This is a genomic window from Thioalkalivibrio sp. ARh3, from assembly GCF_000377265.1.
In the GTDB taxonomy this organism is placed as follows: domain Bacteria; phylum Pseudomonadota; class Gammaproteobacteria; order Ectothiorhodospirales; family Ectothiorhodospiraceae; genus Thioalkalivibrio; species Thioalkalivibrio thiocyanoxidans.
Map to the genome: position 1 here is coordinate 678,439 of NZ_KB897947.1, position 43,080 is coordinate 721,518.

Annotated in this window: 45 protein-coding genes and 1 tRNA gene (1 of these 46 only partly in view); 38 read left to right on the forward strand and 8 right to left on the reverse strand. The window is 66.9% G+C overall.

Annotated elements, in window-relative coordinates:
- The 8 genes from mrdA to lipB form a co-directional block, all read left to right on the forward strand.
- Nucleotides 1-931, forward strand: the 3' portion of a protein-coding gene (mrdA, locus tag C995_RS0103190; RefSeq protein ID WP_018863558.1) for a penicillin-binding protein 2. It extends 950 nt beyond the left edge of the window; the window shows 931 of its 1,881 coding nt (coding positions 951-1,881); the start codon falls outside the window, past its left edge; it ends in the stop codon at nucleotides 929-931.
- Nucleotides 928-2,046 (forward strand): rod shape-determining protein RodA, encoded by a 1,119-nt coding sequence (gene rodA, locus C995_RS0103195; protein ID WP_018863559.1) that lies wholly within the window; start codon nucleotides 928-930, stop codon nucleotides 2,044-2,046. Before mrdA ends, rodA begins: the two co-directional genes overlap by 4 nt.
- Nucleotides 2,043-3,068, forward strand: a complete 1,026-nt coding sequence (mltB, locus tag C995_RS0103200; RefSeq protein WP_018863560.1) for a lytic murein transglycosylase B — start codon at nucleotides 2,043-2,045, stop codon at nucleotides 3,066-3,068. Before rodA ends, mltB begins: the two co-directional genes overlap by 4 nt.
- Nucleotides 3,025-4,029, forward strand: a complete 1,005-nt coding sequence (locus C995_RS0103205) for a septal ring lytic transglycosylase RlpA family protein (protein ID WP_026278910.1) — start codon at nucleotides 3,025-3,027, stop codon at nucleotides 4,027-4,029. The genes mltB and C995_RS0103205 overlap by 44 nt, the downstream gene beginning before the upstream one ends.
- A 145-nt stretch (nucleotides 4,030-4,174) precedes the next feature.
- On the forward strand, nucleotides 4,175-5,383 hold the full coding sequence (locus tag C995_RS0103210) for a D-alanyl-D-alanine carboxypeptidase family protein (RefSeq protein ID WP_231362404.1): 1,209 nt from the start codon (nucleotides 4,175-4,177) through the stop codon (nucleotides 5,381-5,383).
- A 12-nt stretch (nucleotides 5,384-5,395) separates the two neighbouring features.
- Nucleotides 5,396-6,280, forward strand: a complete 885-nt coding sequence (locus tag C995_RS0103215) for a D-amino acid aminotransferase (protein WP_018863563.1) — start codon at nucleotides 5,396-5,398, stop codon at nucleotides 6,278-6,280.
- Nucleotides 6,277-6,546 (forward strand): YbeD family protein, encoded by a 270-nt coding sequence (locus C995_RS0103220; protein WP_018863564.1) that lies wholly within the window; start codon nucleotides 6,277-6,279, stop codon nucleotides 6,544-6,546. Before C995_RS0103215 ends, C995_RS0103220 begins: the two co-directional genes overlap by 4 nt.
- Nucleotides 6,543-7,253, forward strand: a complete 711-nt coding sequence (lipB, locus tag C995_RS0103225) for a lipoyl(octanoyl) transferase LipB (protein WP_018863565.1) — start codon at nucleotides 6,543-6,545, stop codon at nucleotides 7,251-7,253. Before C995_RS0103220 ends, lipB begins: the two co-directional genes overlap by 4 nt.
- Before the next feature lie 815 nt (nucleotides 7,254-8,068).
- Here the strand turns inward: lipB and lipA are convergent.
- The 6 genes from lipA to C995_RS0103255 form a co-directional block, all read right to left on the reverse strand.
- Nucleotides 8,069-9,025 (reverse strand): lipoyl synthase, encoded by a 957-nt coding sequence (gene lipA, locus C995_RS0103230; protein WP_018863566.1) that lies wholly within the window; start codon nucleotides 9,023-9,025, stop codon nucleotides 8,069-8,071.
- A 66-nt stretch (nucleotides 9,026-9,091) separates the two neighbouring features.
- The gene (locus C995_RS0103235) at nucleotides 9,092-10,291 is read right to left on the reverse strand and encodes an HDOD domain-containing protein (protein WP_026278911.1); all 1,200 of its coding nucleotides are present in this window, start codon (nucleotides 10,289-10,291) and stop codon (nucleotides 9,092-9,094) included.
- Nucleotides 10,292-10,304: 13 nt separating this feature from the next.
- The gene (locus tag C995_RS0103240) at nucleotides 10,305-11,516 is read right to left on the reverse strand and encodes an HDOD domain-containing protein (protein ID WP_018863568.1); all 1,212 of its coding nucleotides are present in this window, start codon (nucleotides 11,514-11,516) and stop codon (nucleotides 10,305-10,307) included.
- A gap of 94 nt (nucleotides 11,517-11,610) precedes the next feature.
- Entirely contained in the window at nucleotides 11,611-12,195 is a 585-nt protein-coding gene (locus C995_RS0103245) for a hypothetical protein (RefSeq protein ID WP_018863569.1), read from the reverse strand.
- Entirely contained in the window at nucleotides 12,192-12,596 is a 405-nt protein-coding gene (locus C995_RS0103250; protein WP_018863570.1) for a hypothetical protein, read from the reverse strand. The genes C995_RS0103245 and C995_RS0103250 overlap by 4 nt, the downstream gene beginning before the upstream one ends.
- Before the next feature lie 13 nt (nucleotides 12,597-12,609).
- Nucleotides 12,610-12,849 carry a BolA family protein gene (locus tag C995_RS0103255; RefSeq protein ID WP_017925704.1) on the reverse strand — a complete coding sequence of 80 codons (240 nt, stop codon included), beginning with the start codon at nucleotides 12,847-12,849 and terminating at the stop codon, nucleotides 12,610-12,612.
- A 233-nt stretch (nucleotides 12,850-13,082) separates the two neighbouring features.
- On the opposite strand from C995_RS0103255, the gene C995_RS0103260 reads away from it, so the two are divergent.
- The 3 genes from C995_RS0103260 (at nucleotide 13,083) to C995_RS0103270 (ending at nucleotide 15,485) form a co-directional block, all read left to right on the forward strand.
- Nucleotides 13,083-13,835, forward strand: a complete 753-nt coding sequence (locus tag C995_RS0103260; protein ID WP_018863571.1) for an MBL fold metallo-hydrolase — start codon at nucleotides 13,083-13,085, stop codon at nucleotides 13,833-13,835.
- A 97-nt stretch (nucleotides 13,836-13,932) separates the two neighbouring features.
- A complete protein-coding gene (gene mazG, locus C995_RS0103265) occupies nucleotides 13,933-14,760 on the forward strand; it encodes a nucleoside triphosphate pyrophosphohydrolase (protein ID WP_026278912.1) in 828 nt (275 codons plus the stop codon).
- Nucleotides 14,757-15,485, forward strand: a complete 729-nt coding sequence (locus C995_RS0103270) for a ferredoxin--NADP reductase (protein WP_018863573.1) — start codon at nucleotides 14,757-14,759, stop codon at nucleotides 15,483-15,485. The genes mazG and C995_RS0103270 overlap by 4 nt, the downstream gene beginning before the upstream one ends.
- A gap of 141 nt (nucleotides 15,486-15,626) precedes the next feature.
- Here C995_RS0103270 and nadB read toward each other — a convergent pair whose 3' ends face one another.
- Nucleotides 15,627-17,267 (reverse strand): L-aspartate oxidase, encoded by a 1,641-nt coding sequence (nadB, locus tag C995_RS0103275; protein WP_026278913.1) that lies wholly within the window; start codon nucleotides 17,265-17,267, stop codon nucleotides 15,627-15,629.
- Between the two features lie 144 nt (nucleotides 17,268-17,411).
- On the opposite strand from nadB, the gene rpoE reads away from it, so the two are divergent.
- From rpoE to C995_RS0103365, 18 genes are all read left to right on the forward strand, one after another.
- Nucleotides 17,412-17,993 carry an RNA polymerase sigma factor RpoE gene (rpoE, locus tag C995_RS0103280; RefSeq protein ID WP_018863575.1) on the forward strand — a complete coding sequence of 194 codons (582 nt, stop codon included), beginning with the start codon at nucleotides 17,412-17,414 and terminating at the stop codon, nucleotides 17,991-17,993.
- Between the two features lie 11 nt (nucleotides 17,994-18,004).
- A complete protein-coding gene (locus tag C995_RS0103285) occupies nucleotides 18,005-18,574 on the forward strand; it encodes a sigma-E factor negative regulatory protein (RefSeq protein ID WP_018863576.1) in 570 nt (189 codons plus the stop codon).
- A 6-nt stretch (nucleotides 18,575-18,580) separates the two neighbouring features.
- Nucleotides 18,581-19,567, forward strand: a complete 987-nt coding sequence (locus C995_RS0103290; protein WP_018863577.1) for a MucB/RseB C-terminal domain-containing protein — start codon at nucleotides 18,581-18,583, stop codon at nucleotides 19,565-19,567.
- A gap of 5 nt (nucleotides 19,568-19,572) precedes the next feature.
- Entirely contained in the window at nucleotides 19,573-20,058 is a 486-nt protein-coding gene (locus C995_RS0103295; protein ID WP_018863578.1) for a SoxR reducing system RseC family protein, read from the forward strand.
- Nucleotides 20,059-20,134: 76 nt separating this feature from the next.
- Nucleotides 20,135-21,565 (forward strand): DegQ family serine endoprotease, encoded by a 1,431-nt coding sequence (locus C995_RS0103300; RefSeq protein WP_018863579.1) that lies wholly within the window; start codon nucleotides 20,135-20,137, stop codon nucleotides 21,563-21,565.
- Nucleotides 21,566-21,617: 52 nt separating this feature from the next.
- The gene (locus C995_RS0103305) at nucleotides 21,618-21,857 is read left to right on the forward strand and encodes a glutaredoxin family protein (protein ID WP_026278915.1); all 240 of its coding nucleotides are present in this window, start codon (nucleotides 21,618-21,620) and stop codon (nucleotides 21,855-21,857) included.
- Complete coding sequence (gene lepA, locus C995_RS0103310; protein WP_018863581.1) at nucleotides 21,854-23,659, forward strand: translation elongation factor 4; 1,806 nt, start codon at nucleotides 21,854-21,856, stop codon at nucleotides 23,657-23,659. Before C995_RS0103305 ends, lepA begins: the two co-directional genes overlap by 4 nt.
- Before the next feature lie 51 nt (nucleotides 23,660-23,710).
- Complete coding sequence (gene lepB, locus C995_RS0103315; RefSeq protein ID WP_018863582.1) at nucleotides 23,711-24,481, forward strand: signal peptidase I; 771 nt, start codon at nucleotides 23,711-23,713, stop codon at nucleotides 24,479-24,481.
- 53 nt (nucleotides 24,482-24,534) lie between these two features.
- On the forward strand, nucleotides 24,535-24,891 hold the full coding sequence (locus tag C995_RS0103320) for a DUF4845 domain-containing protein (protein WP_018863583.1): 357 nt from the start codon (nucleotides 24,535-24,537) through the stop codon (nucleotides 24,889-24,891).
- Between the two features lie 15 nt (nucleotides 24,892-24,906).
- Nucleotides 24,907-25,614: a ribonuclease III gene (gene rnc, locus C995_RS0103325; protein WP_026278916.1), complete on the forward strand. Its 708-nt coding sequence runs from the start codon at nucleotides 24,907-24,909 to the stop codon at nucleotides 25,612-25,614.
- Between the two features lie 5 nt (nucleotides 25,615-25,619).
- On the forward strand, nucleotides 25,620-26,531 hold the full coding sequence (era, locus tag C995_RS0103330) for a GTPase Era (protein ID WP_018863585.1): 912 nt from the start codon (nucleotides 25,620-25,622) through the stop codon (nucleotides 26,529-26,531).
- 16 nt (nucleotides 26,532-26,547) lie between these two features.
- A complete protein-coding gene (locus C995_RS0103335; RefSeq protein ID WP_018863586.1) occupies nucleotides 26,548-27,207 on the forward strand; it encodes a DNA repair protein RecO in 660 nt (219 codons plus the stop codon).
- A 36-nt stretch (nucleotides 27,208-27,243) separates the two neighbouring features.
- On the forward strand, nucleotides 27,244-28,011 hold the full coding sequence (locus C995_RS0103340) for a pyridoxine 5'-phosphate synthase (RefSeq protein WP_018863587.1): 768 nt from the start codon (nucleotides 27,244-27,246) through the stop codon (nucleotides 28,009-28,011).
- Between the two features lie 7 nt (nucleotides 28,012-28,018).
- Nucleotides 28,019-28,399, forward strand: coding sequence for a holo-ACP synthase (gene acpS, locus C995_RS0103345; protein ID WP_018863588.1), 381 nt, complete (start codon nucleotides 28,019-28,021; stop codon nucleotides 28,397-28,399).
- Nucleotides 28,400-28,523: 124 nt separating this feature from the next.
- A complete protein-coding gene (hflK, locus tag C995_RS0103350; protein ID WP_026278918.1) occupies nucleotides 28,524-29,741 on the forward strand; it encodes an FtsH protease activity modulator HflK in 1,218 nt (405 codons plus the stop codon).
- Nucleotides 29,741-30,625, forward strand: coding sequence for a protease modulator HflC (hflC, locus tag C995_RS0103355; RefSeq protein WP_018863590.1), 885 nt, complete (start codon nucleotides 29,741-29,743; stop codon nucleotides 30,623-30,625). Before hflK ends, hflC begins: the two co-directional genes overlap by 1 nt.
- Nucleotides 30,626-30,754: 129 nt before the next feature.
- Entirely contained in the window at nucleotides 30,755-31,939 is a 1,185-nt protein-coding gene (locus C995_RS0103360) for an ATP phosphoribosyltransferase regulatory subunit (RefSeq protein WP_026278919.1), read from the forward strand.
- A gap of 4 nt (nucleotides 31,940-31,943) precedes the next feature.
- Complete coding sequence (locus C995_RS0103365) at nucleotides 31,944-33,239, forward strand: adenylosuccinate synthase (RefSeq protein ID WP_018863592.1); 1,296 nt, start codon at nucleotides 31,944-31,946, stop codon at nucleotides 33,237-33,239.
- Between the two features lie 152 nt (nucleotides 33,240-33,391).
- On the opposite strand, the gene C995_RS0103370 is transcribed toward C995_RS0103365, so the two are convergent.
- Nucleotides 33,392-33,478, reverse strand: a tRNA-Leu gene (locus C995_RS0103370).
- A 241-nt stretch (nucleotides 33,479-33,719) separates the two neighbouring features.
- Between C995_RS0103370 and rnr the strand changes: the two genes are divergently transcribed.
- The 9 genes from rnr (at nucleotide 33,720) to alr (ending at nucleotide 42,750) form a co-directional block, all read left to right on the forward strand.
- Nucleotides 33,720-36,203, forward strand: coding sequence for a ribonuclease R (gene rnr / locus C995_RS0103375; RefSeq protein ID WP_018863593.1), 2,484 nt, complete (start codon nucleotides 33,720-33,722; stop codon nucleotides 36,201-36,203).
- A 14-nt stretch (nucleotides 36,204-36,217) separates the two neighbouring features.
- Entirely contained in the window at nucleotides 36,218-36,973 is a 756-nt protein-coding gene (gene rlmB, locus C995_RS0103380) for a 23S rRNA (guanosine(2251)-2'-O)-methyltransferase RlmB (RefSeq protein ID WP_018863594.1), read from the forward strand.
- A gap of 407 nt (nucleotides 36,974-37,380) precedes the next feature.
- On the forward strand, nucleotides 37,381-37,848 hold the full coding sequence (locus C995_RS0103385) for a cytochrome c (RefSeq protein ID WP_018863595.1): 468 nt from the start codon (nucleotides 37,381-37,383) through the stop codon (nucleotides 37,846-37,848).
- A gap of 165 nt (nucleotides 37,849-38,013) precedes the next feature.
- On the forward strand, nucleotides 38,014-38,418 hold the full coding sequence (rpsF, locus tag C995_RS0103390; protein WP_018863596.1) for a 30S ribosomal protein S6: 405 nt from the start codon (nucleotides 38,014-38,016) through the stop codon (nucleotides 38,416-38,418).
- 42 nt (nucleotides 38,419-38,460) lie between these two features.
- Entirely contained in the window at nucleotides 38,461-38,685 is a 225-nt protein-coding gene (gene rpsR / locus C995_RS0103395) for a 30S ribosomal protein S18 (protein ID WP_012983300.1), read from the forward strand.
- Nucleotides 38,686-38,716: 31 nt separating this feature from the next.
- Nucleotides 38,717-39,664, forward strand: coding sequence for a hypothetical protein (locus tag C995_RS0103400; protein WP_018863597.1), 948 nt, complete (start codon nucleotides 38,717-38,719; stop codon nucleotides 39,662-39,664).
- A 68-nt stretch (nucleotides 39,665-39,732) separates the two neighbouring features.
- Nucleotides 39,733-40,182, forward strand: a complete 450-nt coding sequence (gene rplI, locus C995_RS0103405; protein ID WP_018863598.1) for a 50S ribosomal protein L9 — start codon at nucleotides 39,733-39,735, stop codon at nucleotides 40,180-40,182.
- Between the two features lie 85 nt (nucleotides 40,183-40,267).
- Entirely contained in the window at nucleotides 40,268-41,632 is a 1,365-nt protein-coding gene (gene dnaB, locus C995_RS0103410) for a replicative DNA helicase (protein ID WP_018863599.1), read from the forward strand.
- Nucleotides 41,633-41,640: 8 nt separating this feature from the next.
- Nucleotides 41,641-42,750, forward strand: coding sequence for an alanine racemase (gene alr, locus C995_RS0103415; protein ID WP_018863600.1), 1,110 nt, complete (start codon nucleotides 41,641-41,643; stop codon nucleotides 42,748-42,750).
- The last annotated feature ends 330 nt before the right edge of the window (nucleotides 42,751-43,080 follow it).

Consider the following 43,080-nt stretch of genomic DNA (forward strand, 5'->3'; position numbering starts at 1 on the left):
CCTGACCGGGCAGTACCCGCCGGGCTCCACGATCAAGCCGCTGGTGGGCCTGGCGGCGCTGGACGAGGAGATCACCACCGCCGATCGCAAGATGTTCGCCCGGGGCTATTTCCAGATCCCCGGCCACGAGCGGCGCTATCGCGACTGGCGCAGGGAAGGCCATGGCTGGGTGGATATGTCGCGCGCCATCGCGGTTTCCTCCGACGTGTATTTCTACGACCTTGCCCATACGATGGGTATTGACCGGATGGTGCCGATGCTGGGGGCGTTCGGGATCGGGCAGCGCGTCGGTATTGATTCGACGGGCGAGCGCGCGGGCATCCTCCCGAGCCGTGACTGGAAGCGGGCGACACACGACCAGGTCTGGTTCCCCGGCGAGACCCTGATTACCGCGATTGGCCAGGGCTACATGCTGTCGACGCCGCTGCAGATGGCGGACTTCACGGCGACGCTGGCCGGGCGTGGGCAGCGCATCCAGCCACGTCTGTTGCAGTCGATGGACAACGACAATGGCGAGTTCGAACGGTTGTTGCCGCAGCCCCGCGAACCGGTGCAAACGGCCCCGGAGCACTGGGACACGATTCACGAGTCGCTGATCGAGGCCGTGCATGAACGGCACGGGACCGCCTGGGGCTCGATTGGCAGTCGCCCGCCGACGGACTATCGCATCGCAGGCAAGACCGGCACTTCGCAGGTCTTCGGGCTGGCGCAGGACGAAGAATACGACGAGGACGAGCTGCCCCGGCACCTCTGGGATCACGCCTTGTTCGTCGGCTATGCGCCTGCGGATGATCCGCAGATCGCGGTCGCCGTACTGGTCGAGCACGGGGGATCGGGCGGCCGCGTGGCGGCCCCCATTGCCCGCGAGGTGATGGACGCCTTCCTGAAGGATGACGCCGGGATGACGCTCGACGTCGGAGAAGACCAATGATCAGTGTAACGGGGCGCGAAATGCCGCTGGGCCAGTGGGTGCTGGGACGGCTCCGCCTGGATGGCGTGTTGCTGGTACTGATTGGGGTCCTGCTGCTGGTGGGGCTGGCGGTGCTGTTCAGTGCCTCCGGCGAGAGCATGATCGCCCTGGAGCGGCAGACCATGCGCATCGGCCTGGGCGTGGCCGCGATGGTGCTGGTCGCGCAGATCCCGGTGCGCACCCTGCGGTCCCTGGCGCCGTGGCTGTTTCTGGCCGGGATCGCGCTGCTGCTGGCGGTCATGGTCGCCGGCGAGATCGGCAAGGGCGCGCGGCGCTGGCTGGATCTCGGCTTCATGCGCTTCCAGCCCTCGGAAATCATGAAGCTGGCCGTTCCGATGATGGTGGCCTGGTACCTGTCGACCCGGAACGACCGGCCGCGGTTTCGCGATCTGCTGATTACGGTGCCGATGATTCTGGTGCCCGTGTTCCTGATCATGCGCCAGCCGGACCTGGGGACCGCGATGCTGGTGGGCGCCGCGGGCTTTCTGGTGATCTTCCTGGCGGGTTTGAGCTGGCGCTGGTTTGTCGGGCTTGGACTGGCCGCGGCCGCCGCAATCCCGGCGTTGTGGCTGCAGATGCATGATTATCAGCGCCAGCGGGTGCTGACGCTGTTCAATCCGGAGTCCGACCCTCTTGGGGCGGGTTATCATATTATTCAGTCCAAGATCGCGATCGGCTCTGGTGGGCTGTACGGCAAGGGCTGGCTGAATGGCACACAGTCGCACCTCGACTTCCTGCCCGAGCGCTCGACGGATTTCATTTTTGCGGTGTACGCCGAGGAATTCGGCTTTATCGGTGTCGCCCTTATGCTGTTGCTGTATTTTGCGATCGTGGCGCGCGGGCTGTGGATCTCCGCCCTGGCCCAGGATCGCTTCGCCCGCCTGCTGGGCGGGAGCCTGGCGCTCACCTTTGCCGTCTACATGGTGGTGAATATCGCCATGGTGACGGGGCTTCTGCCCGTGGTGGGCGTGCCGCTTCCGCTGGTGAGCTATGGCGGCACATCATTGGTGACGCTTATGGTCGCCTTCGGTATTCTCATGAGCATTGCGTCGCAACAGCGCCTGGTGAATCGATGACCCTGAACCTCCGCCCCCTGGGCACCCTTCGTTCCGGCCTCCTGCAGGCCGGGCTGATCCTGTCACTGGGGGCCTGTTCCCTGTCGAGCGTCTCGGGGTCCGAGTTTCGCGCCGGCGACCCGCCGTACCTGGAGCGCGAGGAGGTCCAGGCCTTTATCGACGAGCAGGTCGAGGCGGGCATGGATCGCGACGAGCTGGAGGGCATGTTCGCCGAGGCCGATCCCCAGCAGCGCATCCTTGACCTGATCGCGGCGCCCGCCGAGGCACGTCCGTGGAAGGACTATCGCCCGATCTTCGTGAACGACCTGCGCGTCGAGCGCGGTGAACGCTTCATGGAGGAGCAGGCCGAGTCCCTCGCCCGCGCCGAGGAGGCCTTTGGCGTCGAACAGGAAATGATCACCGCGATTATCGGCGTGGAGACCAACTACGGGCGCAATACCGGGGGCTTCCGCGTGTTCGATGCCCTGGTCACGCTGGGCTTCGATTATCCGCCGCGGGCGGACTTCTTCCGCAAAGAACTGGGCGAGTTCCTGACCCTGGTGCAGGAGGAGGACCTGGATGTCCGCGAGACACGGGGTTCCTACGCCGGTGCCATGGGGCGCGGACAGTTCATCTCGTCGAGCTATCGCCACTACGCAGTGGACTTCGACGGCGATGGTCGGCGTGATCTGCTCAATTCCTGGCCGGATGCGATTGGCAGTGTCGCCAACTATTTCCGCGAGCATGGCTGGCAGACCGGCGAGCCCGTGGTCGCGCGTGCCCGGGTCGAGGGCGATGCCCACGAGGAACTGATCAGCCGCAATTTCCAGGCGCGCTTCGATCTCGACGAACTCGCCGAGCACGGCATCTATCCCGACGAGTCCGTGGCCGAGGACGGGAAATACTCGTTCATCCGCCTCGAGGGCGAGGACGGCTACGAGTACTATCTCGGGTATCCCAATTTCTATGTGATTACTCGCTACAACCGGAGCCCGCTGTATGCGATGGCTGTCCACCAGCTGGCCGAGGCCTTTGCCGAGTAAACGGTGCCGGGCTGGCGCGGCGTTCTTCGCGCTGGCCGCCCTGCTCGCGCTGGTGCTGGCGGGGTGCTCGTCTACTCCCGACCGCGAGGCCGACCCGGACCGTCCGCTGGGAGATGCGGCCTATGACGCCTATCCGGACCCCGATGACATCCCGCAGGACCTGGCGCTGATCCCGGACGCGGTGCCGAAGGACGAGCCGCCGAGTCGCTACGGGAACCCGCCCGAGTACGAGGTCTTCGGGCAGCGTTACCGCACCCTGCGCACCAGCACCGGATTCGAGGAAGAGGGCCTGGCCTCCTGGTACGGGACCAAGTTCCACGGGCGGCGCACGTCCAGTGGCGAGCCCTACGACATGTATGCAATGACGGCGGCCCACAAGACGTTGCCGCTGCCGACCTATGTCGAGGTCGTGAACCTGGAGAACGACCGCCGCGTGATCGTGCGGGTCAACGATCGCGGTCCCTTCGTGGACGACCGCATTATCGATCTTTCCTACGCGGCTGCTCACCGACTGGACATGACCGACGCCGGTGTGGCCCCGGTGCGCATCCGTGCGGTGGGGCCGGACGACGTGGACACGCCGCGCGTGGCCGACTCACGCGCGCCGGAGCCGGAACCGATCGAACTGGCCGAGGCCGGTGAGGGCGCCAACACCCGCGTGGCCGCGACATCGTCCGATGACACCCCGACTTCTGCCGAGTCGAATGCCGCCGAGACGTCCGAGAACAACGGTCGATGGGTGCAGGTCGGTGCGTTTGCCGAACGCCGGGCGGCGGAGGAGATCCAGCGGGATCTCCAGGCCCTCGGGTTCGAGTCGGTCGAGATCTCGACGCTGGAACGCGACGCGCAGTCGGACTTGCACCGCGTCCGCATCGGCCCGCTGGAGGAGGTCGATCTGCAGGAGGCCACCGAACGCCTGCAGGAGGCCGCCCATGTCGACTACCGCATTGTCGACGACTGACGACACCGCGCATCGCTGAATTTATATAGGTGGGGCCCGTTTGCGTTCATCTGCGCGGGCCCCGTCTGCTATCGTTAGCCATCTCTACAGGAGGCCTTGAACCGCCATGACCCCGCCGCTTCGTTCTTTCGCCCGCCGCGCCCTGATGACCCTGTCGCTGGCCGCGTGCATTGCCGCCATGCCGGTCATGGCGGACGAGCCACTGCCGGTTCCGGGTAGTGGCGGGGCCATGCCGAGCGGGGTGCCCAGCCCGCCGTCGGATGTGACCGCCAAGAGCTACGCGCTGATGGACTTCGACTCCGGACTGATGCTGGCCTCGCGCGAGGCGGATGTTGACCGCGAACCGGCGAGCCTGACCAAGCTGATGACGGCCTATGTCGTGTTTGGCGAGATCCGTGACGGGCGGCTGGGGCTCGAGGACACGGTGACGATCAGCGAGCGGGCCTGGCGCACGGGCATGCGGGGCGCGTCGCGCATGTTCATCGAGGTCGGCGACGAGGTGAAGGTCGAGGACCTGCTGCGCGGGATGATCGTCCAGTCCGGAAATGATGCCTCCACTGCATTGGCCGAGGCCGTGGCCGGTTCCGAGGGCGCGTTTGTCGACATGATGAACAGCCAGGCGCGTGAACTCGGGATGATGAACTCGTATTTCACCAATTCGCACGGGCTGCCGTCCGACGAGCCGCAGTCCACCTCTGCCCAGGACATGGCATTGCTGGCGCGGGCGCTGATTCGCGAATTCCCCGACCTGTACGGCTACTACAGCGAGCGCTCGTTCGAATACAACGACATCTCGCAGAGCAACCGCAACATGCTGCTGTGGCGGGATGCCGGATTCGACGGCCTGAAGACGGGGTGGACCTCCGCGGCTGGCTACAACCTGGTCTCGTCGGCAGAGCGCAACGACCGCCGTCTGGTTGCCGTGGTCCTGGGAATCGAGGCCTCCAATCATCAGGAGGGCGGGACCCGCCGCGCCAACGAATCGCAGGCCCTGGTGAGCTGGGGCATGCGCTTCACCGAGCCGCAGCGGCTGTTCGAGGCGGGCACGCCACTCGGCAGCCCGCGTGTCTATCGCGGAACGGACAGCGAGGTGTCGGTCGGGGTGGCCGAGGACTTCTGGGTGATCGTGCCGCCGGGGCGTGGCGATGGGCTGGAGGCCTCGATGGAGCTGAACCAGCCGCTGGAGGCTCCGCTGGCCGCGGGGGCCGCGGTGGGCGAGGTGCAGGCCCGTCTGAATGGCGAGGTCATCGGGCAACAGCCGGTTGTGGCCCTCGAAGAGATCGAGGAGGGGGGGCTGGTGCGTCGTCTGTGGGATAGCGCCGCCCTGTCGCTGCGCTCGGTCTGGCCGTTCTGAACCGAGGCGCGTGTGGGCGTTGCGTACTTCAATGGCGAGTTCATGCCGCTCGAATCCGTGCGGATCTCGCCGCTGGATCGCGGGTTCCTGTTCGGGGACTCGGTCTACGAGGTGATCCCCAGTTATGCCGGCGAGCTGTTTCTGCTGGAGGAACACCTGCAGCGGCTGCAGCGCTCGCTGGACGCCATCCGCCTCGAATCGCCCCTGTCGTTCGACCAGTGGCGGGCCATGCTCGAGGAGCTCGTCCGGCGCAACGAGGGGGACGGGCCCGGCGATCTTGGCCTGTATCTGCAAGTCACGCGAGGCGTTGCCCCGCGCGACCACGCGTTTCCTGCCGGCGGCGTGCCCACGGTCTTTGCGATGGCCAGTCCGATCGCGCCACTGCCGGACACGATCCACCAGGCCGGGGTCGCGGCGGTGACGCGGCCCGATACGCGCTGGTCCCGCTGTGACATCAAGGCCACTACGCTGCTGGCGAACGTGCTTGCGCGTCAGGAGGCGCGTGAACACGATGCGGTCGAGGCCATCCTGCTGCTGGACGGTCAGGTAACGGAGGGTGCGGCGAGCAATGTGTTCGCCCAGGTCGACGGTACGCTGGTGACACCTCCGCTGGCGTCATCGCTGCTGCCGGGGGTCACAAGGGCCCTTGTGCTGCGCCTGGCGGCCCAGTGCGGTCTCGATGTCGTGGAGCGCGACCTGTCCGAGTCCGAGTTGCGTGCGGCCGGCGAGATCTGGCTGACCAGTTCCACCAAGGAGCTCCTGCCAGTTTGCCGCCTCGATGGCCATCCCGTTGGAGCCGGGGTGCCCGGTCCGGCCTGGGAGGCGGTTCATGCCGCGTATCAGGAAGAGAAATCCAGGGCAACGCAGTCCCGGCTGGAAGCCAAGGGGTGTGCATGACAGACGAACGCGAGAGCCTGATCGAGTTTCCCTGTCGTTTTCCGATCAAGGTCATGGGGGACTCGCACCCGGAACTCCTGGAGGCCGTGGAGGCCTGTGTGGCCGAGCATGTGCCGGACCCGGAGGATGCCGTGATCCAGCAGCGCGCCTCCAGTGGCGGGCGCTTCGTCGGCATCACCATCACCTTCACCGCGACCAGCCAGGCCCAGCTCGATGATCTCTACCGGGCCCTGGGGCGTTGCGACCGGGTCCGCATGATCCTGTGACCGGCCCGCTCGTCCCCGGGCCCGTGGTCCGCCTGCTGGGTACGCAGCCCTATGTCCCCGTCTGGCAGGCGATGCAGCTCCAGGCCCGGGAACGCGATGCGGCCCGTCCGGACGCGTTCTGGTGCGTCGAACATCCCCCCGTCTTTACCCAGGGCCGTAACGGCCGCGCCGAGCACCTGCTGGATTCCGGCGCGACCCCGGTGGTGGCGATCGATCGCGGGGGGCAGGTGACCTGGCATGGCCCCGGGCAACTGGTCGTCTACACGCTGGTGGACCTGCCGCGGCTGGGAATCGGGGTCCGGCGCCTGGTCGAAGGCCTGGAGCAGGCGGTGATCGATACGCTCGCGCAATCGGGTATCCATGCGCAGCGTCGGGAGAAGGCGCCGGGGGTGTATGTCGGCGGGGCCAAGATTGCGGCGCTGGGCCTGCGCATCCGGCACGGACGCAGCATCCATGGGCTGGCGCTGAACATCGCCCCCAATCTGTCACCGTTTCAGCTCATGAACCCCTGTGGCTATCCCGGGCTCGCCGCGACCTCCATGCAGCATCTGCTCGGCCCGGTGGATGCCACCCGCGTCCGCGAGCAGCTGCTCGCCCATCTCGTCGAGCAGCTGTTTCCCGCCGAGGCCGCGAGCATCCGGCATGAGCCCTCTTTGCCGCCTGAGCTTGTCCGGGTTCTGGCGCTGGGGCGTTGTCCTGCGTCCTGAGGCTGGACCTGGTTCGTCCTCTGGAGTTTACGGTGGCTTCGGTCCACCGCCTGCCTGCGCTGTTTCGGCAGCGCACCCCGAGTTACTTCTTTGCTCGTGCAAAGAAGTAACCAAGAAACACGCCCGGGATTCGCCCGGGGACCTTGCTCCGGACGCGCCAGGCCGGCGGCGCTGAAACTCGCTGCGCTCAGACAGTCACCGCCTTCTCCCGGCCTGTCACGCCCTCCACAAGGGGCTCATATCGGGAAGGAAGGTCAAAACAGGCGATGTTCCCGCATCTGTCATGAGCCCAAGGCTGCAGGGTGCGTTGAGCGCAGCGAAACGCACCATGCCAACGTCGGGGCAATCCTGATGCGATTCGCTGCGCTCATCACATCCTACGATGGGGCCTGGCGCCCGCTCGCGGGCGCGGCACGCCAGGGCCGAAGGCCGCGCGTGCCAAGATGTCCGAATACCTAGCCTCCATCCACTGGCACGAATGTCAGGGTCGCCGTTGTCTTGACCTTCATCTCCCCGTATGAAGCCCCTTGCGGAAGGGTCCTCGGGACGGAGGAGAGGCGCTGACTGTCTGAGCGGAGCGTAGCGCAGCGAGTTTCAGCGCCGCCGGCCCGAGGGCCCTGGAGCAAGGTCCTCGGGCGGAATCCGGGTGCCCTTCTTTGGGTACTTTCTTGGGCAAGCAAGAAAGTACCTCGCGGCGCGCTGGCGATACAGCGCATGGCAGGCGGCGGACCGAAGGCACGGAAACACCGGATGGCGAACCGGGCCCCGCCTCAGGGCACGGGACAGCGCCCCAGCGGGAGGGGGCACAGGGCGGGTCAGGCGGTTTCGAGGCCCTGGGCCTGGAGGTCGGCGTGGTAGGAGGAGCGCACCATGGGGCCGCTGGCCACCTGCTTGAAGCCCATTTCGCGCGCGGCCTCGCCGAGCTCGTCGAACTCCTCGGGCGCCAGGAACCGCGTGACCGGGAGATGATGGCGCGAGGGCTGCAGGTACTGACCCAGGGTCAGCATGTCGCAACCGTGTTCGCGCAGGTCCGCCAGGACCTCCAGCAGCTCCTCGCGCGTCTCGCCGAGTCCGAGCATCAGGCCGGACTTGGTTGGTACGCCGGGGTGCTGTTCGCGGAAGCGCTTCAGCAGCTCCAGCGACCACTGATAATCGGCACCGGGGCGCGCCTCGCGGTAAAGCCGCGGGACCGTCTCGAGGTTGTGATTGAAGACGTCCGGCGGGGCCTGGTGCATGATCTCCAGCGCCCGGTCCATGCGGCCGCGGAAATCCGGTACCAGGATCTCGATCTTCGTGTTCGGGTTCAGCGTGCGGACCTCGCGGATGCACTCGACGAAGTGGCCCGCGCCACCGTCGCGCAGGTCGTCGCGGTCTACCGAGGTGATGACCACGTACTTCAGGCCCAGCGCCTGGATGGTCTCGGCCAGGTGGCGAGGCTCGTCCGGGTCCAGGGCCTCGGGGCGGCCATGCGCGACATCGCAGAACGGGCAGCGGCGGGTGCAGATGTCGCCCATGATCATGAAGGTCGCGGTGCCGTGGGCGAAGCATTCGCCCAGGTTCGGGCAGCTCGCCTCTTCGCAGACGGTGTGTAGCTTCTGGTCGCGCAGGATGCGCTTGATGCGCTGCACCTCGGGCCGTGCCTGGCTCTGGGCGCGGATCCACTTCGGCTTGCGCTGTGGCTGCTCGGTCGGGCGGATCTTGACCGGGATGCGCGCGACCTTGTCGGCGGCGCGTTGTTTTTCGCCAGGTTGGGGTCGGGTTCGAGTATCCATTATGTCTTCCCTGGATGGGTTGCGGTCGCCCCGTCCGAGGAACGGGCGATAGCGGCACGATCCGGGTCAGGCGACCTCGCGGATCAGCGTGTCAATCTCGCGGCGGGCCGTGTCGATCGCAGGCAGTTGCCCGTTGTCGTCGAGCACGAAGCCGAATCGGGCCACGGCGTTCAAATCGGCGAGTGGCGTGCGGTCCGCCACGGCATCGTCGCCGTCGCGCGTGCAGGCACTGCGAGCGATGCGGACGATGTCCGTCAGGGGCGCTGCCGCGGCGTTTTCGGGGCCCCCGGAGTCACGAATGGCCTCCATGATATCGGAAGCCAGGCCCCATTGTTGGGCAACCAGTTCGGCGATCAGGCCTTCCAGACGGTAGAGGATGCGCTCGATGTCCTCGGCGCTGCGGTCGGGGTGACTGCGGGCGACCTCGCCGATGATGGGCAATGCGCCGACCCGATGCAGCAGCCCGGCCAGCAGGGCCTTTTGCGGATCCACTGCCTCGCTCTGGTCGGCCAGCACGCAGCTGATGGCCGCGACGCGGGCCGAACGCCGCCACAGGCGTTCCAGCAGGCCGTGGTAGGGGCTGTCGCGCCGAATGAAGACCTGGTGCGCGGCGAGCGCCATCACCAGTTGCCGGGTCCGCTCGAGGCCGAGACGAGAGACCGCATCGGCCAGCCGCGAGACCTCGCGCTGGCTCCCCATCGCCGGGCTGTTGGCCACCGACAGCAGGCGTGCGGCGACACTGGGGTCTTCCTCGATGATGCGGGTGACGCGCTCGATATCGACGTCCGGGTCTTTCAGCGTCGCCTGCAGGTGCAGTGCCACCTCCGGGAGCTGCGGCAATTGCAGTTCGCCGGAGAAGGCGCGGGTGTAGATGCTGGTGAACAGTTCGCCCTCGAGATCGGACAGCTCGATCTCGCTGACCTCCACGCCTTCGCGCGCGCCATCGATCAGGTTCTCGTACACCTTGCGGTCGAACAGGGCGAGACGTCCACTGCTCGCCGCGATCGCGTGGCTGTGGTAGTCGCGTTCGTTGAACAGCGGATTCAGGGATTCCGGGCTGCCGCCCTTGAGAATCACCGGCTGGCCGTCGTCGGACAGGATGACCCGCCCTTCAAGGAGAAAGATCAGATGACGCCATTCGTCGCGCGCATGCAGCTTGAGGCCGGGCTTGATCTCCAGGGTGCTCGCGTGCTGGAGAAGCTTTTGCTGCGCGCGTGCGCCCAGGTCGGCGAACGGGGCGAGTTGTGGAAGACGTTCCTCGAGCACCAAAGATCCAGCCTTACTGTTCGAAGAGTTTCTGCAGTTCCACCAGATCGGCGGCACGGGCCTCCAGAAAGGTAATCGGTTCCCCGGGGGCGGGGGTATCGATGCCCAGCAGTTCGAAAGCCCTGACCTCGGACGGTGCCGGCAGTTCCTTGCCCTCGTCCTGCAGTGCGGCGTACTGGGCGACCAGCGCGATCGTGGCATAGTCGGGTTCCGCCGGCCGGTAGCCCCAGTCGCTGCTGTGCTCGGCGACGTTGACCAGGTCTCCGCCCAGGTCCCAGTAGTTGATGACCAGGACCCCGGCGAGGTTGCGCAGGCGGCGAACCAGTCGGGCGATGCGCTCGGGATCCGGGTGGTCTTCGCGGACCTCGATGAACTGGATGATCGGGACGGCCCCGATGCCGGCCACCAGACCGGCGAGCAGCGCGCGTTCGCGATCCAGCAGCTTCAGGGAGTCGGCCACCAGATAGGCATAGGCCGATTGCAGCACGCCGTGCTGCCAGACCGCCTCCATGGCCTCGCGTGTAGCCGCATGACGGGCCTTGAAGGCCTGTCGCATAGCCATGTTCATGGCCAGCATGCGGGTATTGCGAAAGCCCAGGCGCGTGACCGCGTCACGTACGGACTGGATCTGCTGCGAGCCGCGGAACAGCGGGCTGTTCGTGGCGTGCAAGAGGGCGCCGGCAATGGTCCCGTCGCGCTGGATCACGTCGGTCAGCTTGTCGATGTCCGCGTCCGGGTCCCGGGTCAGCTCCTGAATGCGCAGGGCGACCTCGGGCATGGTCGGCAGTTCCAGGCGATTACTGGTGATCAGGTCGTATAGTTCACTGAAAAAGGCCCCTTCCGTGTCATCCAGGTCGGTGTCGTGGACCACCAGCGACGCACTGTGGGCCTGCTCCAGCGCCTCGGTAGGCACCTCCAGCATGCGGCAGGGCTTCTCGGTAATGATGAAGTCGTGCTGGCCGGCTCCGCCGTCGAACATCTGCATGGGTGGCTCGCCGTCGCCATCGCCGACGGTGATGCGCGAAGGGGTGCCGCCGCTGACGCGTACCAGTTGCCCGCTCAGCAGGAACAGGTGCCGGTCCACGACATCCTGGGGCCGCAGCCGTTTGCCGGCGGGCAGCTCCGGGCTCGCGCATGCCTGGGCCAGTTCCGCACGGGCGGACTCCGACAGGTGCGCGGTGAGATCCATTTCCTGGAGCAGACTGTCGATGGTCGTCGTGTCCATGAGCGGTTCCGTTGCCTGTGTTTCCGTCATTCCCTGGTCCGGGACGGGCGCCAGTGGGTTCGTGTTTCCCGGTCCGCTGTGTCCGCCCGCACAATCACCGCACGGGATCGTGCCGGGTGTTGGGCAGGGAAGTCGCGTCTTGTGACGTGGGCCTCAGTGTAGCATCCCGTGCGGGCTCAAGGCCCCCGCGACAGGCGAAGGAAAGACGCCCGCGCGAGTCGGTCAGGCCCTCGGCGTGCAGGAAGGCCCGCGCATCGTCGGCATCCTTCTCGAACCAGCGCGCGGTCGACCCGAGGCGGAAGCTGTAGCCCCAGGCGTCCATGTCCTGCATCAGCCGGGCGCGCCCGACCCCGGGCAGGGCATCGGCAAGCAGGATCTGCAGATAGCACACCCCACATTCCTCCAGATCGTCGCCGCCGGCATTGGTATGCAGGGCCGCGCGGCGTTCGGGTTCCATGCAGATCAGGTGGCCGGCCTCGTGCAGCGCCGAGTGCAGCGGGGTATCCGGGCGTACATGCACGGTCAGCCCGATGATCCCGGCCTCGGGCTCGCCCCACCAGGTCCCGGGCAGGGTTGCACCGGGCGGATGCATCACCAGTTCCAGCCCGTAGCGTCCGAGCAGGTCGCGCAACGAGGCTTCGATGGCGGGGTCGCCGCATTCGATAACGGGGGCGATCATGGGCGGGAATCGCCGGGCAGGGCCCGGGTTCGGGCCCGGCTGCGGCGCGGGCATTCTTCGGGGTGCTCGCGGCACCAGGCATCCACCCGCTCGGTCAGGTCGTCCTGGAAGCAGAGGAGGTAGAAGCGGGCCTGCTCGCGGTTCGCGATGGCCGGGCGTCCGAGGGCGTCGACCACGCCGGTACGCAATGCGGCGATGATCGCGTTGGCGGCCTTTTTCTGCGGCCAGGCGGTGATCTGTTCCCAGGCCTCGGGACTGAAATAAAGACGGAGCAGGTCCGGGCGCGTGGTTAGCAGCATACGCGTGACATTGCGCAGGGTCGTCTCGGCCTCGCCCCAGTCGTGGACCAGGCCGCCCTCCAGCAGGCGCTCGATCTCCTCGCGGCCCTTGGGCGAGAGCATCCCGCTGACGTGTCTAGGCGCCCGCGGCCTCTTCCGGCGTCAGGGCGCGGATGGACAGCGCATGGACCTCGCCGGAGTCGATCTGGTCGCGCACGGTGGCGTAGACGGTCTGGTGCTTCTTGACCTTGTTCATTCCGGCGAACTGCGGGCTGACGACCAGGGCCTCGAACTTGCCCTCGCCCCCGGTCACCTCGACCTTCTCGGCCTCCGGCAGGCCGGCGCGGATGAGTTCGGCCACTTGATTGGCTTCCATGGTGAGTCCTTGATGTCGATGTGAATGTCGGCAGAGGCCGCATGATAGCCAGTGGCGTGTCACGACAGAAGGGCGGGGCAGGCCGGGCGCGGGAACTCGTGGTCGCCGCGAGGTTCCGAATCGGAACAATGGCGCACGCCGTATATGCCCGATTGGTGCGCGGACCGGCTGCCGGTTAGCATCAGACCAACGTATCCCAACGGACCGGCCCTTGTGGCCACGGAGGACACCGCATGATTTTCAAGCAGCTGTTCGAGGATGAATCGTCCACCTACACCTATCTGCTAAGCTGCCCGGATACGGGCAAGACCGCGCTGATCGATCCGGTGATCGAGACCGTGGACCGCGATCTGCGTGTGCTGCAGGAGATGGGGCTGAGCCTCGACTACGCGATCGAGACGCACATCCACGCCGACCACATCACCGGCGGCAAGATGCTGCGCGAGAAGACCGGCTGCCAGCTGGCCGGTCCGGCGCTGGACGAGCTGCCCTGCCGTGACGTCGGCCTGCGCGAGGGCGAGCCCTTCCAGGTCGGGAATCTGGTGATCAACCCGCTGTTCACGCCGGGGCATACCGATACCCATCACGCCTATCTGATGGATCACGTTGGCCTGAAGATGCTGTTCTCCGGTGATGCCCTGCTGATCGAGGCCTGTGGCCGGACCGATTTCCAGTCGGGTGACGCCAAGACCCTGTATCGGTCGATCCATGACAAGTTCTTTACCCTGCCCGACGAGACGCTGGTATATCCGTGCCACGACTACGAGGAGCGCCAGATCACCACCATCGGGCAGGAGAAGATGCGCAACCCGCGTCTGGGCAAGAACAAGCCCGAGGCCGAGTTCGTCAAGATCATGGACGAGATGGACCTGCCGTATCCGAAGAAGATCGACTGGGCGCTGCCCGGCAACGAGGGCTGCGGGATCTGCCCGGACAACCTGCCCGACGAGAAGAAGCGCCTCTGCGAACCGGATCAGCAGGGCTGATCGAGGGTGGCGGGGTGCTTCAAGCGGCCCCGCCACCGGCATCAGGAGGCCGGTGGCGGTTTTGCCCGCCCACCGGGACCCCTTACACTCCACCTCCATGACGGATACCAATCCCGTGGAGCGCCTGCGCGCGATCATGGCGTGCCTGCGCGATCCCGAGCAGGGCTGTGCCTGGGACCGGGCGCAGACCGCCCAGACCATCGTGCCCCACACACTCGAGGAGGCCTTCGAACTGGCCGACGCGATCGCTCGCGACGATGGCCGCGAGGCAGCCAGTCGCGAGCTGCGCGACGAACTGGGCGATCTTCTCTTTCAGGTGGTCTTCCAGGCGCGGATTGCGGAGGAGGCCGGGCGCTTTGATCTCGATGACATCGCCCGTGCGATCGGCGACAAGCTGGTGCGGCGCCATCCGCATGTATTCGCCGATACCGAATACGCCGATGATGCCGCCCGCGAGGCGGCCTGGGAATCGGCCAAGGCCGAGGAGCGCGCCGCCCGTGACCACGACAGCGCGATGGACGACATCCCGCTGGCGATGCCGGCCCTGGCCCGGGCCGCCAAGACCCAGCGCCGCGCCGCTCGGCTGGGCTTCGACTGGGGCGACCCGGCCCCGGTGCTGGAGAAGATCCGCGAGGAGCTGGACGAGGTCCGCGAGGAGCTGGCCGGCGATGCCGATCCCGAGCGCGTGGCCGAGGAGATCGGCGATCTGCTGTTTGCCGTGACCAACTGGGCGCGGCACTTGGGCGTAGAACCGGAGGGTGCGTTGCGCGGCACCACGCGCAAGTTCGAGGCACGCTTTCGTACCATGGAAACCCTGGCCCGCGCGCAGGGGCAAGCCCTTGAACAGCTGGATTTCGACGCCCAGGAGGCCCTCTACCAGGAGGCCCGGCGGCGAGAACGCGACACCAACACGGACCCCAGATGACACACGCCGTTGAACTGCCCGAACACTTCATGCCGGCCCGGATCGAGGCGATCGAATCCGTCACGCCGCTGATCAAGGTCTTTACCCTGTCGGCCGACCCGGCGCGCTTTTTCAGCAAGGCCGGGCAGTGGCTGGATCTGGTGATCCCGCAGCCTGTCGGCAAGCCCTTTATCGGGGGGTATTCGGTGGTCTCCGCGCCGCGCGATGACGGGCGGCTGCAGCTCGCGATCAAGTACGCCGATCACCATCACGCCACGCATTACCTGCACACCACCGCGCGCGAGGGAGATACGGTCTATATCACCCCCGGGCAGGGCAGCTTCTTCTTCGAACCGGGCATGGCGCGGAACGTCGTGCTGCTGGGCGCGGGGATCGGGGTCACGCCGCTGTTCAGCATCCTGCGTGCAGTCAATGACGGCATGCCGGACGTCTACGCCCATCTCGTTTACAGCGTCGCGCATCAGGACGAGATGCTGTTCCCCGACGAGCTGGCGCACCTCGCCAAGGCCGGGAACATCGACGTCACCCTGACCGTGACGCGCGAGGCCGAGGACTGGCTGGGCCACACCGGGCGCATCAGTCACGAGTTGCTGGAGTCCCTGAACCTGCCGCGCGATGCCCTGTTTTATTTCTGCGGTTCGCGCGAGTTCATCGAGGACATGGCCACGCTGCTGGCCGAGTGGGGGATCCCCGAGACGCAGCTCAAGTACGAGAAGTGGTGGTAGCGCCGCGGCGCGTGCCTCCGTCATTGCGAGGAGCCGCAGGCGACGCGGCAACCGCCCGAAGCTGACGTCGCTTCGGGGTTCGCTGGCTTGCGGATACCGATTGCTTCGTCGCGATGCTCCTCGCAATGGCGGGGGAGCGGGTTACGGCCGGCGGCGGTCGTCCGGGCGCAGGGCGTTATCCGGTGCCAGGATCGTCGGCTGTCCGTCCAGGGCGGGGTCGGTCTCCGGGTAGTCGCGGATAAAGTGCAGCCCGCGGCTTTCCTTGCGGGACAGGGCGCTGGTTACGATGATCTCCGCGACCATGGCCAGGTTGCGCAGCTCGAGCAGGTCCGGCGAGATGCGGAAATGGCTGTAATACTCGTGGATCTCTTCCTGAAGGATGCGGATGCGGCGCTCGGCACGGTGCAGGCGCTCGCGGGTGCGCACAATGCCGACGTAGTCCCACATCAGGCGGCGCAGTTCGTCCCAGTCGTGGGCGACCACGACCTCCTCCTCGGATTCCGTGACGCGTGACTCGTCCCAGGCGGGCGGGACGGCGAGCTGCTCCGGTGCGGGCAGGTCGGTCTGCGACAGGATGTGCTCGGCGGCCGCGCGGGCGTAGACCAGGCACTCCAGCAAGGAGTTGCTGGCCATGCGGTTGGCCCCGTGCAGGCCGGTATAGGAGACCTCGCCGGCCGCGTACAGGCCGGGCAGATCGGTCTGACCGAAGTGGTTCACCATCACCCCGCCGCAGGTATAGTGCGCGGCCGGTACCACTGGTAGCGGCTCGTGGGTCATGTCGAAGCCGTACTCCAGGCAGCGCTCGTGGATCGTCGGGAAGTGCTCGCGGATGAATTCCGCCGGCTTGTGGCTGATATCCAGGTTCACGTGATCCAGACCGAGACGCTTCATCTCGTGGTCGACCGCGCGGGCGACGATGTCGCGCGGGGCCAGTTCCGCGCGCTCGTCGAAGCGCGGCATGAAGCGCTCGCCGTCGGGGAGCAGCAGCAGGCCGCCCTCGCCGCGCACCGCCTCGGAGATCAGGAACGACTTGGCGCGCGGATGGAACAGGCAGGTCGGGTGGAACTGCATGAACTCCATGTTGGCGATGCGGCAGCCGGCACGCCATGCCATCGCGATGCCGTCGCCGGTGGATCCGTCGGGGTTGGAGCTGTACAGATAGACCTTGCTCGCGCCGCCGGTCGCCAGGATCACGGTCGGGGCCAGGATGGTCTCCACCTCGCGGGTGCTGGCGTCCTGTACATAGGCGCCGACCACGCGGCGGGTGCCGTCCACGGGCTGGGTGATCAAATCCACCGCCACGTGGCGCTCGAAGACCTCGATGCTGGCCTGCCCGGAGGCGCTCTTCACCAGGGCATCCTCGATCGCGCGGCCGGTGGCATCGGCGGCATGGGCGACGCGCCGGGCGCTGTGCCCCCCCTCGCGGGTCAGGTGCAGGCGGCTGCGTCCCTCCAGGGCCTCGCGGGTGAACGGCACACCGAGGTTGAGCAGCCACTGGATGGCCTCGGGGCCGGCAGCGACGGTGCGCCGCACGGCGTCCGGATCGCACAGGCCGGCCCCCGCATCCAGGGTGTCGGCGATATGGGCATCGAACGAGTCGGCGCGGTCGAGAACGGCGGAGATCCCGCCCTGGGCATAGCGGGTCGAGCCCTCGTCCACCGGGCCCTTGCTGATCACGGTGACACGGCGGTGCGGAGCCAGGTGCAGAGCGGCCGAGAGCCCCGCCGCACCGCTCCCGATCACCAGTACGTCCGCCAGGCGAGGTTGTTGTACTGTTCCCATGGCTCAGGTAACGTGCTGCGCTTGTTGCCCGAGCAAATCGTGGCCCTTTCGCAACAGTGTTGTGCGGAAAGCGAACTTAATGCGAGTCAGGCGGTCCATGCACCATAGATTACCGGAGACCGGTGCCCTCGCGGGAGCCCCCGCATGAGCGAGAAGGCTTCCGACGAGGCCCTGGTCAAACGCGTACAAAACGGCGACAAGGCGGCTTTCGACATTCTCGTGCTGAAGTACCAGCACAAGATCGTGAACCTGGTCGGGCGTTATGTGCATGATCAGGCTGCCGCCCTGGATGTGTCCCAGGAGGCCTTCATCAAGGCCTACAAGGGGCTGGCGAACTTTCGCGGCGAGAGTGCGTTCTATACCTGGCTCTACCGCATCGCCATTAATACCGCCAAGAACTACCTGGTTTCCCAGGGACGGCGGCGGCCGGAGGCCGAAGTCGACGCACAGGACGCGGAACAGATGAGCGGGGACTCCGCTCTCAAGGACAATGCAACCCCGGAGGGGGAGCTCTTGTCCGAGGAGATAGAAGGCGCGGTGCAGCGCACCATCGAGAATCTGCCCGACGACCTTCGCATGGCAATCACGTTGCGCGAAATCGAGGGACTGAGTTACGAGGAAATCGCGCAGACGATGGGATGTCCGATCGGTACTGTGCGATCGCGCATCTTTCGGGCCCGTGAGGCCATCGACCGGACCTTGCGTCCTTTGTTAGACGAAGAATGACGAGAAGCATCATGAAAGAACAAGTCACCAAGAGTGAACGTCTATCCGCCCTCGTAGACGGAGAAACGGATGACTTCGAGACGCGGCGTCTGATCGACGAACTGGTCAAATCCGAACAAGATCGTATTCAGTGGGAACGTTATCACCTGATCGGTGACAGTCTGCGTGGTGGGCTGCGGCACACGGCCCCCGCGCATTTCAGGGACGACATTCGAGCGGCGCTGGCGGCCGAACCCGCGCTGCAGGGAGAACCTCGACGCGCATCGCCGCGCTGGCTGAAGCCGGTCGCCGGTACCGGTGTGGCTGCGGCCGTGGCGATGGTGACACTGGTGGGTATGCAGATGCTGGGGGACCGCCCCGGCCATGAGGCCACCCCGGTGGCCGTGGAAAGTGGCACCCCGGCGGCCGAGGGTGACGTGCAGACGGCCAGCTCCGGCGCCAGTGGTGACGACCCGGCCCAGGTGGAAGGTGCCGAGTCGCTGGACCCGCGGTTTGCCCGGTACCTCGAGAATCACGCCGAACTGACCGGTCCGGGTTCCTCGGCCCTGGGGCGCGTACGCTACTCGGTCAGCGAAGAGTAAATCGCCATGTGGCGCGGGCTGCCGCTCGTTCTGGCCGCAACCGCCTTCTGCCTTTCGGGGCAGGCCCTGGCGGACGACGCCGCTTCGCCCTCGGCCTGGCTCGAGCGCATGATGACGAGCCTGCATGCCGAGAGCTATGTGGGCACCTTCGTGCTGCAGCGCGAAGATCGTCTTGACACCATCCGGGTGGTACATGCTGCCGAGGATGGGGGTTATCGTGAGCGTCTGGAAACCTTGACGGGTGCCGAGCGGGAGATCGTTCGTTCGGTCGACCGTCTGAGTGCGATCAAGGGCGCTCGCGGAGCATCGAGTGACGGCGCGCAGTCGCCGCTTGGCCCCGCCGGCGCACCGGTCTCGCTTCTGGAAGAGCATGATCTTTATGCATTGAAGATCCAGGGGCTGGATCGTGTGGCCGGTTACCCCTGCACGCTTGTGATGGCGCGAGCCAGGGACGTCCTGCGCTACAGCCACCGCTATTGTCTGCACGTGGACAGCGCCCTGCCGCTGCTGAGCGAGCTGTACGATCCCCGCGGGAAGTTGCTGGAACGTCTTGCCTTCACGGACCTCGAGCTGACGGATCAGATTGACGAGAGCGAGCTCGAGCCGACCACCGACGATGCCGAGTATATCGAGGTGCGCGCGGATCGCGGCCACAAGAAGCCGCAGTGGGACGAGGACAACGGTCTGGGTGGCTGGAAGTTTGCTGAACTGCCCCCCGGCTTTCGGGCGGTCGCGGCCACGGAGCGGTCGCTTGGCAATGGCGACGAGGTCTCGCGCCACTTTGTGTTGAGTGATGGCCTGGCCTCGGTCTCGGTCTATGTGGAACCGGCGGATGGCGAGAAGAGCTTCGAGGGTACGACCCGCGCCGGTGCTACCCATGCCGCGGCACGGGTAATGGCCGGGCATCAGGTTACGGCGGTGGGCGATGTGCCGCACGCGACGGTCCAGAAGGTGCTGGGCGCCGTCTATTACCGGGGCGCCGCGGGCGAGTAAGCGCCGTGGGGCACTGGATCGAGGAACAGGGCGTTGTGCTGTCGGCCGAGGCGCACAGCGCGCGCGTACGGATCGAGCGCCAGTCCACCTGCGGGAGCTGCTCCGCACGCACCGGCTGCGGTAGTGGCGTGTTGTCCGAGGTGCTGGGGCGCAAGGCCGTGGAGGTGACCATTGGCCACCCCGGCCAGCTCCGCGCCGGGGACCGTGTGATCATCGGCATTCGCGACCAGGCTCTGGTCTCGGGTGCCCTGGCCATGTATCTGCTGCCATTGCTGGGCCTGGTGGCCGTCCCGGGGCTGCTGATGTGGATCTGGCCGGCACTGGGCGAGGGGTGGCTGCTGCTGGCCGGGGCGGCCGGGTTTGTGCTGGGCCTGGGCGCGGTGCGCTACTGGATGCGCCACCGTGCCCCCGATCTGGCGCCGGTATTCCTGCGGCGCGAGCCCGAGGCCGGCATCGTGAGTGCCGCAGGCCGTCCACGCCCGACCGAATAATGCAGGTGAACACCGGGAACTTGTGCCGGTGCGAATTTTCTAGAGCATGAACGCACGAGCAAGAACGGGTTCAAACATGACGCGACCGATACAATGGGCCCTGCTGGGGCTGATCCTTTTCGCCTTCTCGCTGCCGGTCTCGGCCCGCATGCTCCCGGATTTCGTCCCGCTGGCGGAGGAGCACAGCCCGGCGGTGGTCAATATCTCCACCACGCGGGAGCGCGAGGGAGGCCAGACCGGCGGACACCCCGATTTCGAGGGGTCTCCGTTCGAGGACCTGTTCGAGCGTTTCTTTGGCGCGCCCCCAGGTGGCGGGCGAGGCGAGGGCGGCGAAGGCCGTATGCCGGAGCGCAGCTCGCTGGGCTCCGGCTTCATCTACACCGAGGACGGCTACATCATCACGGCGAATCATGTGGTCGAGGGAGCCTCCGAGGTCGTGGTGCACCTCTCCGACCGTCGCGTGTTTGACGCCGAGGTGATCGGCAAGGACCCGCAAAGCGATGTGGCCCTGCTGAAGATCGACGCCGACGACCTGCCGACACTGGAGCTGGGTTCTTCGGATGAGCTCAAGGTCGGCGAGTGGGTGCTGGCGATCGGCTCGCCGTTCGGCTTTGACCACTCCGTGACCGCCGGGATCGTCAGCGCCAAGGGGCGCAACCTCCCGACCGAGAACTACGTCCCGTTCATCCAGACCGATGTCGCGATCAATCCGGGCAATTCCGGTGGCCCGCTGCTGAACCTGGACGGCAAGGTCGTGGGGATCAATGCCCAGATCTACAGCCGGACGGGTGGCTTCATGGGCCTGTCGTTCGCGGTCCCGATCGAGATGGTCGAGGACGTGGTCATGCAGCTGCGCGAGCACGGCGAGGTGACGCGTGGCTGGCTCGGCGTGCTGATCCAGGAGGTTACGCGCGATCTGGCCGATTCGTTCGGCATGGACAAGCCCGCCGGTGCCCTGGTGGCACGGGTGCAGTCGGACAGCCCGGCGGAGAAAGCCGGTTTCGAGACAGGGGATGTGATCCTCAGGTTCAACGGTATCGATGTGCCGAATTCCTCCGCGCTGCCGCCGATCGTGGGCCGCACGCCGGTGGGAACCGAGGCCGAGGTGGAGATCCGCCGGGGCGAGGAGACCAAGACCATTACGGTCGAGATCGAGCGCCTGCCGGATGACGTCGCGGCCGAACGCGGCGGTCGCCAGCCGGAGCAGGAAGAGCGCGCCGAGCCGCAAAGCCTGCTCGGGATGCACCTGGAGCCGCTGGATGCCGCCCAGGCCGAGGAGCTGGGCCTGGACGGCGGGCTGGTGGTTACCGAGGTGACGGGCAATCCGGCCCGCTCCTCCGGCATTCGCCCGGGTGACGTGATCGTGCAGTTCGGTCGCCACTCGGTGGATTCGCTGGAAGAGCTGGAAGAGCAGATCGAGGACGCGGGCACCGGGCGTACGGTTCCGGTCCTGATCCAGCGCGACGGCAACCCGACCTTTATCGCCCTGCGCATCCCGTCCGAATGATGGTCCTGCCGGGACCCGGGTGCCGTGCGCCCGGGTGGCGGCGGCGATCATGATGCGGACCCTGACGCTGTATCACCGCGAGGGCTGCGGGCTCTGCGAGCAGATGCTCGCAGAGCTTTCGGCCCTCAAAAGTCGTTATACTTTCGCTCTCGAGGTCGTCGACATCGACGAGGACCCGGATCTTCGCGCGCGTTTCAGCGCGAAGGTCCCGGTGCTTGCGGTCGACGGCGACATTCTTTGCTGCCATTTCCTCGACCGAAAGGCACTGCTGGACCTACTGGCCCCTGCATGACCGAAACTCGCCTGACCCGCAATTTCTCCATCATCGCGCATATCGACCACGGCAAGTCCACGCTGGCCGACCGCCTGATCCAGGGCTGCCATGGCCTGAGCGAGCGCGAAATGTCCGAGCAGGTGCTGGACTCGATGGACCTGGAGCGCGAGCGCGGGATCACCATCAAGGCGCAGAGCGTCTCGCTGTTCTACGACGCCCAGGACGGGCAGCGCTACCAGCTGAACTTCATCGATACCCCGGGGCATGTGGACTTCTCCTACGAGGTGTCGCGTTCGCTCTATGCCTGCGAGGGCGCGCTGCTGGTGGTCGACGCCTCCCAGGGTGTGGAGGCGCAGAGTGTGGCTAACTGCTACACCGCGATCGACCAGGGGCTCGAGGTCGTCCCGGTGCTGAACAAGATCGACTTGCCGGCGGCCGAACCGGATCGTGTGGCGGCCGAGATCGAGGACGTGATCGGCATCGAGGCCACCGATGCCCTGCGCGTCTCCGCCAAGACCGGCGAGGGCATTGCCGAGCTGCTGGAGGAGATCGTGCGCCGGATCCCGCCGCCGGAGGGGGATGCCGACGCCTCGCCCAAGGCGCTGGTGATCGACTCCTGGTACGACAACTACCTGGGCGTGGTCGCGCTGGTACGGGTGAAGGCCGGGCGCTTCTATGCGGGGCAGAAGATCAAGGCGATGTCCGTCGGGCGTGCCCACGAGGTCAGCCGGGTCGGGGTGTTCACGCCGAAGCCGGTGGACCGCGAGACCCTGGAGGTCGGCGAGGTCGGCTACCTGATCGCGACCATCAAGGACATCTCCGGTGCCAAGGTGGGCGACACCTTCACCGATTTCAACAACCCGGCCGACGAGCCGGTGCCGGGCTTCCAGGAGATCCAGCCGCGGGTATTCGCCGGGCTGTTCCCGGTCAGCGCGGACGACTTCAACGACCTGCGCGAGGCGCTGGACAAGCTGCGCCTGAACGATGCGGCGCTGTCCTTCGAACCGGAGACCTCGCAGGCGCTGGGCTTTGGCTTTCGCTGCGGTTTCCTGGGCATGCTGCACATGGAGATCGTGCAGGAGCGCCTGGAGCGCGAGTACGGACTCGACCTGATTACTACCGCGCCGACGGTGGTCTACGAGGTGGAAAAGAGCGACGGCGAGGTGGTCATGGTGCACAACCCCTCCGGACTGCCGCCGAGCAACGAGATCGCCGAGATCCGCGAGCCGATCATCGAGGCGAACATCCTCGTGCCGCAGGACTATGTGGGCGCGGTGATTACCCTGTGCGTCGAGAAGCGCGGGGTGCAGACGAAGATGCAGTATCTGGGGCGTCAGGTGCAGTTGTCCTACGAACTGCCGATGTCCGAAGTGATGCTGGATTTCTTCGACCGGCTGAAGTCCGCGACCCGTGGCTACGCCTCGTTCGACTACCAGCCGCGGCGCTTCCAGGCCGCTCCGCTGGTGCGCGTGGACATCCTGATCAACGGCGAGCGGGTGGATGCCCTGTCCGGGATCGTGCATCGTGACCATGCGGAGTCGCGCGGTCGCGAGCTGACCGAGCGCATGGCCAAGATCATCCCGCGGCAGATGTACGAGGTGGCGATCCAGGCGGCGATCGGCTCGAAGATTATCGCGCGCTCCACGGTCAAGGCGATGCGCAAGAATGTGCTGGCCAAGTGCTACGGCGGCGACGTCTCGCGCAAGCGCAAGCTGCTGGAGAAGCAGAAGGCCGGCAAGAAACGCATGAAGTCGATTGGCAAGGTGGACGTGCCGCAGGAGGCCTTCCTGGCGGTGCTGTCGGTCGGCGACGACAAATAACGCGCCCGGGTCGGAGCGGGCACGCCGCAAGGCGGTGATCGAGGACAATACATGGCGAATCTGGAACTGATCCTGGTACTGGCCACGGCCGCAACGGGCCTGATCTGGCTGGGCTGGGTGCTCCTGCGGCGGCGGCTGAGCCCCGAGCGTCAGGCGCGCATGCCGTGGTTCGTGGACTATTCGCGTTCGTTCTTCCCGGTGTTGCTGATTGTGCTGGTGCTGCGCTCCTTTGTGGCCGAGCCGTTTCGCATCCCTTCAGGCTCCATGATGCCGACCCTGCTGGTGGGTGACTTCATCATGGTGAACAAGTTCTCCTACGGGGTTCGCCTGCCCGTGACCCGGACGAAAATCTTCGATGTAGGCAAGCCCGAGCGTGGCGAGGTCGTGGTGTTCAAGTACCCGCGCAACCCGCAAGAGGACTACATCAAGCGGGTGATCGGGCTGCCGGGCGATACCATCGAGTTCCGCGATCGCGTGCTGTATGTCAACGGCGAGGAGCAGTCGGCCGACCGTGTGGGGACCTTCGAGGGCGAGGGCTCCGGGGAAGTCATGTCCGGGGCCTCGCTGTACGAGGAGACCCTCGACGGGCGCACCTACACGACGCTGATGCGCGAGGAGCGTCCGAGCCTGGATGGCTCGGTGACCGTGCCCGAAGGCCATTACTTCATGGTCGGGGACAATCGTGACAATTCCAATGACAGCCGGACCTGGGGGTTCGTCTCCGAGGAGCTGCTGGTGGGGCGTGCCCTCTTTATCTGGCTGCATTGGGATTACAATGAAGGGCACAGGGACTTTTCCCGCATTGGCCAGGCGATTCGCTAGGCAGTGGGCACAGGCAACAGGGGCAGGCAATGATTCGGCATTCCAGACATTCCATGCGCGGGGCGGGTGCCCTGACGATTATGGCGTTGATTCTGCTGGCCCTGCTGGTCGGGACCTTCGTGATCAAGATGGGCACGCAGTACACCCAGTACCTGACCGTACGTTCGATCATGCAGGATGTTGCGGCCCAGCCGGGCGCGGCCGAGAAGAGCGAGCGGGAACTGTGGCGCGAGATGAATCGCCGGTTCCAGATCAACTCGGTGTACGACGGGATCGAGGAGGACGACTTCTCGGTGACGGAGGAGGGCGATCGCCGACATATGCATCTGGAATACGAAGTCCGCCGTGAGTTCCTGGGCAACGTCGACGTGGTCGCGCGTTTCTCCCGCAGCGAAACCCTGTCGCCCTAGCGAAACACTGTGGGATTGTCAGAACGTAACCTTCAACGATCGAGTGCGAGTCGCGATTTTCGCGATTTGCTTCCGGAGTCGGTGCGCGAGGGCGAGGGCATCCGCCAGGCCCTGACCCATCGCAGCGCCGGCGGGCGCAACAACGAGCGCCTGGAGTTTCTCGGCGATGCGGTCCTGGGGCTGGTCATTGCCGATGCACTGTACGAGCAGCTGCCGGACGCGCCGGAGGGGGATCTCACCCGCCTGCGCGCGGCGCTGGTCAATCGCGAGTCGCTGGCGGCCCTGGCCCGCGAGTCGGGGCTTGAAGGGACGCTCAACCTCGGCCAGGGGGAACGCAAGAGCGGCGGGCAGCGGCGCGATTCCATCCTCGCCGATGCGATCGAGGCGCTGATTGGCGTGACCTATCGCGAGGCCGGCATGCAGGCCGCGCGCGATTTCACCCTTGCACTCTATGCCGAGCGCCTGGGGAACCTCCCTTCCGCCGAGTCCCTGAAGGACCCGAAGACGCGGCTGCAGGAACAGCTGCAGGGTCGCAATGCGGAACTGCCCGTCTACGAGGTCCTCGAGGTGGTGGGTCCCGATCACCAACGCCGTTTCACCGTTTCCGTGCATCTGCCCACCCAGGGCTGGGCGCAGCGCGGCGAGGGCTCATCCCGGCGGCGCGCGGAGCAGGCCGCGGCCGAGGCGGCGCTGCGGCGATTGCAGCAGGCCCAGGAGCAGTGAGCGACATGAACAGTGCCTCCGATTCCGGGACCCGTTGTGGGCTGGTCGCGCTGGTCGGCCGCCCGAATGTCGGCAAGACCACGCTGATGAACCGCCTGGTGGGCGAGAAGCTGGCGGCGACCACCCGGCGCCCGCACACCACGCGCAATCGCATCCTCGGCATCGTGACCGAGGGGAACGACCAGATCGTGCTGATGGACACCCCGGGGATCGATACCGAGCGCACGCGCCTGGTGAACCGGGTACTGAACCGTACGGCCAGTCAGGCCCTGGCCGACGCGGACCTGGTCTGTTTCCTGGTCGAGGCGGGACGCTTTGGCGAGGGGGACGAGCGCATCGAGCACTTGATCCGCCAGTCCGGGCGGCCGGCGCTACTGGTGATCAACAAGGTCGATCGGGCGCGGGAGAAAGAAGAGCTGCTGCCGTTCATCGCGGCGCGGACCGAGGCGCTGCCGTACGCCGGCGTCGTCCCGCTGTCGGCGAAGACCGGCTCTAACGTCGCAGGCCTGATCGACGAGATCCGGGCCCACCTGCCCGCGGGACCCTTCCTCTACGATCCCGAGCAGCTGTCCGATCGCCCGGAGCGCTTCCGCGCCGAGGAGATGATCCGCGAGTCCCTGCTGGAAAGCCTGGGCCAGGAGGTCCCGTACTCGGTGGCCGTGCGCGTGGAGCAGTGGTCCGACGAGCCCCGGACCACGCATATCGATGCCGTCATCATGGTCGAGCGCGACAGCCAGAAGGGGATCGTGATCGGCAAGGGTGGGCAGCGCCTGAAGCGGATCGGGCAAGCGGCGCGTCTGCAGCTGGAAGAGCTGCTGGGGCGCAAGGTCATGCTGCGCCTGACGGTGCGCGTCGAGGCCGACTGGACCCGGAACCCGCGCGCCCTGCGCGAGCTGGGCATCGAAGAACCCCGGTGAAGGCCCCGCGGCGCGCATGAGTGGCGCGGCGACGGCCGTCACCCAGGGCGTGGTCCTGCATGCGCGTGCCCTGCGTGAGAACAGCCGTGTGCTGGAGCTGCTGACGGGCGAGGCCGGGCGTGTGGCGGCGGTGGTGCGCGGCAAGGCGGGCTCGGTACAGCCCTTTGTGCTGCTGGATCTGGCCTGGCGGGGTCGTGGCGAGCTGCCTACCCTGCAGGTGGCGGAGCAGCAGCGGGTCTTTCCGCTGACCGGGCGGGCGCTGGTCTGCGGTCTGTATCTGAATGAGCTGGTGTTGCGCCTCTATCCGCGCGAGGCCCCGATCCCCGAGGCGCTGCCGGCCCTGCTGACGGCCTATGCGCGGCTGGCGGCCCGCGAACGCGCGGACGTGGTGTTGCGTCGTGCCGAATGGGCGCTGCTGCTACCGATTGATTCCGGGCTTGAGCATGTCGATGTCGCCGAGCTTGAGCCGGCGGCCTGGTATCGTTACGAGCCCGAGACGGGGCTGGAGCCCGCGGCACCGGGCCGCGCGGGCGCCATCTCCGGGGAGGCCCTGCGGGCGCTGGCCTCGGGGCAGGCGGTCCCGGATAATCATGCCCGCTTGGCGCGCGACTTCATGCGCGCCCTGATTGATCATCACCTGGCCGGTCGCGCGCTGCGCACGCGAGCGCTGCTGTAGCCCCGGCCCGGATCCAACTACAAGGCCACTCGCATCATGTCGCATCCCGCACCGCTCAAGCTGGGCGTCAACCTCGATCACATCGCCACGATTCGTCAGGCGCGTCACACGCCGTATCCGGACCTGATGCAGGCGGTGCGCCTGGCCGAGGCCAGCGGCGCGGACTCGATCACCCTGCATCTGCGCGAGGATCGCCGCCATATCCAGGACGACGATGTCTTCGGCATCAAGCCAAGGCTTGCGGTGCCCATGAACCTGGAGATGGCGGCTACCGAAGGCATGCAGGCGATTGCGTTGAAATTGCGGCCCGAGGCCTGCTGCATTGTGCCGGAGAAGCGCGAGGAACTGACTACCGAGGGTGGCCTGGACGCGGCTGGCCAACTCGACCGGCTGCGCGACTTTGTGGCCCCTCTGAGGACGGCCGGGGTCGAGGTCTCGCTGTTCGTTGAGCCGGACGTGCGCCAGCTGGAAGCGGCGGTCGCGATCGGTGCCCCGGTGGTGGAGCTGCATACCGGGGCCTATGCGAACGCGCACGACGCGGCCGAGCGCGAACGGCTGCTGGCGGGAATCAACGAGGCAGCCGAGGCGGGGCGTCGGATGGGGTTGGTGATCAACGCCGGTCACGGTCTCGACTACGACAACGTTCGTCCGATCGCCGCCAATCCCGTGTTTCACGAGTTGAACATTGGCCATTCCATCGTGGCCCGGGCCCTGTTTACGGGGCTGCCGGAGGCGGTCAGCCACATGCGCGGACTGATGGATGCTGCCCGAGCGGGTCTTCCGGTTGGCCAGTATCCGGTGTGAGCGACGAATGATCCTCGGCATCGGCACCGACCTCGTCCAGGTGGCGCGCATGCAGGGCATGTGGGAGCGGCACGGGCGGCGGCTGGCCGAGCGTATCCTGCATCCGGTGGAGCGCTCCGATCTGCCGCCGGAGCACCCGGCGGGATTTCTGGCACGGCGCTTCGCGGCCAAGGAGGCCCTGGCCAAGGCGCTGGGCTGCGGGGTCGGTGCGGACATGGGGCTCGCCGAGGCCGGGGTCACCCATGATGCTCGCGGGCGCCCGGAATTCGTGCTGGAGGGTCGCGCGCGGGCGACCGCTGAACGCCTCGGGGTGGTCGTCATCCATCTGAGCATCAGCGACGAGCGCGAGTATGCACAGGCCTTTGTCGTCCTCGAGGGTGGTGAGTAACCCGCTTTTCCCTCCGGTCGTGGTTGCCCGGTTGGGGGCGGCTCCCTAGAATGTGGCCCCTTATGCCCATCCGTGTCGGGTGAACGGATGGTGCCAGCCCTGAGCGAGTGACGGAGTCCAGTCCATGCCCTGGAACGAACCGGGAAACAGTAACCGCGACCCCTGGAGTGGGGGCGGCGGTGGCCAGCGCGGTAGTGGTAGCGGTGGCGGCGGGGGCAACCAGCCCCCCGATCTTGAAGAAATGATGCGCAAGCTGTCGCGCCAGCTGAACGGAATCTTCGGCGGTGGGGGCGATGGCGATTCCGGGGGAGGCTCCGGTGGTGGCATGGGGCGCGGTACCCAGGCCCTGGTCAGCCTGGGTCTCATCATCGCGCTGGTGGTCTGGCTGGCCTCGGGATTCCACATCATCTCCGAAGGCGAGCGCGGCGTGGTCCTGCGCTTTGGCGCCTTCCAGGAAGTGAAGAATCCGGGTCCCGGCTGGCACCTGCCGTATCCGATTGAGCGGATCGAGATCGTCAACGTGGATAACGTGCGAACCATCGAGCACCGCGCGCTGATGCTGACCGGGGACGAGAACATCATCGACGTCGATATCGCGGTGCAGTACCGCATCCTCGATCTGGTCGATTTCCTCTTCAACGTGCGCAACCCGGACTCCACCGTAAACCAGGTCATGGAATCCGCGATCCGCGAGCGCGTGGGCAAGAGCAATCTGGACTTCATCCTCGGCGAAGGGCGCGGCGAGATCGCCTCGTCCGCGCGTGTGGTCATGCAGGAAAACCTCGACTCCTACGGCGCCGGTATCACCGTGACCGCCGTGTCCATGCAGCAGGCGCAGCCGCCCGAGCCGGTGCAGGAGGCCTTCGCCGACGCGATTCGTGCGCGCGAGGACGAGGTGCGTTTCCGCAACGAGGCCGAGGCCTACGCCAATGGCGTGATCCCGCGGGCCCGTGGTCAGGCCGCTCGTATCCTCGAGGAGGCCGAGGCCTATCGCGATCAGGTGATTGCGCAGGCCGATGGTGACGCGGCGCGCTTCGATCAGCTGCTGGTGGAATACCAGCAGTATCCGGAGGTGACCCGCGACCGTCTGTACCTGGAGGCTGTCGAGGCCGTGCTCGAGGACTCCCGTACGGTCATGCTCGACGTGGGCCGGAGCAACAACCTGATGATGCTGCCGCTGGACCAGCTGTTCCGTACCGACACCCGTACCAATGCGGACGACAGGCCGACCCCGCGACCGATCGATACCAGCCGTCCGGGTATCGAGGCCACCCCGGGAACGACTGTCAATCGACTGGGTAGCCGCGATCCGGCGGCCCAGCGCGCGCGGGAGGTGCGCTAATGCTACGCATAGCCGGTATCGCCGTTGTCGTCATCGGGATCGTGGTGGCGCTGTCGACCTACACCGTCGACGAGCGCGAGCGCGTGATCAAGTTTGCCCTGGGGGAGATCCGTCAGGTCGACCCCGAGCCTGGTCTGCACTTCAAGTTTCCGCTGATCCAGAACGTCGAGAAATTCGACGCCCGGATCATGACGCTGAACATCCCGCCGGATCGGTTCCTGACCTCCGAGGCGAAGAACATCATCGTCGACTTCTACGCCAAGTGGCGGATCGACGATGTCGGTCAGTTCTACCGCTCCACCCGGGGTGACGAGCGTCTGGCCGAGGAGCGCCTCGCACAGATCCTGCGCGACGGCATGCGTAACGAGTTCGCCCGTTACGAGCTGCAGGACGTGGTCGCCGGCGAGCGCCTGACGATCATGGGCGCGGTGCGCCAGACGGCGCTGGAGACGGCGCTGGAGCTGGGGATCAACCTGGTGGATGTGCGCATCCGCCGGATGGACCTGCCGGACGAGGTCTCCGAGTCGGTGTACGAGCGTATGCGCGCCGAGCGTGAGCGCGTGGCGCAGGACTTCCGTGCCCGTGGTCAGGAGGAAGCCGAGCGCATCCGCTCGCGTGCCGACCGTGACCGTACGGTTATCCTCGCGAACGCCTACCGCGACTCCGAGGAGATCCGGGGTGCCGGTGATGCCCGCGCCACCGAGACGCTGGGTCGTTCGTTCGGCGAGGACGAGGAGTTCTTCCGCTTCTACCGGAGCCTGATCGCCTATCGCAACAGCATGAGCGGCGAGAAGAGCACCTTTATCCTGGAGCCGAACTCCGAGTTCTTCCGGTTCTTCAACGCCCCGGGCGGAGAGCGGCCGGCACCGTTGCCGACCCAGTAACACGGGGCCGGGCGCCATCGCGGGTGGCCCGGCACGCAATCACGGTTCGATTCGGGCCCGGACCTCCGGGCCCGAGTCATGCCGGGAGCGCCCGTCTGACGGGTGGCACAGGACAAGGACAGGGACGAGATGAGCGAGATCAACCGCTGGCTGCTGCCGGATGGCCTGGACGAGGCGCTGCCGGATGCTGCGCGGCACCTGGAGGGCCTGCGCCGCCGGGTGCTGGATCAGTTCGATACCTGGGGCTATGACCTGGTCATGCCGCCGCTGGCGGAGTACCTGGAGTCCTTGCTGGTGGGCGCGGGCCACGCGCTGGATCTGCAGACCTTCAAATTGACCGACCAGATGAATGGTCGCCTGATGGGAGTGCGCGCGGATCTGACCCCGCAGGTGGCGCGCATCGATGCCCATCGCCTGAAGATCGACGGACCGAACCGGCTGTGTTATGTCGGCAGTACGCTGCGTACGCGTGCGGACGACTGGTCCGGGTCGCGCAGTCCGTTGCAGGCGGGGGCCGAGCTGTTCGGCCATGACGGCCTAGACTCCGATCTCGAAATCATCCGCCTGATGCTCGCGACCCTGGAGATCTGCGGTGTCTACCAGCCGAGCATGGACCTGGGTCATGTCGGGATCTATCGTGCCCTGGCGCGCGAGGCCGGCCTGGACAGTGAGCGCGAACAGGCCTTCTTCGACCAGCTGCAGCGCAAGAGCGTCCCCGAGATCGAGCAGACCCTCGGGGCATGGGAGGCCGAAGGCATGGACGCGGCGGTCTGCCGACGCCTGCGTGCCCTGGTGGATCTCAATGGTGACGCCGGGGTGATCGCGACCGCGCGCGAGGTCCTGGCCGATGCGCCGGCCGAGGTGGGGGCGGCCCTCGATCACCTGCAGGCGGTGGCGGAGCGCCTGGAGGCGACGCAGCCGAATGTGGATCTCCACGTCGATCTTGGCGAGTTGCGCGGCTATGCCTACCACACGGGCCTCGTCTTCGCAGTGTTTGTTCCTGGATCCGGGCAGGCGATCGCACGGGGTGGCCGCTACAACGATATCGGCGGCGTCTTTGGCCGCGCGCGGGCGGCGACCGGATTCAGCACCGATCTGCGCGAGTTGCTGCGCCGTACCGAAGTGGCGCCGCCTGTGCTGCGGCGCACCGTTCGCGCGCCCGCCTCGGGTGACGTGGCCATGGAGGCTGCGATCGCCGACCTGCGTGCGCGTGGCAACCGTGTCGTGCGCGACCTGGAAGGGCAAACCAATGAACCCCCCGCCGATGCGCGCCTCGAGCGGCGCGACGGGGCCTGGACGGTAGTGGAGTACTGAGCCGATGGGACGTTTCGTAGTCGTACTGGGCAGTCAGTGGGGTGACGAGGGCAAGGGCAAGATCGTCGACCGCCTGACCGAGGACGCAGCCGCTGTCGTGCGCTTTCAGGGCGGGCACAATGCCGGACATACCCTGGTGATCGATGGCGAGAAGACCGTGCTGCACCTGATCCCGTCCGGGATCCTGCGCGAAGGCGTGGAGTGCATGATCGGCAACGGCGTCGTGCTCTCGCCCGAGGCGCTCATTACCGAGATGGAAGAGCTCGAGGCCAGGGGCGTGCCCGTGGCGGACCGTCTGCGTCTGTCGGACGCCTGCCAGTTGATCCTGCCCTACCACGTGGCACTCGACCACGCACGTGAAAAGGCGCGCGGCAAGGCCGCGATCGGGACCACCGGGCGCGGGATCGGACCTGCCTACGAGGACAAGGTCGCGCGTCGCGGTCTGCGCCTGGACGACCTGTTCCACCGCGAGCGCCTGGCCGCCAAGCTGGGCGAGGTGATGGACTATCACAACTTCGCCCTGAAGCATTACTTCAAGGCCCCGACCATCGACCAGCAGGAAGTGCTGGAGCAGTGTCTGGCGCATGCCGAGCGGCTGCAGCCGATGGTCGCGGACGTCGCCGGGCGGCTGCACGAGCTGCGGGCCCAGGGGCGGGACGTGATGTTCGAGGGTGCCCAGGGCACCCTGCTGGACATCGACCACGGGACCTATCCGTTCGTTACCTCGTCCAATACCACCGCCGGGGGTGCCTCGACGGGCGCCGGTGTCGGTCCGCGGGATATCGACTACGTACTGGGGATCACCAAGGCCTACACCACCCGTGTCGGGGCCGGGCCGTTTCCGACCGAGCTGTTCGACAATATGGGCGAGCACCTGGCCACCCGGGGCAACGAGTTCGGTTCCACCACCGGGCGTGCCCGGCGCTGTGGCTGGTTCGATGCGGTCGCGCTCAAGCGTGCGGTCGCGATCAACAGCATCAGCGGCCTGTGCATGACCAAGCTGGACGTGCTCGACGGGCTGGAGAGCGTGCAGGTCTGTGTCGGCTATGACTGTGATGGCGAGCGCCGCGAGGTGCCGCCGTCCGGGGCCGAGGCCTATGCAGCCTGCAAGCCGATCTACGAGGAGATGCCGGGCTGGCAGGAGTCCACCGTGGGGATTCGCGAATACGACAAGCTGCCGGCGGCGGCGCGGGCCTATCTGGAACGCCTGTCCGAGGTGGTGGGGGTCCCGATCGACATGATCTCCACCGGGCCGGATCGCGACGAAACACTGGTGATGCGGGACCCGTTCGAACGCTGATGGCGGGCCTTCACCCGGGGTGACGGCCTCGGCGTGCGGTGTGGGACGCCCCCGTGCCGCACGCGCGAGCGCACAACGCCCACGGCTGTACCGTCACCCAAATGGGTCGTTGGTCAGAACGGTTTCGTTACGGGATTCGGGAAGCAGAGAAATGGTGCCGAGGAGAGGACTTGAACCTCCACGAGCTTTCGCTCACTAGCACCTGAAGCTAGCGCGTCTACCAATTCCGCCACCTCGGCACGAGGTCGGATCGCCGGTGCGAGACCGGGTCCTGCGCTTCAGGAGCGCGCAATATAGTGCGCGGCCAAAGGTCTGTCAACGCCCGTCACGCCGCCCTGACCGATGGCGGCGAACATGAGACTGGGTTCGCGTGCCCCGCCTCGGCGTTTCCGGCAGCGAATCTTCACATGCCGCATAATATGTCCCTTGCGCTGCCGGTTTTCGGCTGGTGGCCACCGAATCATCCAACGAGTTGTTTGAATGCCAAGAAAAAGAAGCAAGGCGCCGGCCGATCCCAATTTCGAGCGCGAGGCGCAGAAGTACGACAATCCCATCCCCAGCCGCGAGTTCATCCTCGGGCTCCTGCAGGAAGCCGACAACCCCCTGTCCTATGACGAGATCGCCGAGCGGCTGGAGATCGCCGACGACGACCGTCTCGAGGCCCTGCGCCGCCGCCTGAAGGCGATGGAGCGCGACGGCCAGGCCCTTTGCAACCGGCGCGGCGCCTATCTCCCGGTCAACCAGGAAGACCTGATCCGCGGTCGCGTGATCGGCCACCCGGACGGCTTCGGCTTTCTGGTGCCGGACGAGCAGGACGACGATCTGTTCCTGTCGCCGCGCCAGATGCGCGGTGTGTTCCATGGCGACCGCGTGCTGGCGCGGGTCATGGGCGTGGATCGTCGCGGTCGCCGCGAGGGCGGCATCGTCGAGGTCCTCGAACACAACACAACCCAGGTGGTCGGGCGCCTGCGCATCGAGGACGGGGTGGGTGTCCTGACCCCGGACAACAAGCGCATCACGCACGACATCCTGGTGCCGCCCGACGGGCTGGGCGAGGCCGGGGACGACCAGATCGTGGTCGTGCGCATCCGCGAGTCCGCGTCGCGCACGGCGCGCCTGCGCGGCGACGTGATCGAGGTGCTGGGCGAGCACATGGCGCCCGGCATGGAGATCGATATCGCGATCCGTGCCCACGGCCTGCCGCACGAGTGGCCAGAAGAGGTTACCGCCGCGGCCGACGAGCTGGGTGCCGAGGTCAGCGAGAAGGCCAAGAAGGGTCGTCTGGACCTGCGCGAGAAGCCGTTCGTGACCATCGATGGCGATGACGCGCGCGACTTTGACGATGCGCTGTACTGCGAGCGAGACGGCAAAGGCTGGCGCCTGTGGGTGGCGATCGCGGACGTGTCGCACTATGTCGAGCGGGATGCGGCACTGGACCGCGAGGCACGTACGCGCGGGACCTCGGTGTATTTCCCGAACAACGTGATCCCGATGCTGCCGGAGGTGCTGTCCAACGGACTGTGCTCGCTGAACCCGAACGTGGATCGGCTGAGCATGGTCTGCGAGATGGAGATCGGTGCCCGCGGCGCGCTGAAGGGCTATCGCTTCCACGAGGGCCTGATCCGCTCGCATGCGCGCCTGATCTACGAGGACGTCGCCGCGATGCTCGACGGCGATGCGCAATTGCGCGAGCAGAATGGCCACGTCATGCCCCACCTGGAGACCCTGCAGGAGGTCTTCAAGGCGCTGCACGCCGCGCGCAACCGCCGCGGTGCGATCGATTTCGATACCACCGAGACCAAGATTCTGTTCGGCGAGGATCGCAAGATCGAGCAGATCGTGCCGACCGAGCGCAACGACGCGCATCGCATGGTCGAGGAATGCATGATCATGGCGAACGTGGCGGCCGCGCGCTTTCTCAAGAAGCACAAGGTGCCGGCGCTCTACCGTATCCATGACCAGCCGCCGACGGACAAGGTCGACGACCTGCGCGACTTTCTCAATGGGGTGGGCCTGACGCTCGGCGGGGGCAGCGAGCCGAGCCCCCGTGACTACACCGATGTGCTGAAGGCGGCGAAGAAGCGCCCCGACCAGCAGCTGATCCAGACCGTGCTGCTGCGCTCGCTGAGCCAGGCAGTGTACGCCCCCGAACTGGACGGCCACTTCGGGCTGGCGCTGGATGACTACGCCCACTTCACCTCACCGATCCGGCGCTACCCGGATCTGCTGGTGCATCGCGGGATTCGCCATGTGCTGCGCAAGGGCAGCAACAAGGCCTTCCCTTATTCGCACAACGACATGGAATCGCTCGGCGAGCACTGCTCCATGGCGGAGCGCCGTGCGGACGACGCCACGCGCGACGCGGTCGCCTGGCTCAAGGCCGAATACATGCAGGACAAGGTCGGCGAGACCTTTGACGGCGTGGTCTCTGGGGTGACCGGATTCGGGCTGTTCGTCGAGATCAAGGATGTCTACATCGAGGGCCTGGTGCATGTGACCGCACTCGATAACGACTTCTACCACTTCGAGCCGTCGCGCCACACGCTGACCGGCGAACGCGGCGGGCGCGTGTTCCGCATTGGCGACGAGGTGCGGGTGCAGGTCGTGCGTGTCAGCCTGGACGATCGCAAGATCGATCTGGCACTGGCCGAAGAGCCGCAAGCCGAGACCGCGCCGAAGAAGAAGGGCGGCCGCGGTCGCAAGCGCAAGGACGCCGAGGCCGTGCAGCCGGCGCCGGAGGCCGCCCCCGAGCAGGGCCAGGACGACGCCCCGCCGAAGAAGAAGCGCCGCCGTCGCGGTGGGCGCGGTCGCGGCAAGTCGCCGGAGTCCGCCACGGAAGCCCCGACCCCCGAGGCGCCGTCCGCCGACGCTTCGGAAACGCCGTCGGGCACCGATGGCGAGCCCGGTGGCAAGTCCGGCCGGCGTCGTCGTGGTCGCCGGCGCCGTTCGTCCAGCGCCTCCTAGTCGGGATTCGGAAGATGGGCAAGGGCGGCAAGGGGCCCCGCGGCGAGTCCTTCGGCGGGATTCACGCGGTCGCCGCCGTGCTGCAGCATGCCCCGGAGCGCGTGCGCCTGCTGCAGCTGGCGAGCGGCACCCTGGAGCCGGCGCTGGCGCATTTGCTGGAGCAGGCCCAGGCACGCGGGATCTCGATCGAGCGGGCGGGGCGCGACAAGCTCGACCAGCACCACCCCGGGTTTCAGCATCAGGGCGTGATCGTGCATTGCGCGCCGCGCCCAATGGTGGACGAAAAGACCCTGCTCCAGCGGGTACAGGACGGGCTGGACCTCGTGCTGGTGCTGGACGGAGTGACCGATCCGCACAACCTGGGCGCCTGCCTGCGCACCGCGGACGCGGCCGGTGCCGGTGCCATCGTGACACCCCGACACCACAGCGCGGCGCTCACGCCGGCGGCGATCAAGGTCGCCTCGGGCGCGGCGGAAACCGTGCCGGTGGTCGCGGTCGGCAACCTCGCGCGGACCCTGGCGGCATTGAAGGATGCCGGCATGTGGACCGTGGGCCTCGACGGTGCCGCGCGCGAGGACCTTTATGCGGTGGATCTGCGTCCGCCGACCGCAATCGTGATGGGGGCCGAGGGCGAGGGCATGCGGCGCCTGACCCGCGAGGCCTGCGATCATCTCGCCAGAATCCCGATCGCCGGCACGGTGGAGAGCCTGAATGTCTCGGTGGCGACCGGGATCACGCTGTTCGAAGCCCGGCGTCAGCGCCGCGCCTGATACGCTCCAGGAATGTACTTGCGATCCGGTTCCGTGCGGTGGTGGTCGCTGCTATCCCTGCTGATGGCGGCACTGGTCCTTGCCTCCGTGCAGCCAGCCGCTGTGGCGGCCATCAGCGGTAGCGATCCGGGGTGTGTATGTGTGGATCTCCACGGCGAGCATGGCGCGGAGACGGCCGACTGCCTCGGTCACGGCTGCTGCGCCGTTCCTCCGTCCTCCAGCCCTCCCGTGGTTTCGGGCCCATTGGTGGCAGCCGCAGAGCCCGGGCCTCTGGGCGCGAGATCACCCCGCGAACCCCCCAGTCCTCCGCCGAAGACCTGACGCGTTTTGTGTCCAGGATGTCCTGGCGGACATCCGTTTTCGTTTTCGAATGAGAGGAATTCAACATGCCAGTGAAAAATCGAACCATGGTCCGCCCCCGGACGACCACTATCACCCGGTCCGCCCTGGCCGCCGCTGTCGTGGGGCTGAGCCTGATCCTCGCGGGATGTGGCGATGAAGCCTCGGATGCGGTACAGCAGGAGCGCGCGCCCTATCCCATCCAGGGCATTAACATCGAACTGGTGGGGGATCCACAGGTCGGGCGGGAGCGTTTCGCGCAGAGCTGCGCCGAGTGTCATGGTGCCGATGCCCGCGGTACCGAGCAGGGGCCGGCGCTGATCCACCGGATCTACGAGCCGTCGCATCATGCCGACGTCACGTTCTTCATCGCGGTCGAGCGCGGGGTGGTCGCACATCACTGGGAATACGGCGACATGCCGCCGGTTCCCGGTCTGGATCATCAGGATGTGGCGGATATCGTCGCCTGGGTGCGGCACGAGCAGCGCGACGACGGGATCATCCCGGACGATGAGTGGCCGGTGGCCGAGGACTGACTCAAGTGCCGGGAGTCGCGCGATGCCGCGGGCGCGGGCCATCGGGCTTGTTGCCGGGGCCCAGTTCGTTTAAGGTATCGCGCCTTTGCGTCTGCCGGTTTTCCGGCGGGCGGAATCCTTGCCTCACCGCGCCGACGGGAGGCTGATACCCGCAAGGAGTCGAAAATGCGTCATTACGAAGTTGTGTTCCTGGTCCACCCGGATCAGAGCGAGCAGGTCCCGGCGATGATCGAGCGCTACAAGGGCCTGGTCGAAGGCCATCAGGGCAAGATCCACCGTCTGGAAGACTGGGGCCGTCGTCAGCTGGCCTACCCGATCCAGAAGCTGGTCAAGGCCCACTATGTGCTGATGAACATCGAGGCCTCGGAAGAGGCACTGGAAGAACTGGTCAGTGCCTTCCGGTTCAACGATGCCGTGCTGCGCCACCTGGCCATGCGCATGGAAGAGGCCGTCACCGAAGCCTCCCCGCTGGCCAAGGGCCAGGAAGAGGAAGGTGCCAAGGGCCGTCGCCGCGAGCGTGACGACGAAGGCGGCCAGGCCGCCTCCGACGACTCGGCCTCCGCCGAGTAAGTCCCGCCCGCCCGTTGACCGAATTTTCGAAGGAGATCTGAAATGGCCCGTTTTCCGCGTCGCCGCAAGTACTGCAAGTTCACCGCCGAAGGCATCGATTACATCGATTACAAGGACCTGAACCTGCTGAAGGGTTTTGTCACCGAGACCGGCAAGATCGTGCCCAGCCGCGTGACCGGCACCAGTGCGAAGTATCAGCGTCAGCTGGCCACGGCCGTGAAGCGCGCGCGCTATCTCGCGCTGCTGCCGTACAGCGACAACCACTGATCCGCGCTCCGGTTCGCCCGGACGCACGGCCATGCGTGTACTGGCCGAATTCGCGATGAAAAGCCGGGGCCGCGCCGTGGGCGCGGTCTCCGGTTTTGGCGTTGCGGGGCTCTTCCTGCCGCCGATCGCGATCGTCAGCAGTGCCCTGATTGCACTGGTCGGCCTGCGTGTCGGCCTTGGGCAGGCCCTGCTCGTCGCCGCGCTGTCGGCGCTAGTGCTGGGGGCCGCGATGTTCGTGCTGATCCCGGAGGCCCCGCCGATGGCGGGCTTGGCCGCGGGGTTTGTGCAGTGGGCACCCGTGGTGCTGTTGGCCGAGGTCCTGCGTCGCACCGTCTCCTGGCGCATGACGTTGAAGGCCGGCGCGATGGTTGCCGGGCTTGGCGTGCTGGCGGTTCATGCCCTGGTCCCGGATCTGCAGACGGCCTGGTCCGAGGCGGGCATGGCCCTGCTGGGCCCGCTGGTCGAGGGTACCGACACCGGCCCTCAGGAACTGGAGGCCGCGCTGCGCCGCGCGGCGCCCTACCTGACGGGGCTTTTCGCCGGGATCGTGCTGCTGAGCCTGACGCTGAGTCTGCTGATCGGTCGCTACTGGCAGGCGCTTCTGTACAACCCGGGGGCATTTGGCGAGGAGTTCCGATCGCTGCAGTTCGGGCGCGCCATGAGTGGCGTCACCGTCGCCCTGGGGCTGATCGGGCATCTCGGCCCGGTGCCGCTGGCGACCGAGCTGGCGTTCATCCTGGGGGTGCTGTTTTTCCTCCAGGGGATTGCGCTGGTGCATGCGCTGACGCATCACCAGAACATGAGCAGCTTCTGGCTGGTGGGTATGTACGTGCTGATGGCGCTGGCCCTGCCCCAGGTGTTTCTGCTGCTGGCGACGATCGGGGTGATCGATGCCTGGGCGGATATCCGTTCGCGCCTTGGCGTGCTGGGCGGGCGCAAGGGTTCGGGTGACGGGCCGGATGGCGACAACAATTCGTGAGGCCGGTCCGCGACCGGTGTAGAATGCGCCCTTTTGGGGGCTGACCCAACGTTACAGGAATACTGAAGATGGAAGTCATTCTGCTGGAAAAGATCGATAACCTGGGTGGTCTGGGTGACCGCGTGACCGTGCGCTCCGGCTTCGCCCGCAATTACCTGCTGCCGCAGGGCAAGGCCAAGTTTGCCACCCCGGAGAACATTGCCGAGTTCGAGGCGCGCCGTGCGGAGCTGGAAAAGGCCGCCGCCGAGGCGCTAGCCGCCGCCGAGGCGCGCAAGGCACAGCTGGAAGGCACCGTGCTGGAGATCACCGCCAAGTCCGGTGGCGAAGGCAAGCTGTTCGGTTCCATCGGCCCCGCCGATATCGCCGACGCCCTGACCGCCAAGGGCACCGAGGTGGAGAAGAAGGAAGTGCGCATGCCGGAAGGTCCGCTGCGCACCACCGGCGAGTTCGAGGTGGGTCTGCACCTGCATTCGGACGTGGATATCGAGATCCACGTCGTGGTCGTCGGCGAGGAGTGATCCTTTCCATGTCGGGAGAGTGGCCACAGGTCGCTGATGCCCGGCAGGCTGGCCGGTTCGGGTGCCCCCGGGCATGAACCGGCCCATGACGCCGAATCCGCGCATCCCGCCGCATTCCGAGGAGGCCGAACAGTCGGTCCTCGGCGGGCTGATGCTGGATAACGCCGCCTGGGACCGGGTGGCGGACCGCATTACGGATGAAGACTTCTATCGCCACGACCACCGCCTGATCTTCCGGGCGGTGGCCGCCCTGGCCGAACGCAACGCCCCGTTCGACATGGTGACCGTGTCGGAGCAGCTCGAACGTACCTCCGAGCTGGAAGAGGCGGGCGGTATGGCCTATCTGGGCCGCCTGGCGGCCGAAACCCCGAGCGCCGCCAACATCGTCGCCTATGCGGATATCGTCCGCGAGCGCTCCATCCTGCGTTCCCTGATCTCGGTGGGCACCGAGATCGCCGACTCGGCCTTTGCGCCCGACGGTCGGGAATCCAAGGAGCTCCTGGATCTGGCCGAGCAGAAGGTCTTCCGCATCGCCGAGCAGGGCGCGCGCGGGGCTCAGGGTTTTCGCGGCATGAAGCCGCTGCTGACCGCCGCGGTCGAGCAGATCGAGTACCTCTACGAAACCCAGAATCCGATCACCGGGGTCGCCACCGGCTACGAAGACCTCGACCGCCTGACCTCCGGACTGAACCCCGGAGACCTGGTGATCGTCGCGGGTCGCCCCTCGATGGGCAAGACCTCGTTCGCGATGAACATCGCCGAGTACGTGGCGATGAAGAACGCCGAGCCCGTCGCGATCTTCTCCATGGAGATGCCCGGCGAGCAGCTGGCGATGCGTCTGCTCTCGTCGATGGGGCGGATCAACCAGCAGAAACTGCGTTCCGGCCGCCTGGACGACGGCGACTGGCCGCGGCTGACCAGCGCGGTGCAGATGCTGTCCACCGCACCGCTGTTCATCGACGACACCCCGGCGCTGTCGCCGACCGAGCTGCGTGCCCGTACGCGTCGCTTGATGCGCGAGCACAAGGGCCTCAAGTTGATCGTGGTCGACTATCTGCAGCTGATGCAGTTTCCCGGCAGCGGCGAGAGCCGCGCGCACGAGATCTCGGAGATCTCGCGCTCGTTGAAGGCGCTGGCCAAGGAGCTGAGCGTGCCGATGGTCGCGCTCTCCCAGCTCAATCGCTCGCTGGAACAGCGTCCGAACAAGCGCCCGGTGATGTCCGACCTGCGCGAATCCGGGGCCATCGAGCAGGACGCGGATATCATTGCTTTTGTCTACCGGGATGAGGTCTACAACGAGGAATCGCCGGACAAGGGCACGGCCGAGATCATCATCGCCAAGCAGCGTAACGGCCCGATCGGCACCGTGCGCCTGACCTTTCGCGGGCAGTTCACCCGCTTCGAGAACTACGCCCCGGATGTCTACGGCGAGGTCGGCCAGCAGGCCTGACAAGCGGCGTGAGGCGCGCGGCCAGCATCCAGCTCCATCCCGAGGCCCTGCGGCACAACCTGGCCGTGGCGCGCCGCCTCGCACCGGGTGTCTCCATGTGGGCCGTGATCAAGGCCGAAGGCTACGGCCACGGCCTGTTTTGGGCGGCCGAGGCGCTGGCGGGGGCCTCCGACGGGCTGGCCGTCTCCCAGATCGGCGAGGCCCGGGCCCTGCGCGAGGCGGGCTTTGACGGCGCGCTGCTGGTGCTGCAGGGGCCGCACGATGCTGGCGATGTGCGTGCCTGTCACGAGCTGGGCCTGGAGCCGGTGATCCACGAGGCCGCCCAGCTCGGTCACCTGGATGCGGTCCCGGTCCGGCTCCCCACCGTATGGATCAAACTCAACACCGGCATGAACCGTCTCGGCTTCGACCCGCTGGACGCCGAAGGCGTGACCCGGCGCCTGCGCGCGGCCGGGCACGGGGCCCTCGGCCTGCACTGGATGACCCACCTGGCCTGCGCCGACGAGCCCGAACACCCGCAGAACGCCCGCCAGCTGGAGCGCTTCGTCGCGGCGGCCTCGCCGCTGCCGGGGCATGCCAGCGTGGCCAACTCCGCGGCGCTGTTCGCGGGCTGGGGGCGGGCGTCAGGTCTGGACCCCGAGCGCGTCTGCTGGGCGCGGCCCGGGATCATGCTCTACGGGGCCCATCCGGCCTCGGTCCCGGCGGATGCCCCGCCGGAAGGGCCGCAGGCCGACCTGCGCCCGGCGATGACCGTGCAGGCCCCGATCATCGCGGTCCAGCCCCTGGAGCCGGGCAGCACGGTCGGCTACGGGGCGACCTGGACTGCCGCTGCGCCCGGTCGCGCCGGCATCGTGGCCATGGGCTACGCCGATGGCTATCCGCGCCATGCCCCGTCAGGCACGCCGGTGCGGGTGGGCGACCGGATCTGTCCGCTGATCGGGCGCGTCTCCATGGACATGCTGGCGGTGGATCTGACCGACTGCCCACAGGCCAAGGTCGGCGATCCCGTCACGCTGTGGGGCGAGGGCCTGCCGGTGGAACGGGTCGCACGCGCGGCTGGCACCATCAGCTACGAGCTGCTGACGCGCGTGGCGGACCGCCTGCAGCCGGCGCGCTGATACACTGTCGCATCCCGGATTCCAGGGAAACACTGATTAATGTACACACTCGCGTTGGCACCCCAGGTTTTCCGAGACAAGGCGCGTCGTGCAGCGGGTAGTGGTTCTACCCGCAAGCGGCGCAACGCAGGATCGGGGAACCTGGGGTGCCAACCCCACAACTTAATGAACGAAGGGGCTCGGCCGCTTTTGCGCGCGTTCGGCGTTGCGGCTCCCTTGTGCAGAATGACTGCACGGCAGTCGCCGCGCCTTGTTCGCACGCAAAAGCGACTCGAGCGCGAGCGTGTACATTAATCAGTGTTTCCCTAGGATGCCGCGATGACCGACTTC

Bases quoted from the DNA above. Each gene is read 5' to 3' on its own strand.
- hflK (WP_026278918.1), top strand. From the start codon at position 28,524: ATGCCCTGGAACGAACCGGGAAACAGTAACCGCGACCCCTGGAGTGGG.
- dnaB (WP_018863599.1), top strand. From the start codon at position 40,268: ATGACGCCGAATCCGCGCATCCCGCCGCATTCCGAGGAGGCCGAACAG.
- rnr (WP_018863593.1), top strand. From the start codon at position 33,720: ATGCCAAGAAAAAGAAGCAAGGCGCCGGCCGATCCCAATTTCGAGCGC.
- C995_RS0103285 (WP_018863576.1), top strand. From the start codon at position 18,005: ATGAAAGAACAAGTCACCAAGAGTGAACGTCTATCCGCCCTCGTAGAC.
- C995_RS0103290 (WP_018863577.1), top strand. From the start codon at position 18,581: ATGTGGCGCGGGCTGCCGCTCGTTCTGGCCGCAACCGCCTTCTGCCTT.
- lepB (WP_018863582.1), top strand. From the start codon at position 23,711: ATGGCGAATCTGGAACTGATCCTGGTACTGGCCACGGCCGCAACGGGC.
- rlmB (WP_018863594.1), top strand. From the start codon at position 36,218: ATGGGCAAGGGCGGCAAGGGGCCCCGCGGCGAGTCCTTCGGCGGGATT.
- C995_RS0103400 (WP_018863597.1), top strand. From the start codon at position 38,717: ATGCGTGTACTGGCCGAATTCGCGATGAAAAGCCGGGGCCGCGCCGTG.
- C995_RS0103300 (WP_018863579.1), top strand. From the start codon at position 20,135: ATGACGCGACCGATACAATGGGCCCTGCTGGGGCTGATCCTTTTCGCC.
- rpsF (WP_018863596.1), top strand. From the start codon at position 38,014: ATGCGTCATTACGAAGTTGTGTTCCTGGTCCACCCGGATCAGAGCGAG.
- C995_RS0103245 (WP_018863569.1), bottom strand. From the start codon at position 12,195: ATGATCGCCCCCGTTATCGAATGCGGCGACCCCGCCATCGAAGCCTCG.
- C995_RS0103385 (WP_018863595.1), top strand. From the start codon at position 37,381: ATGGTCCGCCCCCGGACGACCACTATCACCCGGTCCGCCCTGGCCGCC.
- era (WP_018863585.1), top strand. From the start codon at position 25,620: ATGAACAGTGCCTCCGATTCCGGGACCCGTTGTGGGCTGGTCGCGCTG.
- C995_RS0103360 (WP_026278919.1), top strand. From the start codon at position 30,755: ATGAGCGAGATCAACCGCTGGCTGCTGCCGGATGGCCTGGACGAGGCG.
- C995_RS0103335 (WP_018863586.1), top strand. From the start codon at position 26,548: ATGAGTGGCGCGGCGACGGCCGTCACCCAGGGCGTGGTCCTGCATGCG.
- C995_RS0103240 (WP_018863568.1), bottom strand. From the start codon at position 11,516: ATGGACACGACGACCATCGACAGTCTGCTCCAGGAAATGGATCTCACC.
- C995_RS0103205 (WP_026278910.1), top strand. From the start codon at position 3,025: ATGCGATGGCTGTCCACCAGCTGGCCGAGGCCTTTGCCGAGTAAACGG.
- lipA (WP_018863566.1), bottom strand. From the start codon at position 9,025: ATGGATACTCGAACCCGACCCCAACCTGGCGAAAAACAACGCGCCGCC.
- mltB (WP_018863560.1), top strand. From the start codon at position 2,043: ATGACCCTGAACCTCCGCCCCCTGGGCACCCTTCGTTCCGGCCTCCTG.
- rpoE (WP_018863575.1), top strand. From the start codon at position 17,412: ATGAGCGAGAAGGCTTCCGACGAGGCCCTGGTCAAACGCGTACAAAAC.
- acpS (WP_018863588.1), top strand. From the start codon at position 28,019: ATGATCCTCGGCATCGGCACCGACCTCGTCCAGGTGGCGCGCATGCAG.
- rplI (WP_018863598.1), top strand. From the start codon at position 39,733: ATGGAAGTCATTCTGCTGGAAAAGATCGATAACCTGGGTGGTCTGGGT.
- C995_RS0103260 (WP_018863571.1), top strand. From the start codon at position 13,083: ATGATTTTCAAGCAGCTGTTCGAGGATGAATCGTCCACCTACACCTAT.
- C995_RS0103255 (WP_017925704.1), bottom strand. From the start codon at position 12,849: ATGGAAGCCAATCAAGTGGCCGAACTCATCCGCGCCGGCCTGCCGGAG.
- mazG (WP_026278912.1), top strand. From the start codon at position 13,933: ATGACGGATACCAATCCCGTGGAGCGCCTGCGCGCGATCATGGCGTGC.
- rodA (WP_018863559.1), top strand. From the start codon at position 928: ATGATCAGTGTAACGGGGCGCGAAATGCCGCTGGGCCAGTGGGTGCTG.
- lepA (WP_018863581.1), top strand. From the start codon at position 21,854: ATGACCGAAACTCGCCTGACCCGCAATTTCTCCATCATCGCGCATATC.
- C995_RS0103210 (WP_231362404.1), top strand. From the start codon at position 4,175: ATGACCCTGTCGCTGGCCGCGTGCATTGCCGCCATGCCGGTCATGGCG.
- C995_RS0103365 (WP_018863592.1), top strand. From the start codon at position 31,944: ATGGGACGTTTCGTAGTCGTACTGGGCAGTCAGTGGGGTGACGAGGGC.
- C995_RS0103320 (WP_018863583.1), top strand. From the start codon at position 24,535: ATGCGCGGGGCGGGTGCCCTGACGATTATGGCGTTGATTCTGCTGGCC.
- C995_RS0103270 (WP_018863573.1), top strand. From the start codon at position 14,757: ATGACACACGCCGTTGAACTGCCCGAACACTTCATGCCGGCCCGGATC.
- C995_RS0103340 (WP_018863587.1), top strand. From the start codon at position 27,244: ATGTCGCATCCCGCACCGCTCAAGCTGGGCGTCAACCTCGATCACATC.
- C995_RS0103220 (WP_018863564.1), top strand. From the start codon at position 6,277: ATGACAGACGAACGCGAGAGCCTGATCGAGTTTCCCTGTCGTTTTCCG.
- nadB (WP_026278913.1), bottom strand. From the start codon at position 17,267: ATGGGAACAGTACAACAACCTCGCCTGGCGGACGTACTGGTGATCGGG.
- C995_RS0103305 (WP_026278915.1), top strand. From the start codon at position 21,618: ATGCGGACCCTGACGCTGTATCACCGCGAGGGCTGCGGGCTCTGCGAG.
- C995_RS0103250 (WP_018863570.1), bottom strand. From the start codon at position 12,596: ATGCTCTCGCCCAAGGGCCGCGAGGAGATCGAGCGCCTGCTGGAGGGC.
- rpsR (WP_012983300.1), top strand. From the start codon at position 38,461: ATGGCCCGTTTTCCGCGTCGCCGCAAGTACTGCAAGTTCACCGCCGAA.
- hflC (WP_018863590.1), top strand. From the start codon at position 29,741: ATGCTACGCATAGCCGGTATCGCCGTTGTCGTCATCGGGATCGTGGTG.